We start from the raw sequence: 55,702 nt of genomic DNA, 5'->3' as shown, positions 1-55,702 counted from the left end.
CGCGTGCGGCATCCTCACGGCCGGCGTTGCGGTCGGGATGCCACCGCATCGCCGCCTTCCTGTATGCGCGCTTGATTTCATCCGCGGTGGCGTTTTCGTGCACACCGAGCAAGTCGTAGAGGGTTGCCATTGCCAGTCCGTCCTGAATCACGTTGCGAGCCATCGTAGCATGCGGGAAATGACGTTCCGTTACAGCGGCCCCGTCCAGCCCGTCGCCGTTGGACTTATCCCCACTTATTGTTCACAAGGCTGTGGACAACCTGGTTGCACACGCGGCAAGTGCATGACGCAAAACGGTTATCGATATCCGTCTCAAACTAAGGCGGCCCCCGCCAGCAGCCGGGTTTTTGGCGCGCTAACGTGCGGCATGCTCCACGTAAGGACCTGCCGATCAACAACGGAGACAGCGATGAGCCACGACCTCAAATTCTGGATGGTGCCAGGGGCACCGACGCCCGTCGGGCCCTTCTCCCATGCCACCGAATCCGATGGCTGGGTGTTCCTCACGGGCCAGATGCCCACCTCGCCCGACGACGACCAGGCCCCACTACCCGAAGGCGTCGTCGCTCAGACAAAACGCGTGATGGACAACCTGGTACTCGTCCTTCAGGGCCTTGATCTCGGCCTGGAACATGTCGTCGCCGCACGCATTTTCCTGACCGGGTTCAAGCGCGACTACGCGTCGATGAACCATACGTACCGCGCGTATTTCCCAAACGACGCGCTGCCTGCGAGGACCTGCATCGGCGTAACCGGTCTCGCGCGCGACGCGCTCGTCGAAATCGACTTCATCGCCAGAAGGCCGCCGCACGGGCTGTAGCGGGCAATATAGCCGTTACGTCGGGTTACGATTGACGCATCGCTGTTTCACCTGTGTCTGACGGCGACTCATAGACTTCGAGCCGTAGTCACCAACACCGCACTCGATGTGCAAGGAGAAACAGATGAACAAGAAGATCCTTGGAGCAGCACTTGGTCTTGCCGTGCTGGCAGCATCATCGGCGGCATCGGCGCATGTCGATGTCGCTATCGGGCTCGGCGTGCCCGGACCTGTGGTGTATGCGCCCGCGCCGCCTGTGTACGTCGCGCCCGCTCCTGTGCCGGTCGGCTACGTCGGCTATGAAGACTGGCGGACGCGTCAATGGCATGAACGCGAGTGGCGCGAGCGTCAATGGCGCCGCGACGAGTGGCGCGAACATGAATGGCGCGAGCGTCACGACGGCTGGCGCGGGTATTGAACCGGCACAGCCTGATGCCTCGCCTGCCTCGCGGCAGCGTCCGCAACGGCGAGGCCACGCGCTGCCGGCGACCTTCGAGGGTTGCTGGCAGCGCGCTCGACTTATCCCCACATTTTGTTGGCAAGGCTGTGGATATCCTGCGCACACTCACCCCAAGTATCTGACGCACAACGACTAACCATCGCCGTATGCAGCGCAGGCAACCGCGGCATGGCGTCCGCGATCCATCCTCGTTACCCTCGATACCGCTCGACCAGTTCCTCGCTCAGCACGCCATCCATGGCCACGCCTTCCAGGCGGGCCGTCGTTCTCCTGAGCCCGCCGACAAACGACCGCACGCTCTTCGGCGCCTGAACATACGTTGGGATGCGGACTTTGAGCGCGTAGCCCTCGTCGCTCAATGCAGCCAGCGTGCCATCCAGATGCTCGTGTCCAATCAGACAGTGGTCTTTCACCTTCTGGCGAAACAGAGGCCTCGGCGCGAGTTCGTCGCGATAGACCAGCACGGTGTCGACTTCAGGCAGCAAGGTCGGAATGCCATCGCTCCACACAGCGACTGAGCGCAGTGCGCCGTCCACCTTGAACATCATGATGCGTGGCACAAACACCGATTCGCCGAGTTCCGACTGCACGTCGGTCAGCGCATGGTTCCAGCGCCAGATTGCCTCGAGCTTCGCTTCGGGCAGGGACACACACGCAGCCTGCGCTTTCTGTCGCGGCAGGATGCTCTCATAGCCGAACGCGTTGCCGCGGTTCCAGCCCGCAAGGAACCCTTCCGTCGAATAGGGACCTGTGCCCATCCCGTTCATTTGGGGATCTTCGATCTGCGGCCTGAATCGTTCGACGAATGCGCGAACCTCCGGCTCGGCCTCGAGGCCGAATACGTGAGGCCGGAAGTAGTTCAGATTGAACGCGATGCGCTTAAGGACGTCTGGCTGCGATTCGTCGCGCTCAAATGCAAAGACGAAATACACGCCTGTGTCGCCGTTCCGGTACACCGCGCTATCGTTGATTTCGTAGTTCCTGCGCTTCCTGAACCACGCTTCGATTTCCTGACGGGCAACCTGAGTCACAAAAGAAAAATAGAGGTCGTAGCACATGGCGGATCAGTCCTTTCGCCGCAATCAGATGACTGGCGTGGATCACTTGGTAATGTCATCCAGAATATCGGCTCTCACGCGCCCGGCTTGAGGTCGCTCTTGATGCGTTGTGCGTGCCCTCCCACACTTCCTGTGAAAATGGGGGTTTTGCCCCTTACCGGAATCACACACTTATGACCGTTGCTGCCGCGTTCGCCCCGTTCCAAACCCTTGCAGAGGACATGATGCCCAACGCGAGCACGAATCCAGGCGACGGCTCGCACGATACTTCGCATCTTCAGCGGGTATGGAAAAACGCCGATTCTGGCGTCGATGGGCGGCAGTGCAGCAAGGGTTGACGCAGTCGCGCATACGATCGGCGACAGGAAGCCGCCTCACACAGCTCAGACAGGAACGGCCGCGGCGCTTTCTCGACGAATTCATCGACGAGATCTGAACCGCCGCAGCCTCATGGTCTTTATTTCGACGCTGTCGACACCAGGACCGGCTTGTCGCGATAGAGGTCCGGAAACAGGCGCTTCAGATTCGCTATCTTCGGCATGTCGTTGATGACGATGTACATTGAGTCGGGATGAAGCGTCAGATAGTTCTGGTGATACCCCTCTGCGGGATAGAAGGCCTTGAGCGGGTCGGTCTTCGTCACGATCGGCGCCGGAAAGGCGTGCGACTTGTCGAGCTGGGCGATGTAGCTTTGCGCGATGCGCTTTTGCATGTCGTTGGCCGGGAAGATCGCCGAGCGGTATTGCGTGCCGGAATCCGGCCCCTGGCGGTTCAACTCCGTCGGATCATGCGCGACTGAAAAATAGACCTGCAGCAGGCGGCCATAGGTGATCTGCGACGGATCGTAAGTGATCTGCACAGATTCCGCGTGGCCGGTCTGTCCGGTGCTGACGGTTTCGTATTCGGCCGTGGCGCGCTCGCCGCCCGCATAGCCGGACACCACGTTGGTCACGCCGCGCACGTGCTGGAACACGCCCTGCACGCCCCAAAAGCATCCGCCCGCGAGTACCGCCGATTCGGTGTGCGCGCCCGTTGCCGGTTCATCCACGGCAGGAGGTGCGATGACTACGGCCGATTCGGCGGACAACGCTGGCCGCTCTGCCACCGTCAGCGCGACGGTGCACAGTCCCAGCGAAATTGCGACGGCCACGACCCGTGAGCGAGTCGATTTGCCAGCAGGTTGAGTCAAAAACTTCATGATGCACGTCCTCGTTCAAGGCGCCACTTTTGCGTAAGCCGCGGCCGGGCGCGGGACCGGTTGTTGACTGGAAGCAGGAAAATGAAAACGGAAAGCCCGTCATAAGCATCCGCTTCACACCGCCTTGGGTGTAAAGGTCATCGCAAGGCCGTTCATGCAATACCGCAAACCCGTCGGCTTGGGCCCGTCATCGAACACATGCCCCAGATGTCCGCCGCAGCGACGGCAATGCACTTCATCGCGCGTCATGCCGAAAGACGTATCCGTCTGCGTCACGACGGCGTTGTCCAGCGGTTGCCAGAAACTCGGCCAGCCCGTGTGGCTGTTGAACTTCGTCTTCGATGAAAACAGGTCAAGTTTGCACCCCGCGCAGGAAAAAATACCCATCCGATGCTCGTCGTTCAACGGACTGCTGTAGGGACGCTCCGTCCCCGCCTCGCGCAGCACGTGGTACTGCGCGTCGGTCAGCAACTTGTGCCATTCGGCGTCGGTATGGGTGACCTCGTAGGACGCGCTCGTCGCGGCATACGCTGGCGCGGCGCGAAACAGACGCCATGCGGCAGTCCCTCCCGTGAGCGCCGCGAGGCCACATACCTTGAGGAAAATCCGTTTGGTGCGTTTCATGATATTCATCCGGAAGTGTCGAGGGTCATGGACCCCATGAACCCATGCCCCCTGAACCTTTAGACCGCCCCGCGTGTCATTCGATACCGCTCCGCACGTTTTCATGCCGGAACCGTCGAAGCTGGAGCGCCCGTGATATTGAGTCGCTCGACGTCCCGATTAATGACAGAAAGCCTGAAAAAAGCGCGATGTTCGGCTCCGCACGCCCGCCGAAGTGAAATATCCGGAAATCCGCTGGTCGAACGTCTGGGAATAAAGCAGCGGGTCCCAGTGTTCTCATGTAGAACGTGCCGGGCTCACTGCAGGTTCTACGCACTCTCTTTCACACAGCTTTCATCGACGCTCACACCGACCAGACGAAACTACCGATGAATACTCAGGCCAATTCCCGCTACACCCATGCCTCAGGCGACGCGCAGGCACAGGTTCAGCAGCAATACACCCGCCCCGCGATGCTTCTTCACTGGATCATCGCAATGTTGATGATCGGCAACGTCATATTAGGTCTGAGCGCGGATTCGTTGCCGGACGACTGGGTCCGCCCCGTCATTGATACCCACAAGTCGATCGGCATTACCGTACTCGGCCTCGCGCTGATGCGTATCCTGTGGCGGGTGTCGCACCGGCCGCCGCCGCTGCCGCGCGATTTTCCGCGCTGGGAACGCGCCGCGGCCCATGTCGCACACTTTCTGCTTTATCTGCTGATGATCGGCTTACCGCTATCCGGCTGGATGCACGATTCAGCCTGGAAAGACGCCGCGACGCATCCAATGAGTCTATTCGGCCTGATCCCCTGGCCGCGCATCGGTCTCATCATGAATCTCGACTCCGCCGTGAAAGAACCGCTGCACGACCAGTTCGGCGCGCTGCATACGTGGCTCGGTTACGCACTGTATGCGTTGCTGGCGATGCATATCGGCGGTGCGCTGAAACATCAATGGATCGACCGTCAATCTGTCCTGAAGCGGATGGTGCCGTGACAACCGAAGTCGAATGTCCCGTCGAAACGGCGCGTTCCGCAGCGGCTGCGAACAGTTGTGCAAAGCGTCGAAAGATAGTGCTGGAAGAAGCGCTGGCGCTCGCATCGCCGCGCATCCTGCCGCGTCCCGCCACGTTCCTCGGCGTGCTGATTCATTGCAGCGTCGCCGTGCTGTGGCTCGTCCTGTTCGCGCGCGCGTTCTTTCTGCATGGCGTGGTAGCGTGGTCGACAGGTATCGCCTATGTCGTCTACGACACGCTGCTGCTTGGGTTCGTCACGCTGAAAACGTTGCCGCTCGTCCGGCCGGTGAAAGCGCCCGGGAACCCTCTGGACCCGCATGCCGCCCGGGACCTGCCAGGTATGGGCGTGATCGTCGCATCGCATAACGAGGCGGCCGTCCTGCCCGTCACGCTCGCCGCGTTGCTGAAGCAGACCCACGGTCCCGCACAGATCGTGATCGCCGACGACGGTTCCACCGACGGCACACACGAGTTGCTCACCCGCCGCTTCGGGCTGACTGCGCCCGTCGAGGGCGAGCTGAGCGCGCCGAGTTCGCTCCACCCGAATCTCTACTGGCTGCGTGTGCCGCACGGCGGCAAGGCGCGTGCGCTGAATGCCGCGATCGTGCAGATGACAACCGAAACGGTGATGACGGTCGATGCCGACACTCTGCTCGCCGACGACGCCACGTCTGCGATGCGTGCCGCGTTCGCCGCTAGTCCGAAACTGGTGGCGGCAGCGGGCATCCTCGTGCCGGTGTGCAGCAAAACCGTGTCGGGCCGGCTATTCCAGTGGTTTCAGACGTACGAATACATGCGAAACTTCATCGCACGGTTTGCGTGGATGCGTGCCGACAGCCTGCTGCTGGTCTCGGGCGCATTCGCTTCGTTCCGACGCGACGCGCTGATTACGGTGGGCGGCTTCGATCCGCAATGTCTGGTGGAAGACTACGAGTTGATTCACCGGCTACGTCGTCATTCCGTGGACCACGGGCTCGGTTGGGACGTGCGCGTGGTCGGCAATGCGCATGGGCGCACGGATGCGCCCGGTACGCTCGGCGGTTTCCTTCGGCAACGCCGGCGCTGGTTTGCAGGCTTTTTGCAGACCCAATACTGGAATCGCGACATGACGGGCAATCCGCGCTACGGCGTGCTAGGCATGCTGATGCTGCCGGTCAAGGCAATCGACACCATGCAGCCGATCTACGGGCTGACGGCGTTCGCGTTGCTGCTCGGGTTCGTCTTTGGCGGGCACGGCGCGATCGTGCTGTCGATTTTCAGCGTAATCGGTCTGAAAACGGCAATCGACCTGGCGTTCTATCTCTGGTGCGTGCATCTATACCGGCGCTGGACCGGCGATCGCGCTGGATCGAGCCTGTGGATGGCAATGGCCGCCGCAGTTGCGGAACCGTTCACCTTCCAGTTGATACGGCATGCTGGCGCAACGCTTGGCTGGCTGCATTTTCTGCGCGGCGGGCGGTCGTGGGGAAAGCAGCGACGCTCTGGGCTGGTAGCATCGCCGGATCAAAACTGATGCGTGCGCGTGGCAGGTGATGGCAAGTCCGTTGCAAGACCACCGCATGGCCGTCAAGCGCACGTATCTGGCGAAGCACCTCGTTTAATGTTTGTGCTGCTCGTCGCGTAGTCCCGGAAAGAACGCGTTCCACGCGGCGCGCACGCCTTCGGCGGCCGTGACGTCCGCGTCGATCGTTTCCATTTCGTCAGACCTGGCAGGATCGGAAGACAAACCACGCCAGTGTGTAAAAACTAGCGTCGGTGTTTCGCTCCACTCGCCGTCGCCGAACTTGGCAAATGCCGTGTTTCCGTTCACCAGCTGAACCTCGTACCAGCCATCACGGACGGGTGCATGCTTGTTCAGGGGGAACCACGCTGTCGATTTGATTTCCATAATGTCCTCATTGATCCATGGATCCTGACCCGCAGTCAGAGGCATTCTTCGTGCCCGAACGGGAAGCCGCGCCTGTTGCGTCGCAAAAGCCGCTCTCGCCATCCGGTCTCGCTCTCATACGGCGCACGCAGGAGCGGGGAAATTGACAGTCCGTAGCCCGTGGACCACTATCTTTCCGCCGGCTACATCTCGTGCTGTCCCTATGGAGGTCATTGGCGCCATGTCCACCGACTCAACCCCATCCTACGTCGTCCAGCTGCAAAGCCGCTTCGATTTCGATGCGACAGTCGAACGCGTTACGCAGGCGCTGACCTCTCGCGGCATGACCATCTTCGCCGACATCGACCAGGCCGCCGCCGCGGAAAAGGCTGGCACAGCCCTGCGCCCTACCCGTCTGATCCTGTTCGGCAACCCGAAAGGCGGCACGCCGATCATGGTCGCCCATCCTCACGCGGCGCTGGAGTTGCCGCTCAAGGCTGTGGTCTGGCAGGAGGGCACGGCGCCCGTGTGCGTCGACTACCTGGAGCCAGGTGCCCTGCTGACCGCGAGCTACGGCGTCGATCCGGCTTTGACCGGGAGCTTTCAGCAAGTGACGCAGCTGCTGATTCACGCATTGAATGACGGCTCGTCCGGCCGTCTCGGTGTTGGCCCATCGCCGCAACGTAATGAACACGACTGACACCCACCCTGCACCGGCGCCATATCAAGGTTGTTCCGATGAAACTCCGCGTTGGCTATGAACTGGTCTACGAGTGCGCGCAGCCGACACCGATGTTGTTGATGCTGAACACGCACTATTCCCGCGTGCAGGATGTTCTGAGCGCCGACGTGCTGAGAGTCGATCCGCCTGTGCCGATCACCCAGTACCGTGATGGCTTCGGCAATTTGTGCAGCAGGATCGTCGCGCCCCAGGGGTATATTTCGCTGTCCACGACGGCGCTCCTCAACATCTCGGACCGTCCCGAGACACTCGAGCCCTATGGCTATCAGGTCCCGGTCGAAGCGTTGCCGGACGAATGTCTCGTGTTCCTGCTCGGTAGCCGCTACTGCGAGACCGATCTGCTATCTGACGTTGCGTGGCAGCTGTTCGGGAAATCGCCTCCGGGACGCGACCGCGTGCAGGCGATCTGCGACTACGTGTTTCGCCACATCACCTTTGGCTATGACTTCGCCCGGCCGACCAAGACCGCATTCCAGGCCTGGCAGGAACGCAAGGGCGTATGCCGCGACTTCGCGCATCTCGCGGTGACGCTGTGCCGCGCGATGAACATCCCGGCGCGCTACTGCACCGGCTATATCAGCGATGTCGGCACACCGGAGCCATGGAGCGCGATGGATTTCGCGGCGTGGTTCGAAGCGTATGTGGGCGGCTCCTGGCAGACGTTCGATCCTCGCAACAACGTGCCGCGCATCGGCCGCGTGTTGATGGCGCGTGGACGCGACGCCGCCGACGTCGCGATCACCAACACGTTCGGCCCGACGAAGCTCATCAAGTTCGACGTCTACTGCGCGCCGGAGTGAGGCGACGCTCCACGTTGACGTGAGGTCCAGCGCTTACGCGACCCGCAATCCGAGTTCCGCCACCAGCAGCGCAGCCTGCGCGTGAGAGATGGTGGCACCCTGAAACTGCGCGGCATCGGTGAGCCGCAGGCCGCCCAGGTCCGCGTCGCGCAGATCGGCGCCCGCAAAGCGCGCATTCTTGAGGTTCGCATCGCGCAGGCTGCCGCCCTCGAAGACCGCCTCGCGAAAGTCGGCACCCCCCAGGTCGGCATCGGAGAAATCCAGCCGTTCCAGCGTCGCTTTCCTGAACGAGATGCCGCGCAGATCGGCGCCAATCAGCAGACATTCGAAGAACTGCAGTCCCAGCGTCGACGTCTGTTCGAAATTAGCCCCGGTGAGCTTGCTTTCCCGGAACGACACTGACGCCAGCTTGGCGCGGCGCCAGTTCGTGTTGTTGAAATCGCAGGCGCGAAAGCTGGCGTCGTGCAGGTCGGCCGAGCCAAAGTCCGCCTGTCTGGCGCGACAGTTACTCCACTGGGTTCCCGACAGGGTGGCCCCGAAAAACGACGCTTCGACCAACGAGCAGCGTGTGAACTTGCAGCCACTCAGGTCAAGCCGCGAAAGATCGGCCAGTTCAAAATCGCAGTCTTCGAAGACCGTAGGACGAGGCGCGTCCGCGAGCAGTTTCTCGAGCTGCGCGCGGTCGAGGGTTGTCGAGGCGACGGTGGTGTCCCCTGGAGCATTCCTTTGATCGTCCCTCCGGGATTCAGGTTGGTCCGCGGGTTGGATCGGCTCCGAGGCCGGGAAAAGTTCGTGGTTCATGGTCGTTTGGAGTGCGCGGCGCATCGGAATCGGGCGCCACATCGTTCGATGACAGGAACCATTCTAAAGCCGGCCTACCTGAATGCTCCGGATCTCCGCTCAATGGATGTCCGTTGATGCCGGCGCTGGCAGTAAAGGGTTACTTCAGGCCGTCGGTAATACGCGCCATTTCGGTCTCGCCAAATGCGCGCATGGTCGAGGTGCGCACATTGCCCAGTTGCCCCAGCATCAATCCGAGGCGGGTCACCGTCTCATCGTCCGGGGCGTCGACCGTAATCACGAGGTCGTACTGACCGAGCGTCCAGAACACGCTGTTCACCTTGACGCCCATTGAACCCGCGACCTCCGCGAATGCCTTTGCCCGCTTGATGGTGTCCTTTGCGTTGCGGATACCCTGATCCGTCCAGCTGACCAACTGAATGTATGTAGCCATGTCGTCCTCCCACAAAAGTGTGGCCGTGTTCCACGCTCTTCGGGGCATGCAGCACGGACCGAACTACACCGACCAGGCATGAAGCCGTGCGGGGCCAGTGCTCCAGAAACCCTGATCAAACCATTTCGGCGAGTCGAATCCGGCAGGCCGGCTTCGACATCAGAATCGGGAACCGGGTGACATGAAGTATAGGAAGCCGCTGGTGCGACAACATCGCCGATCGGCGACAGGATTGAGATAGATCATGGTGACTGCAGGGCGAAGTGAGGCATCCTCATGAACCGCCGACAGACGACAGAAAGCCAGCGCAAAAAAATGGCCGCAGTATGCCTGCGGCCATTTACCCCCTAACGCGCGCGACTTCTTTGAGCCGCGTCTACTTTGTCGTCTCCAACAACTTTGGCCCCGTGTGTTATCCCCGTGTATTTATCGTTTGGACACACTTAGTTACGTTTGGTTACAGTCTAGTCGCTTCCTTGTAGCGCGCTATTATGGTTTTCCTTAATCGTATGTTCCCGGATGTATCCGGCTAACGGCCCGCCACGGCATCGATCGCCGTGACGGGCCGTTGGCCCTTGACCGTAGTGCTGATCTCAGCTGGTCAAACCCGCCTGGATTTTCGACGCGACATCGGCCGGCACCCACTGTTTCCACATCTCCGGATGAGCGCGCATGAACTGGCTTGCCATCGTCTGGGCGTCGAGCTTCTTCACGCTCATGTCGAGGATGGTCGCGTTCAGGAAGTCCATCGGAAAGCGGACCTTCGTGAAGAGCGTCATCAAGTCAGGCTCGGCGTTGTAGAACCGTGTCGATGCGCCCACCGTTACGTGCGACACCATATACGACGACGCGCATTGCTGCGTGCTGCTTTCGTCGCGCAGCGTCTGCCAGCACGCGTCGTTGAACGATGGCATTTTCAGCTCGGTGAGCTTGTACTTCGCCATCAGTGCGGCCGGTCCCCAGTAGTAGAAGAGAATCGGCTTGCCACGCGTGTAGGCGGACGCGATTGCCGCATCGAGCGCTGCACCCGTTCCGGGCCGGAAGTTCGTGTACGAATCGTCCAGCTTGAGCACCTTCAGAAGACGCGTGTTCACGCGCTCGCAATCCCAGCCGCTCGGGCAGTTGAGAAAGCGTCCCTTGTTCGGCTCTTCGTCATCCACGAAGACACCTTTGTACTTCGGCAGGTCCGCGACGGAAACGAGCCCGGGCGCCAGCGGCTTGATGCCGCGCGCGGGATCACCTTTCACCACATAGTCGGGAACGAACCAGCCTTCTTTCGTGCCGCCAGGCAGCGTATCGCCGACGAGCTTGACGCTGCCGGAGGAAACCGCCTTCGCGGTGATCTCGCTGCGGCCCGTCCACTGCTCGGCCCAGACCTGCACATCATTGTGCGCGAGCGCCGTTTCGGTCGCCGCAGTGCTGCCCGGCACGACGTCGGTCTTGCAGCCATAGCCCTTTTCGAGAATCTGCCGGAGCACCTCGGTCGCGAACGATCCGCTTTCCCACGTGATCCCGGCGAAGTGCACCGTCTTGCCGGAACTGCACCAGTTGCCGGCTGCGTGAGCCGTACCCGCCGCGAGCAACGCGATGGCGACACAGGCCGCCTGAATTTGTCTGAATCGCATGACCAGATGTCTCCTTCCTGTCTAAACGTCTTTTGGGTGACTCGCATGACGAGGCGAGCATCACGATTGTGCTGCCCGCCCAACCGGCCGATGAATCGATGTTTAGTGATCCCGGGTATGAGCCAGACTCAACTTCGGGTTTCTACGGGCTTCCTGACGAAGCGGCGTGTACTGGAAAGCCGCCTGCGCGCGAGCCGCAGTGTCGGGTACGTTTCGATCATTGATCAGACGATGCCGGCGCCATTACATTGCGCATCAAATGGCTTGCCGCTTTCAGGCGGTGGTGCGACAGTCAGGGGGCCGGCCACGCCGGCTCGCCAGCCGGTCGATCGCGACCGGCCGCCCCTGACATTCCGCCGAGTACGCCATGATTCCCGGCATTACGGCCTTCGATCCAGACAGGCAACTGCTGCCCTTTCGCGAATCGCTGATGGCCATGCTGGGCGTGGCCTTCGTGGCGATGCTCGTGGCGCTTGACCAGACCATCGTCGGCACCGCGCTGCCGCGAATCGTTGCCGATCTCAGAGGCTTCGACCTGTACGCGTGGGTCGCCACGGCCTACATGCTGGCGTCGGTCATCACGATTCCCATTTTCGGCAGGCTGGGCGACATCTTCGGACGAAAGCCTTTTCTGGTCGCGGCAATTGTCGTCTTTACCGTCGCCTCTGTGTTGTGCGGTGTGGCCACCAACATGATGTTCCTGGTGATTGCGCGTGGTCTGCAGGGCATCGGTGGCGGGATCCTGATCGGCACGATGTTCGCCACCGTGGCCGACCTGTTCCCCGATGCGAGGCTGCGCCTGCGATGGCTCGTGTTCGTTTCGACGGCCTTCGGTATCGCGAACATCGTCGGGCCGACGCTGGGCGGCATGCTGACCCAGTACGGCGGCTGGCGTCTCGTGTTCTTCGTCAACCTGCCGATCGGCGTCGTGTCCCTGCTCTTCGTGCTGCGCTTCCTGCCGCACCTGCGCCACGAGCGCGGGGGCGGCCCTGTCCAGCTCGACTGGCTCGGCGCGTGTGTACTCGCTGTGACGTTCGGCGCGCTGCAACTGCTGATCGAACTGTTCCCGAAGGAGGGAATCAGCCGGCCGACGATCGTGCTGGGCGCTGTCACCCTCGCCTGCGCGCTGATATTGCTGTTCTGGGAAAAACGGATGAGCTACCCGATCGTGCCCGTCGACATGCTGCTCGACCGACGGCTGGCTGCGCTCTTTGCGATGGCGGTACTAGGCGGGTTCGCCCTGTTCTCGCTGGTGTTCTACGTCCCGCTGCTGTTCCAGGGCGGCTATGCGATGTCGCCGCACGACTCCGGCATGCTGATCACCCCGCTGCTGCTCGGCACCACTGTCGGCAGTGTGCTGAACAACCGGATCGTCACACGCGTGCGGCGAGCCAATGCGATCGTGTACGTGGGCTTTGGGCTGTTCGCGCTTGCCTGCCTGTGCCTCGTCGCGCTGCACGGCACGGAGCCTCATTTCGTCTGGATGTCATGCATGGGCGCGAGTGGACTCGGTCTTGGCCTCGTCGCGGCCAACCTGACGATCTTTTCGCAGCAGATCGTCCCGCGCGATCATCTCGGTGCGGCCACTGCGTTGCTGCAATCGCTTCGCACCTTCGGCGGGATGCTCGGCACGGTGATGACCGGCGCGGTGCTGGGTCATCTGTACACGATGGGTGTGCATCGCTCTCTGGATTCATATCAGGCGACGCAGTGGTTCAAGTCGTTCGCGAGTCCGGAACTGCTGGTCGACCGCGCCGAACAGGCCGCGTTGGTCGAGCGGCTGATCAACGAAGGCCATGCCGGCGATGCGATGATGAACTCGGCCCGCAACATGCTGGTGTCGTCGATTCACGTCGGCCTCGGCCTTGCCACCGCTGCGGCGATAGCCGGCCTGTGCCTTGCCTGGTTCGTGCCGCCGGTGCGGGTTGGCCACGCTGAAGCCGACGTGCGCGACGACCAGCCCGGCGCCCCGTAACGGAACGCGCAGCCAGGCGAATGGTGAGGGGTAGCGCGCGCGGCGTCACATATCATGGGTGGGAACGCTTGGTGGTCTCACGCCGATCGCGGATAACGCGATTCCTTCCACGACGGTACAGGACGCCAGCGCACTGCATTGCGCACTTGCGCATGTGGAGCAACACGCAGTACCCTGGAGCGATACGAGGCACTGGAGCTTTGCATGACTGAGCAAGAAACGCTGCATCCGTTGCGCCCTTTCCTCAAGAACTACGTCTGGGAGCGTGGCCGGATCGGGACCCGTTATCTCGACTGCACGGACGGCGAAGTTGGATTCGACGAAGGCAAGAAATCGCGTTTCGCCGCGGAAAAATACCTCTACGTGCCGCTCGGCAAGAATGCCGTCGACGATGCGCAGCCGCCCGCCCCCGCGGTGCACGAGGCGGGACTCGCGCGCTTCCTGCGCGCGGCCCAGTCAGGCAAGCCCGACGACGCAGGCTCGGCCGCCGAAGTTCAGCGCGCGGTGCAAGACTGTGTCGAGCTCGGCGTTTGCAGCGCCTATCAGCACGATGCGCGGCAAGCGCTTGCCCTCTACTCGGCAGAAGCCATGTTCGACGATGAGATCCATGCCGCGGTTGTCGGCGATATCCGCCGTATGTATGGGGGCATGCGCGAACAGCTGGCGCTCTATGACTTCACCGTTCTTTACGGCTTGCCGGCACCGCTCCTGTTCGGCGACGCGCCGTTCATCGACTGGCGGGTGCGCACGAGCCCCGCGCTGCCTTATGTTTCGCTGCCGCTTGGACCTTATGCCTTGCTGGTGGGCGCGCCTTCCGGCAGGACAAGCCGGGTCGCGCCGGTGGTGTGGAAGCAGGCTGGCGGCCTGGGTCCGCTAAAGGACCATAACCGGCTCATGGTGGATCAGGCGCGTCTGTGGCTGGTGGCCACGACCGACGATCAACTCGTCGCACTGCACGAACGCTTTGCGGTACCTGGACCGGATGAAGCGGCGCAGGCTTGAGCGCTTCGGGCGAGATGCGCTATCTCTCGCCCAGCGCCGCTTCCAGAAAGTCGACGAAGACCCTGACCCGCGCGGACATTTGCAGGTGCTGCGGGTAGACCGCGTAGATATCGGCGCCTGGCGTCCGGTAGTCCGGCAGTACATGCACAAGCTGTCCCGAGCGCAGATACCCGGCGATATCCCACTTCGCGCGCATCAGGACGCCGTGGCCGTCGAGCGCCCACTTCACCGCGATTTCGCCATCGTTGGTCGTCAGGTTCCCCCGCACGCGGACCGTCTCGGTCTTTTCCCCCACGCCGCGCCCGCTGGTGAGGCGCCAGATGCCATAGCCGTCGTCGCCCTGCCGGATGCCGATGCAATTGTGCCGGGCGAGGTCCTGCGGACTTTTCGGCGCGGCCCGTCTGGCGAGATACGCGGGTGCTGCGCACAGCAACCTTCGGTTCGGCGCGATCCTCCGCGCAATGACGCGCGCATCCGGCGGCTCGCCGAAGCGGATGCAGACATCGTACGCGTCGTCGCTTGGCGGCGGCGGGTTCACCGATAGCTGCAACTGCACATCCACCTCCGGAAACTTCCGCACGAAGCGCGAGATCACCGGCGCAACGTGACTTCGTCCGAAGCCAAGCGTCGCGTTGACTCGCAGCAGGCCCTGCGGCGCCGCGCGCGCGCCGCCCAGCAGTTGGGCAAGCTCGTCCATCTCGCCGAGAATCCGGCGCGCGCGCGTCAGGTACAGCTCGCCTTCCGGCGTCAGGCTCATGCGCCGCGTGGTCCGGTTCACCAGCGCCACGCCCGTGCGCGCCTCCATCTGCGACAGATGTTTGCTGACGGCGGCGGTGGATAGACCCAGTTCGCGCGCCGCCGCGCTTAGGCTCGCGCAGCCCGCCAGCACGGAGAAAAACCCAAGGTCGTCGGGTTGAATAGGGGACGTCATCACAGCCCTGACCGTTAACCTGAAGTTAAAGACGGTTTAAGTCTAGCAGCGTTTCTTGAGTGGATTGTGGTTCAGGATAAGCCCAACGTTCATCAATACCGGAGACAACACAATGAAAACCTGGCGCATTGCAACCATTCCCGGCGACGGCATCGGCAAGGAAGTCGTGCCCGCAGGCCAGCAGGTTCTTGAAACTCTCGCGAAGCACAGTGGCGCGTTCCGCTTCGAGTTCGAAGACTTCGACTGGGGCGGCGACTACTACCGCGAACACGGCGTGATGATGCCCGCCGACGGCCTCGACGCGATCCGCGGCAAGGACGCCATCCTGTTCGGCTCGGCAGGCGATCCGCACATTCCCGATCACATCACGCTGTGGGGCCTGCGTCTGAAGATCTGCCAGGGCTTCGATCAATACGCGAACGTGCGCCCGACCCGCATCCTGCCCGGCATCGACGCGCCCCTCAAACGCTGTGGCCCGAAGGATCTCGACTGGGTGATCGTCCGCGAAAACTCGGAAGGCGAATATTCCGGCGTCGGCGGGCGCGCGCATCAGGGGCATCCGATCGAAGTCGCCACCGACGTGTCGATCATGACGCGCGCCGGCGTCGAGCGGATTCTTCGCTTTGCTTTCCGGCTCGCGCAGTCGCGTCCCCGCAAGCTGCTGACAGTGGTCACGAAAAGCAACGCGCAACGCCACGCGATGGTGATGTGGGATGAAATTGCGCTGCAGGTCTCGAAAGAATTCCCGGATGTGAAGTGGGACAAGGAACTCGTCGATGCCGCGACGGCGCGCATGGTGAACCGTCCCGCTACGCTCGACACGATCGTCGCGACCAACCTGCATGCCGACATCCTCAGCGACCTCGCCGCGGCGCTGGCGGGAAGCCTCGGCATTGCGCCGACCGCGAACCTCGATCCGGAACGCCGCTATCCGTCGATGTTCGAACCGATTCATGGCTCGGCCTTCGACATCATGGGCAAGGGTCTAGCCAATCCGGTCGGCACATTCTGGTCGGTGGTGATGTTGCTCGAGCACCTGGGCGAAGCGGGCGCCGCGCGCACGGTCATGGACGCGATCGAACGCGTCACCGCCGACCCCGCGCTGCATACCGGCGACCTCGGCGGCAAGGCGACCACCGCGCAGGTCACCGAAGCCGCTTGCGCCTACATCGCGGCACATGCCGGCGTGACGTCGAAGGCAGCGTGATCCACCGGCTACAAGTCAATGAAACAGCGGGTCGCATCGTCGACCGGCGAGCAGGTTGCGATGTCGCGCGCAGCCGCGACTGTCGCGCAGCGGATAACCGACACAGATAAGCGACACGGATAAGAACACCCCCGGATGGACACATCACGGGCGAAATCGTGGCCGACCGCGCGACCCGGTTCGCGCCCGATACACGGAGACAGACATGGCAACCGATCTACAGGCTCGTGTGTTACGCAAGCTCACGTGGCGTATTTTGCCGTTCGTGATGCTGCTTTATTTCGTCAGTTTTCTCGACCGGGTGAACGTGGGCTTTGCAGCCCTCACGATGAACCAGGATCTCGGCCTCACGCCGACGATGTTCGGCCTTGGCGGCGGCATCTTCTTTCTCGGCTACTTCCTCTTCGAAGTGCCGTCGAACCTGATCCTCCACAAGGTCGGCGCGCGCATCTGGATTGCCCGCGTGATGGTGACCTGGGGGCTGGTCTCGGCAGCGTCGGCATTCGTTGTCGGCCCGAATTCGTTCTACACGATGCGCTTTCTGCTCGGCGTCGCTGAAGCGGGCTTCTTCCCCGGCATCATTCTTTACCTCAGCCAGTGGTTTCCGGCACGGCAACGGGCGCTCGCGGCGGCGGCGTTCATGGCGGCCGCGCCGCTGTCGACCGCCATCGGTTCGCCGATCTCCGGCGCGCTGATGCAGATTCCGACTATCGCTGGCCTGAAGGACTGGCAATGGCTTTTCATCATCGAAGCGATTCCCGCGGTCGTGCTTGGCTTCTGCGTGCTGAAAATGCTGACGGATTCGCCCGACAAGGCCAACTGGCTTGCCGGCGACGAAAAAGCCTGGCTCATCAACACACTGTGTGAAGAGCGCGCGAACCGGCAAGCCGAAGCGGGACACGCCGAAGGCGCGCTGCATGCGCTGCGCGATCCGCGCGTCTGGGTGCTGGCTTTGATCTATTTCGGCACGTCCGCCGGGCTTTATACGCTCGGCCTGTGGGCGCCGCTGATCATCCGGCAGTTCGGCTTCAGTTCGCTCGGAACGGGCGCACTGAATGCGATTCCGAGCGTGATTGCTGTCGTCGGCATGGTGTGGTGGGCGCGCCATTCCGATCGTACGGGCGAACGCACGTGGCACGTCGTGATCCCCTGCGTCGCGGCGGGCGTCGGACTCGCGTTTGCCGGCATCGCGCAGACGGCGTTCGAAGTCGTGCTGGCGCTGGTCGTCGTGAACGTCGGGATCGGCGCCGCGAAGGCGCCGCTGTGGGCCATGCCGAGCATGTTCCTCTCGGGTGCGGGAGCGGCGGCAGGGATTGCGATGATCAACGCGATCGGCAATCTTGGCGGCTTCATCGGGCCGTTTGCGATCGGCTGGCTGAAATCGGTGACGGGCGGCTATGCGGCGGGCCTGTATGTCGTTGCGGGCAGCCTCGCCGTATCGGCCATGCTGACGCTGATGATCGGGTGGCGGGGATATCGCGCAGCGGCAGTCACGCGGTAGCCTTGCTGACTAATCCTCAGGCCAGAACGAACCGGTATCGGACCGGCTATCGAACCAGCAAAAAAGGGGCGCCGTCTGCGGCGCCCTTTTCGTTGCCGTGCCGCGTATTGCAACGCGGTCAGTTCACATCCGAGGTTCAGATCTCGACCCTGGCACCGAGTTCGATAACCCGGTTGGTCGGCAGTTTGAGAAAGGCGGCGACATTGCCGACGTTATGCAGCATCACGGCGAACAGGCGCTCGCGCCACAGCGCCATCCCCTTGCCGTGCTTCGGCACCACGGTGGCGCGGCTCAGGAACCAGGAGCTCTGCGACGGCTCGAATACGATGCCATATGTCTTGCAGGTTTCAAGTTCGTGCGGCAGGTCGACTTCGTCCATAAAGCCGTACGTGATCGTCACCTGGTAGCAATCCTGGCAGAGCGGCTTCACCGCGACCCGATTGCGTTCATCGACCCAGGGAATCTGGGCACTCGCCACCGTCAGGAACACGACGCGCTCGTGAAGCACGTGGTTATGCATCAGGTTGTTGATGAGCGCATGCGGTACGGCGTTCGGATCAGGCGACATGAAAATCGCGGTACCCGGAACGCGCGCAGGCGGATGCTCCAGCAGCCTGTCGAGATACGACTTCAGCGGTGTGGTGCCAGCCCTTGCCCGCGCTTCGGACAGCATCATCTCCCAGCCGCGCCCCCACGTGGCCATCACCGTGAATGCGACGAGCCCAATCACCAGCGGGAACCATCCGCCATCGATGATTTTGAGGAGATTGGCCGAGAAGAACATGCCGTCGATCACGAAGAAGAACACCGTCGCGAACACACACAGCAGCCAGTTGTAATGCCACGCATAACGCACGACAAAAAACGTGAGCATCGTGGTGATGAGCATCGTCCCGGTGACGGCGATGCCATAGGCCGATCCCAGCGCGGTCGACGAGCCGAAGCCAAGCACGGCGGCCACCACGGCGATCAGCAGGGTCCAGTTGATGCCAGGGACGTAGATCTGGCCCATTTCCCGATGCGACGTGTAGATGACGTTCATCCGCGGCAGGAACCCGAGTTGCATCGCCTGCCGCGTCATCGAGTAGGCGCCTGAAATGACCGCCTGCGACGCAATCACGGTGGCAACCGTCGATAGCACGACCATCGGATAGAGCGTCCATGCCGGGAACAGCCGGTAAAACGGGTTCTCCAATGCTGACGGATCGGCAATCAGGAGCGCGCCTTGACCGAGGTAGTTCAAGGCGAGCGCCGGGAACACCAGCGCAAACCAGGTGAGCCGGATCGGACGCGCGCCGAAATGCCCCATGTCCGCGTACAGCGCCTCGGCCCCCGTCAGCGAAAGCACGACCGCACCTAATGCAACGAACGCCAGCCAGCGGTGATGCAGGCAAAATGCAAGGCCCGTAAACGGATCGAGAGCCCTCAGGATGTGCGGCGCGTCCATGATGTTGGCGATCCCTGCCACAGCCAGGACGACGAACCAGATCACCATGATCGGGCCGAACACCGCACCGATGCCTGCCGTGCCGCGCCTTTGAGCCAGAAACAGCGCAATCAGCGCCACCAGCGTAACGGGTATGACATAGCTCTTTAGCATGGGGGCCGCGACCTCCAGTCCTTCGACCGCGCTCAGCACCGAGATGGCCGGCGTAATCACCCCGTCACCGTAAAAGAGCGCAGCCCCCATGACCCCGACAGCGAGAAGCGTATGCCGCAGCCGCGGCTTGCTGGCTACTGACGACGCCGCCAGCGCCAGCAGCGCCATGATTCCCCCTTCGCCGTGATTGTTCGCGCGCAGGATGAGGGTCACGTATTTGAGGGAAACGACCACCGTCAGCGACCAGAAGATGAGCGAGACGATCCCGATCACGTTCGCGGCGTTCAGCTGGAGTCCGTTGGCTGGGTCGAACACGGTTTTCAGCGTATACAACGGACTGGTGCCGATGTCGCCGTAGACCACGCCGAGGGCCGCCAGCGCCAGACCCATGACGGCCGGCCGATGCGGGCTCGGCTCGCCGACAGGGTCAGCGTGAGCCGCGGATGCAGGATGTCCCATGTCTCCCTCCCTCCAGACTTACGCCTCCGCCGGCAAAGGCACAGTCCAGGCCTCTGACGCGCGGAGCAAAGATCGCGGGCTTGCTGACCGGTCTTGACCATCCGAAAGCCGCCTGTATTGTCGGGCGATTGCTGGCTTTGCTATCCGTCGTTGATCGAAGTATAGGGAAGCGTCGACGGAAAAGCTGTATGGCAAACGAGAATGTGCATACCCCATTTGCACTATGCCCTCGCCAACCGGACGACGGCACGGATTGATGCGCCCGGTCGGAGCGGCGCCCGCTCCCGGATCGGCTGACGTCTGCTCGCTGGCACGGCGTACCGCCCGCGATGTATCGTGCATAGACACCACGATGTGTCGACGAAAAGCGCGGCTTCGATGTGATAATCGCCACTTCCTCACACGTGGCCGTCGCCGCCTGCTGCTCATGCTGTTTGCCCTGAAGGCTTTCATCGTCCCTGTCATCGTCGCCTGCGCGATGTTCATGGAGAGCGTAGATGCCAATGTGATCGTGACGGCATTGCCAGAAATGGCGCGCGCATTCGGGCGTGACCCGGTCACGCTCAAGATTGCGGTGACGAGCTACGTACTGGGGCTCGGCGTCTTCATTCCAGTATGCGGCTGGCTGGCGGACCGCCTCGGCGCGCGCACCGTGTTTCGCACCGCGATCGGCATTTTCGTCGTGGGCTCGCTGTTGTGCGCGGCTTCCACCTCGCTCATGACCTTTACGCTTGCTCGCTTCGTGCAAGGCGTCGGCGGCGCGATGATGGTGCCGGTGGGCCGCATCATCATCTTTCGTGTCGTCGAGCGCTCGGAGTTCATTCGCGCGATGAACTACCTGAGCGTGCCCGCGATGCTCGGGCCCGCGGCGGGTCCGCTGCTCGGTGGCTTCATCACCACCTACCTGCACTGGCGGCTGATTTTTTTCATCAACATCCCGATCGGCATTCTCGGCATCTACCTCGCCAACAAGCACATCAAGAACACACGTGAGCCGCATCCGGGACCGCTCGACTGGCCGGGCTTCGTGTTGTCGGCGGGCGGCGCCTCGCTGTTTCTGCTGGGACTGTCGCTGATCGGCGGCGAACTGGCTTCGGGTACGACGGCGCTGACGATGACAGTCGGCGGCGCGGCGATGCTCGGCGTCTACGTGCTGTATGCGCGACGCGTGTTGCGGCCACTCCTCGATCTGCAGTTTTTCCGCGTCCCTACCTTCCAGGCAAGCGTGCTTGGCGGGTCGCTGTTCCGGGTCGGACTCGGCGCGGTGCCATTCCTGCTGCCGCTCGTGTTGCAGGAAGGGCTCGGCATGAGCGCTTTCCGGTCGGGGTTGATCACGTGCGCGTCGGCCTTCGGCGGCATGTTCATGCGCACCCTGGCCGCGCGCGTCCTGCATCGCTTCGGCTTTCGCACCGTGTTGATCTATAACGCGGCGTTGTCCGGTATCGCAATCGCTGCGTGTGGCGCCTTCTTTCCGGGTACGCCGACATGGGTGATCTGGCTGGTCGTGCTGCTTGGCGGCTTCTTCCCTGCCCTGCAGTTCACGAGCCTGAACTCGATGACCTATGCACAGATCGAACCTCGCGACGTCGGCCGGGCGACGAGTCTTGGCAGCGTCGTGCAACAGATTTCGCTTGGCCTTGGCGTCACCGTGGGCGGTATCGCGCTGCAGGTCACACGCGCATTGCATGGCCATCCGACGATTACATGGTCCGACTTCTGGCCATCATTCGTTCTGATGGGGCTCTTCTCGTTCGCATCGATTCTGGTGACAAGGCGGCTCGCGCCCGATGCGGGGGACGAGATTGCGCGCGGCAAGCGCGTGGATACCGATGCGAAGCGGTAGCCGCGGAATCTGGATATCTGGTCTTCGGCGATACGTCCGCTGACAAGCGGTGAACAAGCGGTGAGACCGTTCGTCATCTTCGGTATGAAGGGAGATCGCGTGACCTTTAGCAAGGCGTTCTTCGACCTTCAGTTGCAGTTCGCGCAAAACGTCGTCCGTTTGTCCGGGCTACCGCTCGCGCAGGTGCTGCTGGACTATACGAACCTGTACGTCCGCTTTGGCCTCGGCCGCGCATTCGACCGCGACCATCCGGTCTGGCTGCAATACCTCGCCGGCCTGCAACACACGGACGATATCGACGCCTGGACTTATCCCTTCTTCCTTACACGACAGTGCGATGTACCGCCACCATCGATTGTGGCGACGTTCGGCTGCTTCTCGTACGCGCTATCCACGGACGGGTACATCCGCCTTCACTTTCAGAATGCCGAGGCAACGGGACGTTCTCCGCTAGACATCGAGTGCCTTGCGGCGCGGATGGAGGAACTGCGCTCGCTTTTCCAGCATGTCGATTGTGCGCAGCCGGCAATGCTGCGGGTTGCAGGTGTGTCGTGGCTGTATAACATTCCCGCCTACCGGCGCCTTTTCCCGCCGTCGTATCTGGCGAGCGTCAGGGTAGCGGGTCCACGGTTTCGCAATCTGCCGCTATGGGGTCAATTTCTGGATCGGCATGGAGCAGTCAGACAAGGCATGGTTGCGCCATTTTTAGCGCGTCTGTCCTGTCAGACTGACATGGACGACATCGCCCGGTGCTTCCCGCTTCAGGCTCTGGCGGTGGAGGCGCCGGTGTCCGACTTTCAAGACTTCTACGAAAGCCAGCGCGTCGTGTAGAAAGCCCGCACTTCCGGAATCAGCTCTTCTCGAGATCATTCCGGAGTGTTCTGTCAGGAGCGCTCGACGTCACGTTTGCACCGGATCATGGCAACATACGCAGATCTTGTTTCCATCTGGGTCGCGAAAATACGCGCCGTAGTAATGCGGGTGATATTGAGTCCTCAAGCCGGGTGGCCCGTCGCACGAACCGCCATTCGCAAGCGCTACGGCGTGGGCCCGATCGACGGCGTCGCGCCCAGGTGCAAGAAGGGCGATCATCTGACCGTTTCCAGGGCTTGCCGCGTCGCCATCGAAAGGCCTTCCGATCAGAAACAGTGGACGTGGCGCATCGGCCGCTACCCAGCCGGCCCAAGGCGTCTCTGCCTCGCAGAATTTCAGCTTCAATCCCAGGACATCCATGATCCCGGAATAGAACCTGAAGGCTCGATCAAAGTCGGTAATGCCCATGAAAATATGCGAAATCATGTGGATCAACCCGCGGCGCGTAAGAGTGAACAGCAAGACATGATGGTGTCACACGATGGATCGACAAATGAGCGCTAGCAAGATTGCACATCCGGCCGCGGCAGCCTGGATGCCAATTGCCATCGCCGAGCACGGCGTGAGGCGCCTTGGCCCGGGCGAAAGCAACCCTCGCATCGTCGAGTACAACAGTCACACCAATCTTGCGGGTTACGACGACAAGGTTTCATGGTGTTCGTCGTTTATCAACTGGTGTCTCGTCAATGTGGGGATCCGGGGGACAGGCTCCGCTTTGGCCCGTTCGTGGCTTGAATGGGGAGTGAACCTCGACAACCCCGTGTATGGGTGCATTGTCGTGCTGACGCGAGATCATCCCTCAAGCTGGAAGGGACACGTCGGCTTCTATCTTCGGCACGACGCCGAATATATCTATCTGTTCGGCGGAAACCAGCGGCAGGAAGTTCGCGAACTCGCCTATGCCCGTACCCGGGTCCTTGGATATCGATGGCCTGACGCGTCGTCGTTCGAGCAGCGATGACGGGCGCTGTGGGGTTGCGGTCTGCGCATGAACCGGGGATCATCGGAACAGCGTCGCAAGCCAGGGCCTGTTGAGCGCCCTTGTTGCGCTATCAAACCCCCTTTGTCATCGAGGAAGTAATCTTGCGTGTCGGCCGACCCGTAAAAGCCTTGCCCCAACCGCTGTGCGATTATTGCGGCGCGCACGCGGTACTTACGCGGGCAGGCGACCAGGCGTACCCCTATCGCGAGGATCACGGACCGGTATGGCTCTGTGCATCCTGTCAGGCGTGGATCGGCGTGCTCGCGCGAAGCACGCGCAACATCCCGCTCGGCCGGCTCGCCGACGCACAACTCCGTGACGCGAAGAGCCGTCTGCACGACACGCTCGAACCACTCGTTGCCGGCAAGGTTCGCCGCGATCGCGTCAATGCCTTTGAGGCGCGTGCCAGGGCGATCCGCTGGGTGTCGACCGAGTTGGGCTTCGATCCGCTACCGCCGAACATCCACGCGCTTTCGCTCGACCAGTGCCAGCAGGCGATCCAGTACGTCGAGACGTTCATTGCGAACCGCCGGAACGCCTCCGGGAGCGGTGGGGTGTGAGCGTTTTGCGAAGCCACTCATGGCCGGGCACCTTGCACGGGCGCAAGTAGTTGCATTGCTAACTACATTGATATAGGCTTGTGTCATGTTCGATCATTGCCTCTACTTCAACACTTCGGCGCTTGCTCGCAGACTCGAGCGGGAATGGGCCGACGCATTCGAGCCTTTCGACCTGACACCGCCTCAAGGTTTCATGCTCCGCGCCATCATCGACAGGCCGGGAATGCTGCAGCGTGAACTCTCGGAGCAAATGTCGATTGCAAGGCCGACGGCGACGCGGGCGATGGACGGCCTCGAAGCGAAGGGGTACATCGAGCGGCGCCGCACCGCGGACGACGGCCGCGGGGTTTCCATCTTCCCGACAAGAAAAGCGATTGGTATCAAGGTTGCGCTGAATGGCGCCAGCAATGCAGTAACGGCCAGGCTCAAGGCGACACTCGGCAACGCAAAATTCGCGGACACCGTGACCAAAGTGCGGGGTGCGCGCGAGGCGCTCACTTAAGCGCTTCCTTTTTTGGTCCGTTTAGTTGCATAGATAATTATCTGGAAAGCGCATGGCGCGTTGGGACGCATTGACAGCAGGATTTTCATCATGAAACGAATTGGCGCCTTCTTTATCTCGACCTGGCTGGCTGCCGCGATCCTGTACTTTGGCCAGCATTCGATGCCCCTGATCGCGTTAAGCGGTGTGGTTGCGCTTGGCGGCTTCGATTTGCTGCGCCCATAAGGCCGCAACCATTTCCGCGCGGCTGCGCTCGCCCGGCCTGCACGCCGCACGCACGCGTCACATAAAGTGAGTTGCTTCAACGACTTGCTTCGCCTTCACGCAGGTTGTCCACACGCTTACGAACAGATTCTGTGGACAACCCGGTCCGGCAGACCCGCACCTGCCTGCCATCCAGGTGAAATGACCGCATAAACGATATATACTGTTTATATTGTTTATACGAAGGAGATGGCTATGAGCGACCCCGTGATCAAGAAGCCGACGAAGAAAGCATTTCACTTTCCGACTGGCGCGGAAGACAACGCATCCGCTGAACCAAAGCCGGCCGATGCAGCGCCAAAGGTAGCCGTAAAGGCGAAACCGGCAGGCAAGCCGAAGGCGGCCGTAAAGGCGAAACCGGCAGCAGCGCCCAAGGCAGAACGCCAGAAGCGCGCAGCTGCTGAAGCCGCGCCGGTTAGCGCGACTGCTGAAGAGAAGTCAAAGCGCGTGAAGAAGGAAAAGGTCGTACGCGACAGCTTCACGATGCCCAAATCGGACTACGCCAAAATCGCGGCCTTGAAGGTGAAATGCCTCGAAGCGGGTGTGTCCGTGAAGAAGAGCGAGTTGTTGCGGGCGGGGCTGTTGCTCCTCGAGTCGGCGCCGTCCAAACGGCTGCTCGCTGCGGTTTCGGCCGTCGAAACGGTCAAGACGGGACGGCCTGCCAGGTCATAACGGCAGTTGTGCCGCATGGACGGTACACGCTTTATTGGCGCGCCTGGTACTCGTGCGTCCAGGAGGCGTGTGCCTTACTGCCCTCGAACGTCTGCGTCGCTCGAAATACGACACGCGCATGTATCAACGTCACGCGTAATCGGCGACCATCATTCGCCTCGCATCGAGCGGAAGCACGTGCTTACGTCTTCATGTCAACCCAGATCCGCCCCCAGGCAGTCGCATAGGTCAAGGCCTGCTCACCGTCGTAAAAGTAGTCGAGGGCGCTAAAGCTTTGAGGCGGGCGCTCAGGATGCTCAATGATCAGGTCTGCCGCATGGAGACCGTCGCGAGCTGGCGCAGCGCTCGCCTTCAGTCGATATCCTCGATGTGTCGTGAGCATAGGTATCGTCATGTTCGCTTGCTCGGGCTTCCCGCGATCCATCGGAGAGTGAGAGTACCCGTCCTTCGTGAAAGGAGCTTGATTATCACGATGCCCCGTTACTTTTCAGTGACGGTCGACGAGCTTCCCATACTTAGACGCTTAGGCGTTTTCCCTGCGACTGGCGCCAATACGTTCTTCACTTCGACCCCTATTGCAGATCTGCCCATGCCCGTCGGGCATCTGCGATAGGCACGAGTTTTATGACTGTCATCCTCGTAATGTTCAGGCCAGTCGTGTTAATTCGAGTAACACGCCGCAAAAAGACACCACTATTTGCAACAGCCTCTTACCGCGCATGCGGAACAGAAGAGTGCCTCCAGCGAGCTTTCATGGTGCATCGCACCATTCTTTCATTTTTCCAGTATAGTTAGCGAATACACGGTGTCTTCCCGACTGCAAGAGGCATCTCACAAGGAGTGCCCATCGCATTTGCCAGCGGCGCGCTCCACGCGCGCAGGCAAGGAGAGATCAAGATGTTCGATGCCGAAATCGCAGCTACGCTACTCAACCGGTGGGATCGCAAGCCTGCCACCGCCGATCGCGAGACTTATCTCAATCTGTTGCGTGAAGGCAACCTGGACTTTACGCATCAGCTTGGTGCGGTCAGCAACCCGGGAGTGTCAGACGCAGGTCAATTCAATATCGAGTCGCTCGTTTTCGTCGATGGCTCTCGCGCGTTGCGGATCAAAGCCCCCGATATCGCGCCGGGCTGGACGCGATGGGCTGCGCTCGAACCGCCGGTGGATGTTCCTGAAGTCGCTCACGCCAAGTGAGCACTCGTCTGCCTGTGCACGTTCGTGCGTGGCAAATTCAAAGGTAAAGATCGCCAAGGTACGCGCAATCTGGCCAGCGGGTTCGAACCGCGTGGCCTGATCATGCGCGTCAGCGACCAATCAACGCCCGCGCCGCCGCCGCGGCTTGCGTTCTGCCGAGATCACGCGCGACGAAGTGCGCAATCTTGCGGTCCGCGAGATTGACGGTCACGTAGTCGTTGGGCGCTTTCGTGTGGGTGCCATCTGAAGCTGAATGGTATTCGACACGAAGCTGGGTCGCTGTCACGACGATGCGCAGGTAGCCATAGTTCGTGTCATCGTAGTTTTCCAGCACCACCTGATCGGTGTCGGCCGAGGCTGTCTGTATGACCTGCGGCGCGCGGAGCGCAGGGCTGCCCGACGGTGCGAGCTTTACCAGACCGTGCCCACCGTTTCCGCACACGATGTAGGGAATCTGGGTGCCGTCAGCACTTCTCACTCGCGTGAACCGTTGATAGCTGTGCGCATGACCTGACAGGAACGCATGCGGCCAGACGCCGTTCGCGCGGCACACCTCGTCTATCTGGGCAAGCATGTCCGCGCTCGATCCGTGCCCGCCAGCACAGTAGGGCGGGTGATGGTCCGCTATCAGCAAGGCCCCCTGGTAGTTTTCGGCCTTGACGCGCTTAAACGCAGCATCGAGGAAATCGAGCTGGCTTTTGCCGATATTGCTGTCGGCGATCACGCCAGGGTCCTCCAGCGTATTGCTGTAGAGCGCCAGCACTCGCACAAATGGCGCATCGAACGTAAAGAACACGCCAGGCTGGATCTGCGCGGTGCGCGACAGGCCGCCCGCCTCCGGGGTGACGCCAAACGTCTCGGCGCAGAAGTTGCGCAACCATGCAGCGAGGCTCGTCGCGTATGCCTCGGGCGACACCATGCCATCGTGATTGCCCGCACACGCGAGGATCGGCGCCGGATAGTTCCGATAGGGCTCGTAAAACTGATCGTAGTAGTACCTGCCTTCACCAAAACTGTACACCACGTCGCCGAGCAGCCATGCAAATCGCGGAATTTCGCCCGAGCTTGCCTCAGTGAAGTCTGCGGTCATCTTGTCCGCTACTTCGTTCTGCGTGGCGGGACCTTTCGTGCTGCCGCAATCACCCAATGCATGGAACACGAGTTGCCCAGATGCGACGATCCGGTCGATCTGCGCGGCGTCGCCGCCGAGCACCTGCACGAGGGACAGTTGCGGCTCGACACCTCCGCGTGGAGCAGGAAACGGTAGCGGGAAGAGCTTGTGTTCGGCGTTGAGTTTGTCGATCTCCTTGTATGCCGCGTCATCGGACGGATGTGGCACCCGGAACACCGTGGGATCCGCTGTCGGCTGCGGCTGCGCGAACACCGGCCGCTCCAGCAACCGCGGCGCGAAAGGCGTTTGCGCCACTGCACTGTTCTGCCTTGCGCGCGATGTCATGGAAGAAGCAGGCTTCTTCTGTTTGGGTGTCACTGTGGCATTTGCCTCGCGTCCCTTTCGACTTTCTTTCCTGCCAGTTTCGTTTGTCTTCGATTTCGGTTTCGGTTTCGACGTCGGTTTTGCCGGCATACGCGACTCCTCAACTGGAAAGATCGGCCAGAATCCACGAGCCTCGCAATGGCTATCGGGGGCCGTGAGTACGACAGATGCGCAGGTGGAAAGTGCCATTTCCGGACGAGCCCGTTTGACGGGGCGGGAACGGTGCCGCTACCACGAGACAAAGCCCCGGCATTCTGGCGCGACGTCGCGCAGAATGACGCGCGACGAAGGCAAAACCGTGCTCGTGCTCGACACCGTGACCGAGGCGGCGCCGAGCGGCTGTACGAAAGGGCGGGCTGGCAGCGCGCGGGCATAGTGCCAAAATACACACTGATGCCCGATGGCGGGTTCTGCGGCACGACGTTTTTTCTACAACATCTCTAACGCAAACGGGCGGAAGGCCGCCACATTTTCAGCGGGTCCGCGCCGTGCGGTAAGCTTTCATTTTTTCGTCCATAACCATTCTCAATGTCAGACGAATTCGAAGTCCATGGCCCCCACGACCACGCGGTCGAACATGTCGGCGCACATACCCCCGACCGGACCGCCGCGCGCATCGCCGTGATGACAGCCATCCTCGCAAGCATCGGCGCGATCTCTTCGTACCAGAGCGGCGCCAACGAGAATCTCGCGCTGTTCTACAAGAACGAAGCAGCCATCCGCAAGACCGAAGCGGCCAATCAGTGGGCCTACTATCAGGCGAAAGGCGAAAAGCAGAATCTGGCCGAACTGGGCGCAGCGCTTAGCGATCCGTCATCGGAAGCGCATGCGCGCTTTCTCGCGGACGCGCAGCGCTACAAGTCCGAAAAGGAGCCGATTCGCGCGCACGCGGAGGCGATCGAAAAGGAGGTAGAAAAAGATAACGCCGCCAGCGAATCCCTGCTACACCAGCATCATCGATGGGCGCAGGCGACCACGCTGATCCAGATCTCCATCGCGCTGGCGGCCATCACGCTGCTTACCCGCAAGAAATGGCTGCAGCGGATGTCGGTTGGCGTGGCCGCCGTGGGGATCGCTGTCTGCGTCGCGGCCTTTCTTGGCGTGTGACGTACAGCGAGCCGCAAAAAGACTCGCGCCGAAGGTGTTTTCGCCGCGGCGCTATACACCCCACCTTAGCGCCGGCGTGTGCACCACGCTGTCCCAATGCTTCGTCATCTCGTCGTCGAGCACGCAGAGGGTGATCGACGCGCCCGCCATTTCGAGCGAAGTCGTTAGCGCGCCCACCTGCACGCGTGCGATCTTCAGATCGCGTTTTTGAAGCCACGTGCGCGTTGAATTGAAGAGCAGATAAAGCTCGCCAAGCGGCGTGCCACCCAGGCCGTTCACGAGCACGAGCAAGGCCGCCCCAGCCGTTGGCTTGAGATCGTCGACGATGGCCGTCAGCAACTCCCCGGCAATCGTATCGGCCGACGCGAATTTCGCGCGCCGCCTGCCCGGCTCGCCATGAATGCCGACGCCGACTTCGATCTCATCGTCGCCGATCTTGAACGTCAGCGTGCCCGCAGCTGGCACCGTGCAGCTGGTGAACGCAACACCCATCGATGCCGTATGCTTGTTGATCCGGTCGCCAAACGCCTTGCATTGCTCGAGATTCGCGCCGCTTTCGGCCATGCTGCCGACCATCTTTTCGACGATCACCGCACCGGCAACCCCGCGCCGCCCTGTCGTATAGCTGGAGTTCTCCACCGCGACGTCGTCGTTGATGAGGACCATCGCATTCGGCACCTCGGACATCTCGGACGCCATTTCGAAGTTCATCAGATCGCCCGAGTAGTTCTTCACGATGAACAGCACCCCGGCACCGGTATCGACTGCCTTGGCGGCGGCCATCATCTGGTCCGGCGTCGGCGACGTGAAGATCTGCCCCGGACAGGCGGCGTCAAGCATGCCGTAGCCGACAAATCCTGAATGGAGCGGTTCATGCCCTGAACCGCCGCCCGATATCAGTGCGACCTTGCCTGGTTTCCGGTCCTTGCGTCTCACGAACACCGGCTCGTTGTTGAGCACGACCAGGTCGGCGTGGGCAGCGGCGAATCCCGACAGACTTTCGGCGAGAAAATCGTCGACGTGGTTGATGAATTTTTTCATGGTCTCCGCTCCTTTACGCTCTGTTTTGCGCGAGACGCGCACACACCGCTGCAATCATGATCTGACTGGAACGCGCCCCGGGATCGATGTGTCCTCGCGAACGCTCGCCAAGAAACGACGCCCGGCCTTTTGTCGCAAGCATGTCACGGGTGGCCAGCATGTTTTCCTCGGCCACCGGAGGCAACGCGTCGAGTATCGTCTGCGCGGACGCGCCGTCTGCGGCCAGTTCGTCGAAGCGCCTCGCGACCGGAATCAGGACGTCCATCATCGTCTTGCTTCCGACGCCCGTCTTTCCTCGCTGACTGACGGCATCCACGCCCGCTGAAAAAAAGCGCGCAAATCCGCCGACATCCATCGCATTGTCCGCGGTTGCCTTTGACATGCCGATTAGCAGCGAAAAGAACAACGGCCCCGACGACCCGCCCACCGTCGACAGCACCTTGCTCGCTGCGATGTCAAGCGCAGGGCCGAACGCCTCGCTTTCGATTTCCGTGCGCACGGCGAGCAGCGCCTCCATGCCGCGCAGCAGATTGAAGATGTGGTCACCGTCGCCGATCTGCTGGTCAAGCAAGGCAATTTCGTCTGTGTGCTCTTTCAGGGATGCGTATGCGGCGTCGATGCACGCCATGACCGTTTTACCGTTCATGCCGGAATCCTCCTGCCGTCGGCGCGGAAATAGAGAAGGCTGCGCGGTGGAAGTGAAACGCCCACCGACTGCCCGGGAGTGAAATTGCGTTCGACGAGGGTTGTCGCCACCACCGCTGTTCCTTCGCGATCGAGAATCAACACATGCCGCAGCGGCGAATATTCGAGCACTTTCAGATTCAGCGCGTCGCGTGCATCAAGCGCATCGCCGTCGTGCAAAACGATGTCCTCCGGTCGGATCGCGACGGTCGCGGTGCCCGCCGGAACCACCGCGGAATCGAACAGCGCGGGCGGCAACAGGTTGATGGGCGGTGAACCGAGACGCTGCGCGGCGCCCAGCGAAACGGGATTGCCATACACCTCGCGCGGCGTACCCAGTTGCACCAGACGACCGTGTTCGAGAATGCCGATGCGATCCGCGAGCGTCGTCGCCTCCACCTGGTCGTGCGTGACGTAGATGATCGTCGCGCCGATCGTGTGATGCAGGCGCTTCAACTCGATCCGCAATTCTTCCCGCAACTTCGCATCGAGCGACGAGAGCGGCTCGTCCATCAAGAACGCCTTTGGTTGCCGCACCAACGCGCGTCCGATCGCGACGCGCTGCATCTCGCCGCCGGAGAGATGCGTCGCCATGTTCTCGAGCTTCGATTCCATATGCAGCATCTCCGCCACCGCCTGCACACGCGCACGCACCTCGGCTTCGTTAGTGCGCCTTTTCGGCGATCGCAACGGGAAGGCCAGATTGCCGAACACCGTCAGGTGCGGATACAGCGAGTACTGCTGGAAAATGAATGCGACATCGCGGTCGGACGGGTGAACGCCTGTCGCCACCTCACCGTCGATCAGCATGTCGCCAGTATCGGGCCGCTCGAGCCCGGCGATCAGGCGCAGCGTCGTGGTTTTACCCGCACCGCTCGGCCCGAGCAGCACGAGAAACTCACCGTCCTTGACATCGATCGACAGGTCGTCCACTGCGACGATGTCGCCGAAGCGCTTCGATACGTTGCGCAATTCGATCTCAGCCATGAGCGTCTCCGTTTGCGGGAATCGTATGTGCGGCGCCCGGCAGCAGGCGCCCTGTTTCCGCGTCGTAGAGCAGCGTGCGCTCCTTGCGGAACGACAGGCCAACCGGGGAGCCAGCAGGGAGGCCATCGTCCTTGCCGGCCCGCACCCGCACGACGCCCAACGCGGTTTCAATCACGAGTACCTGATGAGAACCGAGATATTCGTCGGCGATGACCTTGCCGCGCAGCGGGCCCTGCCCGTCGATGACGATATGTTCCGGCCTGATTCCCAGCAACACGCGCGCAGCGGCCGCATCGCAACGCGGCACGGGAACGGCCGTGCCCAGCAGGCTAACCTGCTCGTGACCGGCAGCGATGCCGCCATCGACCGGCAGAAAATTCATCGGTGGACTGCCGATGAAGTTGCCGACAAATACGGTTGCAGGGAAGTGATAGATCTCATGCGGCGCCCCAGCCTGAAGCACTTCGCCCTTGTTCATCACGACGATGTCGTCGGCCATCGCCATCGCTTCGCTCTGATCGTGCGTGACGTACACCGTCGTCGCGGCGAGCGAGTTGTGCAGCTTGCGCAGTTCAAGACACATCAGCTCGCGGAAGTCGGCATCGAGCGTGCCGAGCGGCTCGTCCATCAGGAATGCCTTCGGCTGCCGCACGATCGCGCGCCCAAGTGCGACGCGTTGTCGATCGCCGCCCGACAGGCCACCGGTCTTGCGATCGAGAATGTCGCCGATTCTCAGCATGCGGGCGGCCGCATCCACCCGCTTCGCAATCTCGCTGCGCGACAGGTGCTCGTTTTTCAGCGGGAAAGCGATATTGTTGCGCACGGTCATATGCGGATACAGCGCGAACATCTGGAACACAAAGGCGATGTCGCGCTGTCGCGCGCGCAATGCGGTCACGTCTTCGCCGTCGATGAGGATCTGGCCTGACGTCGGCAATTCGAGCCCGGCGATCATCCGCAGCGTCGTCGTCTTGCCGCAGCCAGAAGGACCGAGCAGCACGACAAAACGACCCGCGTTGATCGTCAGACTGGTGTCGCGCACCGCGACGAAATCGTCGAAGCGTTTATGAAGGTTGGCTAGAACGATCGTGGACATGGCTCAGTCAGGAAAATGGCTGGTGACGACGAACGCAAGCGCTCCCGCCAGAATGACCGGAAACGACCAGGTGAAGAGCGCGAGCGAAAACGGCTGCACGAGCATCGCCACGCCGACGCCGATCAGCACGGTCGACGCGCCTTCGCTATAGCCGCGACGCAGCAGACGCCCACGCAACCGAGCAGTTTCTCGTTTCATTTGCGCACCGCTCCAAAGGTGATGCCGCGCAGCAGATGCCTGCGCAGCACGACGGTGAAGAAGAGGATCGGCAGCACGAACAGCGTCGTGGCGGCGGCGACCGCTGGCCAATCCTGCCCGCCTTCACCGATGATGAACGGGATGAAAGGCGGCATCGTCTGCGCATCGCCGCTTGTCAGCAGCGACGCAAATGCATATTCGTTCCATGCAAAGATCAGGCAGAAAATCGCCGTGGCCGCGATGCCGGTGATTGCCTGCGGCAGCACCACCTTGACGAAGGCCTGCAAGCGCGTATAGCCGTCGACCAGTGCCGCTTCTTCGTATTCGCGTGGGATCTCGTCCATGAAGCCCTTGAGCAGCCAGACCGCCAGCGACACATTAACCGCCGTGTACAGCACGATCATGCCTGGATAGCTGTCGCTAAGTCCTAACGCGCGGTACATCAGGTAGATCGGAATCGCGACCGCTATTGGCGGCATCATCCGCGTCGACAGGATGAAGAACAGCAGGTCGTCGGCTAGCGGCACCCTGAAACGCGAGAACGCATAGGCGGCCAGCGTACCGAGAAACACCGCCAGAAAGGTCGAGCCGAAACCGATCACAAGAGAATTCACGAAACGCGGCAGCACCTTTGACGGCCCGGCGATCACCATATTGCGCTTGCGCACATCGCGCTCATACCAGGTCTGTGCCGGCGGCAGACTTGCGATGAACTCCGGCGTCTGGCGCGAGCGGATCGTGAAGAGATTGACGTAGCCTTCCAGCGACGGCTGAAACAGCACGACGGGCGGATAGGCGATGGCGTCTTCCTGGGTCTTGAAGCTCGTCAGAATGATCCACACCATCGGCAACGTGGCAATCAGTGCATAGCTGATGACGACGACTGCCGCAAACCGCTTGCCGCGCGGCGACGCCGCCACCACGGAGTGTTGGGAGGTGGTCGGTCTCATCGCTGTTTCACCCGGTTGAGCGCCTTGACGTAAATGTTCGCAGCGCCGAAAACAGTGACAAACAGGATGATCGCGAGCGCCGACGAATAACCGGTCTGCCATTTTTCGAACGCAGCACGCTTGAGCGTGATCGACACGGTTTCGGTCACCGACCCCGGTCCGCCCGAAGTCAACAGGTTCACCATGTCGAACATCTTGAAATTTTCGATGCCGCGAAAGAGCACTGCCAGCATCAGGAACGGCAGCGTCATCGGCAGCGTGATCGACCAGAACTGACGCCACGGGGTCGCCCGATCCACTTCGGCGGCCTCATAGATATAGTCCGGAATCGAGCGCAGCCCGGCGAGGCAGATGAGCATCACATAAGGCGTCCACATCCACGTGTCGACCATCACGATCGTCCATGGTGCGAGCGCCACGTCGCCGATCATCTGGAACGAACCGGGCGGGATGCCGGTGAAGAAACTCACGATGTCGTTGAAAAGACCCGTTTGCGGTTGCAGCAGAAAAGTCCAGAAGTTGCCGACTACCGCCGGCGACAGCATCATCGGCAGCAGGATCAACGTGGTCCAGAAACTATGGCCGCGAAATTGCCGGTTGATCAGCAACGCGAGGCCGAAACCAAGCAGCACCTCCAGCCCCACCGACCAGAACACGAAGCGCGCGGTGACCTGCATCGCGTACCAGATGTCTTCGTCGGTCAGGATATCGACGTAGTTGTCGATGCCGACGAAACGCGCCGGCACGCTCGGCATATTCGACTTGAAATTCGTGAACGACAGCCGCAGCGCCCAGATCAAGGGAAAGATGTTGATCGCGAGCAGCAGCAGGATGGTCGGAAGAATGAACAGCCACGCGATGGTCCTGTCCGACAGCCCGCGCAGCCGCATCGCAACGCGTCCTGATGCGCGGGACTCAAGACCTTGCGGTGGAAAAGGCTTGTTTGCCAACATGCCCGACTCCTCTAAGCGAACCAGCGACGATCTGGCCGAGCGTCGCCGATTCAGTCCAGAACCGCGCTAGTACTTGCCCTCGGCCTTGAAGACCTTGTCCCAGTCCTTAACCAGCAGATCGAGCGCTTCCTTGGCGCTACCCTTGTCGGCCACCACGTAGTCATGCACGCGCTTCTGCATGTCGAGCAGAAGTTCGGCATAGGCGGGCTCGGCCCAGAAGTCCTTGACGATCGCCATCGACTTCAGGAACGCGGGGGCAAAGGGTGCGCTCTGCGGGAAGTCCGGCGCGTCGACCACGGACTTCGCCGCCGAATAACCGCCTAACTGCCACCACTTCTTCTGCACGTCGGGCTGCGCGAACCACTTGATGTATTCAAGCGCGTCTTCCTTGTGGTCCGAGTACGACACAACCGAGATGCCCTGTCCACCCAGCTGCGTGAACTGCTTGCTCTCACGCGGATTCACGAAGAAGCCGATCTTGTCGCCACCGACATTCGGGTCCTTGTAGAGTCCTGGGAAGAACGCAAACCAGTTCATCTGCATGGCGACCTGGCCAGACTTGAATGCATCGAGCCCTTCCTGCATGTACGCGTTCGTCATGCCCGGCGCCGTACAGCACTTGTAGAGAGCCTTGTAGTACTCGAGGCCCTTGATCGACCCAGGCGAGTTCACGAAGCCGTCAAGGTGATACGGCTTTTTCGGGTCCTCGTATTCGAAACCGAAGTTGTAGAGCGCATTCGTCACGCCCATCGTGATCCCTTCCGAACCGCGTTCAGTAAAGATATAGGCGCCGTACACCGTCTTGCCGTCGATCTTGCGTCTCTGGAAGAACTCGGCGGTCTGCTTGAGTTCATCCAGGGTGGTCGGCGGTTCGAGTTCGCGGTGATATTTCTGCTTGAACTCGGCGCGCAGCTCCGGCCGAGCGAACCAGTCCTTGCGATAGGTCCAGCCGACCGCATCGGCCATTGCCGGCAACGCCCAATAGTTCGGCGTGTTCTTCGGCCACTCAGAATAACCGACGACCGTCGCGGGCACGAAGTCGTCCATGGATATCTTGTTCTTCGCGAAGAAATCGTTGAGCTTGACGTAGTGACCGTTCACCGCCGCGCCGCCGATCCACTGGCTGTCGCCGATGATCAGATCACAGAGCTTGCCGTGCGAATTGAGTTCGTTAATGAAGCGGTCGGCGTAGCTTGTCCACGGGACGAACTCGAACTTCATCTTGATGCCGGTTTTTGCCGTGAAATCCTTCGACAGTTCGACTAGTGCGTTGGCCGGGTCCCAGGCCGCCCAACACAGTGTCAACTGCTTGCCCTGCGCATGCGCGCCCGTTGCGATGCCGAGTCCTAGCGATAGGATGGCCGCCGCAATCACCCTTACTGACGTAAGACGTAACATATGTCTTCTCCTTGTCTCTCTTGGGTCTCCAACCTGACGTCAATCAGCGTCCATGCGCCGGGCGCTGTGTTTCGGCTCCAACGGATTCAGAAAGCAGTCCGCGGATCGCGAGCTTCAGGCATGCGCATTCTCACGAAGATAGATTCGGGTTTCCGGCGTCGGAATGGCGAGCGCGCCACGCACGTCGTTAAGAAAATTGATGGCGGCAACGCCGGCCCAGTGAACAATGCCGCGCACATCCTGATCGAGGATTACGTCGATGGCGCGCTCGGACAACTGCGCGTGGGTCTCCGCGGTGCATTCGTGACCGATCAGAACGAAGTGCGCCTTGTCGCCAGATTCCTGCAATGCCGTCGCGATGCCGGAGATGCCGCCACCCGTCGCATAGACGCCGACCAGATCCGCGTGACGTGCGAGAAGGCCCTGCACCGCGAGCCCTGCGCCATCGTCGTCTTCAGCGAAGTCCGGCTCGGCAATCCAGCGCAGGTTGCGAAAGTCCTCTTCCAGTACCTGCGAAAAGCCGGTGCGTCGTTCCAGTTGATCGTGCAGGCGCGACGACGCCGATAGCACCGCCACCGTGCCGATCCGAGAGCCGAGAAAGCGACCCATCAACAGTCCGGCGGTGCGTCCGGCAATCCGGTTATCGACGCCGACATATGCAGCACGGCGACTTCCAGGCAGATCGGAGAACACCGTGACCACGGGCACGCCTGCATCGCTCATATCCTCGATGAGGCGTTGCACCCAGGGGTAGTCGAGCGGCACGAGCACCAGCGCGTCGTAATCGATCACCTGTTCTGCGAACGCAACAGTGTCGCGTTGACTGGAAAAATCGCAGCGGTAGAACGACGGAATGATGCGGTGCTCGCGAAAGAAGCTGGCGGACAGCGCGATATCGCGCTCAACGTGATCGAGGAACCGCGAATTGACCTGAGGGAGAACGAAGGCCACGCGAAACGTAGTGACTTTGGCGGGGCGACCCCGGCTTGCGCGTTCGTCGCGCAGGGCCGCCAACGCGAAATGAACACGCTCTGCCGTTTCCGGACGCACGGCCTGGTCGTCGCGCAGCACACGATCGACCGTGGCCACGCTAACGCCCGCACGACGCGCAATCATCATACGTGTAGCCGGCATGTGTCTCCTCCGGTGCCGAGCCAGAAGCTATTTTGTTTAATCAAGGTAGTTTTTTCTGCGGAAAATGCAAGCTTTTTTGCAGCGATAAACGCATCATTTTTGACAGCATCAATGACGCACCGTTGAGCAAGAGCCGTCACAGTTATGCTGAAAACGCTTAAAGCAGAGGATGGTGCGCCGCGGGAAAAATGCCCTTATAGAGCCGCGTTGTGTAAAACGTGGGGGAAACCCTGAGCGGGACGATCGGTGCCTTTTTTGGGCGTTGCGGCCATTGCTAGTGCCTTTTTCGACATCGAGAATCTCCCCCGATCCTTGCATGGTTCACGCGACGAACGATGCAGGCCGATCGTTCTTCCAGGGGACATTCAATGCAATTCGATCTGAACGGTAAGCGCTTCGAGTTCGATGGCGATCCAGATACGCCGCTGTTGTGGGTGATTCGCGATACCGCGAAGCTGACGGGCACCAAGTACGGCTGCGGCATCGGTGCGTGCGGCGCCTGCACGGTTCATCTCGAAGGCGACGCGGTGCGCTCGTGCGTCATGCCCGTGGGCAGCGTAGCGGGCAAGTCGGTGACGACGATCGAGGCGTTGTCGCACGATCGCTCGCATCCGGTGCAGCGCGCATGGATCGCTAAAGACGTGCCGCAATGCGGCTACTGCCAGTCCGGCATGATCATGGCCGTGTCCGCGCTGCTTGCGCAGAACAGGAAGCCCACTGACGAAGAGATCGACCGCTCGGTCACCAATCTTTGCCGCTGCGCCACCTATCACCGTATCCGCGAGGCCATCCATGCCGCTGCCGACCTTTGACGTGTCGCGGCCGGAGCGTGCGGACACGATCTCCGGCAGCCGGCGGCGGTTTTTGAAGGGTGGTCTCGCCCTTGCCGGCAGTTCCGTTTTGCCGCTCGCGATCAGTGAAGTTGCGCATGCAGTGGAATCGGCTGGCAGTTACTACGAGATCAACGACTGGGTTCGCATCGACCCGGATGGCCGTACGATCATCGGCCTGTCGCAGGCCGAAGTCGGTCAAGGCGTCTATACAGGACTGCCTCAGGTGCTGGCAGACGAGATGGATGCAGACTGGCGGCAGGTAATGGTCGAATTCGTCACCGGCCGCGACGCCTACCGCATCGACGCAGCAAACGAACCGCCGCAGCAGTTCGTCGGTGCGTCGATGTCCGTGACGATGTTCTACACGCGTCTTCGACTGGCGGGCGCACAGGCACGTGAAGCCTTCATCACAGTCGCGGCACGACGGCTAAAAGTGCGCGGCACGCAGTGCGTGACGTCGAACGGTCGTGTCACCCATACGCCGACGGGACGTTCATTGAGCTACGGTGAAAGCCGACTATCACACGCCCTATATCGTCCACGCAACGATCCCCCTGCTGGAAGCCGCTGCGAAGCGCGTCGGTATGCTGATCGACAGCAGACTGGCGTAACACGCTATCGAAGGCCGCCCGAACGGCTGGCGGCCTGCGCCTGTTTCACTGGCTTACCCGCAAGCGGCAAAGCGATATGTGCCTCGAGCCCGCCGCCTTCACGCGGCCGGAACTGCAACGTCCCGCCATGAAGGCGCGCAATGCGCTCGACGATCGCCAGCCCGAGCCCGGTGCCGCCCGAATGTCCGCGTGCGTTCCGGCCTCGGCTGAACGGCGCTTTCAGTTGCTCGAGCTCTTCCGCGGCAATCCCCTTGCCGCGGTCGCCGATCGCCACGTGCGCCACCTCCGCCTCAGTCCACGTGCGCACCGCGAGCCCCGCGCGGCCATACACGACTGCGTTCTGCATCAGGTTCATCAACAGCCGCATCATGGCGATCGGACGAAACGCGAACACCGGCATATCGCCGAGCGACAGTTCGAACTCATGCCCCAGTCCTGCGAAATCCGCGGCTAGCTGACCGATCAGTGCGTTGAGGTCGCCCGGCTGGGCGACTTCGCGCTCGCCGCTGCCGGCGTAGTCCATGAACTGCTGGAGGATCGTGTCGATCTGGTCGAGATAGCCTTCCGCCGATGCGACAAACGAGTCGTCTCCGCCAGGCGGGATGGCCATCGCCATCGCAAGCCGCAGCTTGGTCAGCGGCGTGCGGATGTCATGCGAAACGCCCGCCAGCATCAGCGCGCGCGTCGCTTCGGCCTGCTGCAGCGCCTCCGTCATCTGGTTGAAGGCCGTACTGACCTGCGCGATTTCGGTCGGACCATCAGTGGGCAGCGTCACAGGCGCCTCGCCGGCGCTCACGTGCCGCGCGGCCCTCGCGAGTTCCTGCAACGGGCGGTTGATGCGCTGCTGGATCAGATAGCCCGTCAGCGCCGCCAGCAGCGCAAGGCCGAGCGACAGCGCAATCGCCGTCGTCATGCCGCTCGTCTGCGCATCTTCGTTCATCGACAACGCGATCCACCAGGGCGTGCCCGCGACGTGCACGCGCATCCACAGGCGTTGCCCGTCCGCCGTCTGCCAGCGCACGGGCATGTCGGCGGGAAGATGCTTGCGCAGTTCTTCGAGGAATACGTCGCGCTGGTACGTGCGGTACAGGTTAAGCAGACTGGGTGGCGGTCGGGTCGCCGCGTTCGCGGGCGGCTCCGGCTGACCGTCCAGCCGCGCCGCAACCGCATGGCCCACGTCGGCCGGCATGGGCGCGAGGATTCGGTCGAGCGTCATCACATAGTCGGCAAAGACCTCCGCCGCGCGTTCGATGCGCGGACGCTGTATGTAGTGCAACAGCACGCCTAACGAACACACCAGAGTCAACGCGACGAGCGCAACCAGCAGCGCGATGTTGCGCGCGAGCAGCGAACGCGGAAGCATGCGCCGCCTCATAGCTCGATATCCGCTATCAGCATGTAGCCGACTCCCCACACAGTCTTGATGAAACGCGGCTTCGACGGATCGTCTTCGACGATCTGGCGCAGCCTGAGCACCTGCACGTCGATGCTGCGATCGAGCGCATCGTGATCGCGGCCACGCGTGCGCACGATCAGGTTGTCGCGGCTCACAGGCCGGTTCGGCGATGACCCGAGCGCATGCAGCAAGAGCATCTGCGCCGAATGAATCTCGATGGGGTCGCCCGCCCGCGTGAGCATCTGCTTGCGGACATCCAGACAGAAATCGCCAAAGCGAACCTTGTTCGATGTGACGGTCGGCTCGCCCGCTGCCATCTTCTGCCGGCGCAACAGCGCGCGGATGCGTGCCACGAGTTCGCGCGGCAAGAACGGCTTCGCGAGATAGTCGTCGGCACCGGTTTCGAGGCCGACGACCTTGTCGACCGGATCGCCTTTCGCAGTGAGCATCAGGATCGGCAAGGTCTGGCCTTCGGCGCGCAGCCGGCGGCACACCGAAAGTCCGTCTTCCGGTTCCATCATCAAATCCAGCACCAGCAGGTCGAACGGCTCGCGCAACAGATAGCGGTCGAGCCGCTTGCCGTCGGCCGCGACGCGCACCTCGAAACCCTGCCCAGTGAGAAAGCGCTGCAGCATGTTGCGCAATTCGGCCTCGTCGTCGAGCACGATGATCTTTTCTGGTCGATCCATGTGCGGGCTCCTTCCATGCCTGATCGATTCTGGCCTGCCGTCTCCTGTCCGCCGCGGCGTCGTGCGCGGCGCGGCACCCGGCGTGCCGGAGCGGCACGACACCAGAATTGAACGCGAACGATTTCATCATGATAGGCCGCAAACACAGGCGCGCCGCCTCGACGACGGCAGACAATCAACCCGACGTCGCGCGTCAAAACACGCGACATCAAATGAAATAACTTGTCGCTCCACTTTCGACGCGCCGTTGCGTATCGTTCACTCCGTCGACGCCACAAGCGTCCGAACAGATCGCTCCAGCGGCAACACGCTGTGAGCCCACCGGCGGAGCGCCTCGCCAAAGCGAAGGCGCATACCGCCAGTCAATGAATCCGGAGTCTGAAAGTGAACATGAACATTCGTCTGATCAGTATGTCGGCTGTCGCGGCAGCCACCCTTGCCTTCTCATCGGCCGCGTTTTCGCGCACGGTCGTATTTGTCACGCACCCCATGCCCGTCGCCATCTACATGCCGCCTCCGCCGCGGCCGGTCTATTACTACGCGCCGCCGCAACCGACCTACGTAGTGCCGGTTACGCCAGTGGTAACCGTTCCGGGGCCGGCACCGAAGCCGACTTCGACGCCCATGGCCGCGCCCGTACCGATGCCCGTGCTCGTGCCCGCCGGCTACACAGTCGTGCGCGCACAACCGGCTTACGCCGTCGTGCCCGCCGCAAACGTCACCTACGCGCAGCCGACGATGGTTGCCATGCCGCATTAAGGGCAAGCGACGTCACGCCGGGTATCGGACGTCAACACGGTCGATTTCGACAGCTGCGGCGAACTGACGCACGGCAACCCTGCATTAACGGCTCCGACGGGCATTTACCTGAGCGGTTTACCAGGAAACCCTCAAGTGCTCGGGGTCAATGCCGTTAAGAAGTGACAGCACGTCTGGATTGCGCCGTGTGCGCATCCCGCTACAGCAAGGAAATCAATGCGCAACAACCAGCCCGTCACGCAGCAGGAATTCGAATTCCCGTCGTCACAGATGCTCGTCTCCGCGACCGACCTCACCGGCCGCATCCAGTACTGCAATCCTGCGTTCATCGCGGTCTCCGGTTACACCCGGGAGGAGCTGACCGGTCAGCCGCACAATCTGATCCGTCATCCCGACATGCCTCGCGAAGCCTTCGCCGACATGTGGACGACGATCCGTTCGGGCCGTCCGTGGTCGGCGCTCGTCAAGAACCGGCGCAAGAACGGCGACCACTACTGGGTGCACGCGAGCGTGACGCCCGTGGTCGACAAAGGCACCGTGGTCGGCTATCTGAGCGTGCGCGTGAAGCCGGGACGCGATGAAGTCCGCAAGGCCGACGCGCTCTATGCAAAGCTGCGCGCGGGCAACGCCGGTTCGTACCGGTTGTTGCGCGGCTCGGTGGTGCGCGCCGGCCTGATCGGCAAGCTGCACGCGGCCATGCGTCTGCCGGTCGCGACCCGCACCGCCATGGGCTACGCTGCCGCACCGCTCGCGATGCTGGTCGCCGGCGCTGTCGCGTGGCAAGGCCTGCCGCCCGTGCCGTTCTGGGTCGCGTTCGGCGTCACCGCGCTCTTTAGCGTCGTCTCGTGGCAGTTGCTCGCCCGCCATCTGGGCGCGCCGCTTCGCGAGATGTCGACGTTCTCGACCCGCATGGCGGCCGGCGATCTCACCGCGGATCTCTTCGTCGCGCGTCAGGACGATCTCGGCGACGTGCTGCACGCGCTCAACCAGTTGAAGGCGAATCTCGCGGCGATCGTGTACGACGTGCGCTCGCAGATCGACGGCATGCTCGGCGCCGCGCGCGAAATCTCCAGCGGCAATGTCGACCTCGCGCGTCGCACGGAATTGCAGGCTGCGTCGCTCGAAGAGACCGCCGCCACGATGGAAGAACTCACGACGACCGTGCAGGCCAATGCGGACGCCAGCGTGCGCGCGCTCGATCTCGCGAAGGAGGCGCAGGCGGCCGCGGCAGTCGGCGGCAATATCGCTGGCCAGATGGAGCAGACCATGACCGGCATCCAGGACGCGTCGAAGCGGATTGCGGACATCACCGGCGTGATCGACGGCATCGCGTTCCAGACCAATATCCTCGCGCTGAACGCCGCTGTGGAAGCGGCACGCGCCGGCGAAGCAGGACGCTCATTCGCTGTCGTCGCCCAGGAGGTGAGGATGCTCGCGCAACGTTGCGCGGCGTCATCGAAAGAGATCAAGACCGTGGTCGATGCCAACGTCACGGAAATTGCGCAGGGCACGCAACTCGTCGCGCGCACGACCGCGCAGATGCGCGTAATCGACGAAGCCGTGAGCCGCGTATCGTCGATCATCGTCGAGGTCGCGAACGCAAGCGGTGAACAGGCGGAAGGGATTCGCCAGGTCAATCAGGCGGTGTCCCATCTCGACGGCGCCACACAGCAAAACGCGACGCTCGTCGAACAGGCTGCCGCCACCGCGCAACGTCTCGCCGAACAGGCTGACGTGCTCGACGAGGCCGTGCGGCTTTTCACGGTCGCGCATGCCGCGCCGGCACCGCGCGCGGCATCGGCTGCGCATGTGGCATCCACCCCGCGCGCCACCACAAACAGTTGAACGGACACGTCGAAGAAGACACATTGATCTGATAGATCGGCGTTAGTACCACCTCGACAAGACAGGGACAACGGGTCACGATGAATCCCGTCAGCGCCCAGTCTGTGCGGGCTGGCTGACCCGAGTAACAACGGCGTTTTAGCGGCCCGCCCGTTTATGGACGGGCTATTTTTTTGCCTGCGTGTGCCGTGTCCTTGCTGTTGTCCGCTTTTTCGCGCATGTCTCTTTTCCCCCGACAACGCCGATGGTCAATGCCGGCGATCAGGCATCGAGCAAACTCAGTTGTGTCGCCGACCTCATGCCAGGGCGCTCGAGCGCAAGCAGCGCCTGTTTGCGCTCGATACCGGCCGCGTAACCGGTCAGATCGCCTGTGCCCGACAGCACGCGATGGCACGGCACGATGATCGATACCGGATTGCGCCCGTTCGCTGCCCCGACCGCTCGAGCACTACCCGCATCGAAGCCGAGGCGCTCAGCGAGTCCACCGTAGCTCTCGATCTGTCCATAGGGAATCTTCACGAGCTCGCTCCAGACGCGTTGCTGGAACGGTGTGCCTGTCGTGCGCACGTTGACCGAGAAATGCTGGCGCTCCCCCGCGAAGTATTCGGCAAGCTCTTCCTGCGTCTGACGCAACAGACGCGGCATGCCTGACGCGTCGTCGCGCCTTTCGTCGATGCGCTCCTGCGGGCAATACTTTTGACCAACGAAGAACAGGCCAGTCAGGGCGTCGTCCTCGGCGCGCAGAAGGATTTCGCCCAACGGACTCGGAATCAGTGTGCAGTATTTCATCAGGCACTCGCAGGTTCTGGCAGCGCTTCCATGCAATGCAGTCTCGCTGCCGTCAATCGACCTTCACTCTAGCGCAGCAACCTGCGAAACGCAGCGCGCCACGTCGCATCGCGCCAAAAAATCGGTGCTACGCTTGCGTCGACCGGCGCGGCGACGCGAGCCGCGCACCCACCGGGCAACCCATCTGCAACGCATTCAACGGAGGCCGACGTGAGCCCAACTGTCTCGCTACTCGCCCGCCATCATGCCGACATGGCACGCAACAATGCATGGTCGAATGCACGTCTTTATCGCGCGTGTCTCGCGCTATCCGACGAGGCCTTCGCGGCGAGGCGCGTGAGCTTCTTTCCGTCGCTGCAATTGACGCTGAATCACATCCTGCTGGTGGACAGGTATTACATCGACGCCCTCGTGGACGGCGGCGCAGGCCTCGCCATCTTCGACAACGAACTGCCCTATCCGCGCGCCGCCGACCTGTGGCCGGCGCAGCAGGAAAGCGATCGCCAGCTGATCGCCTTCTGCGACGCACTCGACGACGACACCTTGCAACGAGAGGTCCGCATCGACCGTGGCCCCGGCATCGGCGTGACGCGCGAGACGACAGGCGCGGTATTGCCGCATCTCTTCGTGCACCAGATCCACCACCGCGGCCAGGTGCACGCGATGCTCGCCGGCACTCCGGTCGCGCCGCCCCAGCTCGACGAGTTCTTCCTGCGGTTCGACGCGCCCTCGCGCGAACGCGATCCGCCGGACCCGGCACTGACGCAGCCGCACTGACACAGCCAAACGACATCGCCGTGACATTGGCCTAAAACCCGCGGCGCGCGCGTGCACCGCGGCTGGGCACGCAAAAAGGCAGCCGGCGATCCGGGGAGTCGCGTTAAACTGGCTCTGATAAAGCCGCGGCAGATCGCGCGCCTCGTTCCGGTCAGCCTCGCCGCGGGCATCGCAAGATGCCGGAGTGTGAGCGCTGCACGACAGACGAAGTGCCGGTCAGCCCGTACAATGATTTCTCAACAACGGAACGAGGACAACGTCGATGCGCATTACCGGGTCTTCCGGGTCAATGGCCCTGCTCACCGAGTACGACGACGCAACGGCGCGCGAACTCCGCTCGCTGCGCCTCGAATCGACAGAAGACGGCAAAGGCATTCTTCTGGTCGAGGTCGATGAACGCAAGCCGGGCATTCATCGCGAAGTGCGTTACGAAATAACCCCTGCGGAGCTGATCGCGGCCATTCGCGCCCACGGCGCCGAGCTGCCTGGAGAGCAGCACAACCGCTAACTGTCACACGGCGCAACCCGGTTTTACCAAAGGCGGCATTGGTTGCATGAATGCCGCCTTGTTTGCTGCTCACGTCTGCAAGCTTCTGTTGCTTTTCCTGCATGTCGCGTTTAACCGGCTAGCCGGATAATCCATTCCGCACGCCGCGCTTCACCTGCTTCTCTCCCGTCGTCTCCTGATCCGGTCCAGTTCGGCTGCACGTCACATTCGGGCGCGCTTGCACGTCTGGAAAATGCGTCCATAATCTTTTTGTTGCCTTCAGTTCTGGCCAGAATGGCCGTGGAAGTAAGCCGATGCTACATGACCTCGTCGAACAATATGGGCCCTGGCTGGTGTTCGCCAACGTGCTCGCGTCGTCAGTTGGGCTGCCGGTGCCCGCCATGCCTACGCTCGTCCTGTTTGGGGCGATGGCGGCGCTGCATCCGGGATCGATCGGCGTGCAGCTGCTGCCGGTGCTGGTGCTGTCGATCTTTGCGGTGCTGATTGGCGACAGTTTGTGGTATCTGGCCGGCCGCATCTACGGCGGCGACACGCTGAAGACGATCTGCAAGCTGTCGCTGTCGCGCGATACCTGTGTAAAAAAGACCGAGCGCTTTTTCGGCCGCTGGGGCGTGCGCGTGCTGGCGGTGGCGAAGTTCGTGCCGGGGCTGTCGATCGTCTCCGTGCCGATGGCCGGTGCAATGGGGGTGTCGTATCGCACGTTCCTCAGCTACGACAGCATCGGCGCTGCATTGTGGTCGGGTCTCGGACTGATTCTCGGCGCCCTGTTCGCGTCGCAGATCGATATGCTGCTTGCCGGTGCAGGCCGGCTCGGACGGATGACCGCCGTGGTCGTCGGCGTGCTGTTGCTGCTGTATTGCTCGTATCGCTGGTTCCGCCGGCGTCAGTTGATCAAGAAGCTCGCGACCGCGCGCATCGATGTCGACGAACTCGACCACCTGATCGCCAAGAACGAAACGCCCGTGGTGTTCGACATCCGCTCGGACGAAAAGCGCAAGCTCGATCCGTTCGTGATCCCGGGCTCGGTGGCTGCCGATGAGCGTCAGCTCGACCAGATCATTGCGAAGTATCCCCACGACCAGAAGGTCGTAATCTATTGCTCGTGCCCGAACGAGATTTCGGCCGCGTGGATGGCGAAGCAGATGAGCGAAGCTGGCTTCTCCGACGTCGTTCCGCTGCGCGGCGGGCTTGACGCGTGGCGCGACGCCGGTCATCAGCTGGAGCCGCTGGAGGTCGAAGCCGCGCGCGATGTCGACGTGGGCGTCGCGCCGAAGGCTGTGTAGCACCCCTCGCGCTCGTTTTGCGCCCGTTTGGGCCCGTTTTGCGCGCTTTGGCCCGTTGCGGGTCAAACGAGCGCTCGCCCCCCGTCATATGGAAAAAGCAAGGAGCCGTTTGATGCTTGCGATTCAGGACATTGAAGGACAAGAGGTGACGCCTGAGCGGCCAACCGTCGTCGCCGAAGCGCCATTCTCGAACTTGAACACCCGGCACCATCAGATGTTCCCGCATCTCACCGGCGAGGAAATCAACCGCCTGCGCCGTTTCGGCTCGATTCACCAGTGGAACACGGGCGACCTGCTGTTCCGCACCGGCGAGGTCGGCCCCGGCATGTTCGTGATACTGACGGGTTCAGTCAGGTTGACCCAGCGTGACGGCCTCGGACGCGAGCTGTTCATTGCCGAACATGGCCCGGGGCATTTCCTCGCCGAAGTCGGACAGTTGTCGGGACGGCCTGCGCTGGTCAACGGCACGGCGACCGCGCCGGTCGAGTCGCTGCTGATCCCGCCCGAACGGCTGCGCGCACTGATCGTCGCGGATGCCGAACTCGGCGAGCGCATCATGCGGGCGTTGATCCTGCGTCGCGTGTCGCTGATCGAGAAAGGGGCCGGTGGCCCGATTCTCGTTGGAAAGCGCAATGACGCGCGGCTCGTTTCCCTGCAAGGATTTCTTTCGCGCAACGGCCATCCGCACATGGTCATCGACGACCGCGACGAAGACGCGCTTCGGCTCATCGAGCAGTTCGCAGCAAGTCACGAAGACCTGCCGCTCGTGATCTGTCCCGACGGCTCCGTGCTGTATCACCCGAGCGATCCCGAACTCGCCACCTGCCTCGGCCTCCTGCCCGATCTCGACTCGTCGCACGTGTACGACGTGGCAATCGTCGGCGCCGGGCCGGCTGGGCTCGCGACTGCCGTGTACGCAGCCTCGGAAGGGCTGTCGGTGATTGTGCTCGACAGCCGCGCTCCGGGCGGCCAGGCAGGCGCCAGCTCGCGCATCGAAAACTATCTCGGCTTTCCAACCGGCATCTCCGGTCAGGCGCTCGCAGGCCGCGCGTTCGTACAGGCGCAGAAGTTCGGCGCGCACGTGGCGATTCCGGTGAAGGTCAAGACGCTGCACTGCGAAGAACGACCGCATCGGCTCGCCCTGACTTGCGGCGGCAGCGTGCTGTCGCGCACGGTCGTGATTGCGACCGGCGCGGTGTATCGTCGGCCGGCACTCGAAGGCCTCGAACGGTTTGACGGACGCGGCGTGTACTACTGGGCATCGCCCGTCGAGGCGAAACTGTGCAAGCACGAAGAAATCGTGCTGGTCGGAGGCGGCAATTCGGCCGGTCAGGGCATCGTCTATTTGGCGACGCACGCCAAGCATGTCCATGTGCTGATCCGCAAGAGCGGGTTCGAATCGACGATGTCGCGCTACCTGATCGACCGCATCGAGTCGCTGCCGAACGTCACCATCCATCCGCGCTCGGAAATCGGCCGGCTCGAAGCCGACGAAAGCGGACTCGCCTCCGTCATCCTGAAGTCGCCGCTGCCGGACGGCACCAGTCGTTTCGACACGCGCCATCTGTTCCTCTTTACCGGCGCCGATCCGAATACCGAATGGCTTCGTACATGCGGTGTCCAACTGGATCAGAAGGGCTTCGTGCTAACCGGTCTCGGTGCCGGATCGGGCTGCGACCTGGCGACGACCGTCGAAGGCGTCTACGCCATCGGCGATGCGCGTGCAGGATCGACCAAGCGCGTGGCTGCGGCTGTCGGCGAAGGCGCAGCTGTGGTGGCGCAGATTCATCAAATGCTCGCGGTTGCCGCAGGCGAGGCCGTGGCGCTGGGGGCGTGAAGCCCTTCGTCGTGCCGGGGCGTGCCGCCTGAGGCGATTTACCTGCTGTTACACACACGACGTTTTGTTTGCACCCGTCATGCTTTCTGTTTTGTAATAATCCGGTCAGCCAATCGACAGCTTTCGATTGCTCTGGATCATCATGGGCGTGACCGCTGATTTCATCTCGCACGGAACGCCTGCGCCGGCGCAGATCACGCGACCGGCATCCACCCTCTTCTCATGTTCGGGCTACAGTAACGGCTGTTCTGCGTGGCAATCGGCAAGCCTCCGCCGGCTCATGACGCACCCACCCACTGACGTCACGATGCCGACCGCCGCCACGTGAAGATCGTCCCGCTCTCCGCTGCCCGCACCCTTCATCTGGCCGCCCAGGGCCTGCTCGTTCCACCGCGCCGCAAGGCGATGAAAGACGACGTCCTGGTTGCGATCCGCCGCATGGCGCAGTTGCAGATCGACACGATCCACGTGGTCGCGCGCAGCCCCTATCTCGTGCTGTTCAGCCGGCTCGGCGCGTACGATCCGCAATGGCTTGACGCCCATCTCGCCGAGGGCAAGCTGTTTGAGTACTGGTCGCACGAAGCCTGCTTCGTGCCGATCGAGGACTACGGGTTGCTGCGTCACCGGATGCTCGATCCGGGCGGCATGGGCTGGAAATACGCTGCCGACTGGCATGCGCGCCATCGCGTGGACATCGACAACCTGCTCGACCATATCCGCCTGAATGGCCCGGTGCGCGCAGCGGATTTTGCGCGCGAAGGCGGCAAAGGCAACGGCTGGTGGGACTGGAAACCGGAAAAGCGTCATCTTGAGGTGCTGTTCGCCACGGGGCAGTTGATGGTGGCCGCGCGCCAGAACTTTCATCGTATCTACGACGTGACTGAACGCGTGCTGCCTGGCTGGGACGACGCGCGCGATCTGCAACCGGTCGAGGCTGCTTCGCGTGAACTGCTGCGGCGCACCTGCCGCGCGCTCGGCATTGCGCGCGCCGACTGGGTCGCGGATTACTACCGGCTGCCGCGCCGGCCGTATGCGGACGCGCTGCACGCACTCGCGGACGAAGGCAAACTGGAACAGGTACGCGTGGAAGGATGGAAACAGGACACGTTCGTGCACCGCGAGTTCGCACCGATGATCGACGACGCCAGCAACGGGCAGCTCGCGTCGACTGTCACGACGGTGCTGTCGCCGTTCGATCCCGTTGTCTGGGATCGCAAACGCGTGGCCGCGCTATTCGACTTCGACTACGCGATCGAGTGCTATACGCCTGCCGCGAAGCGCAAGTATGGCTACTTCGTGCTGCCGCTGCTGAGTCGCGGGAAACTGGTCGGCAGAGTCGATGCAAAGGCTCATCGGGCGAGCGGCATCTTCGAACTCAAATCGTTCCATCTCGAACCCAACGTGCGGCTGAGCGTGCGCCTGATCGCGGACCTGCGGCGCGCGCTTCAGCGCTGCGCTGACTGGCACGGCACGCCGGAATTGCAGATTACGTCGGCGCCGAAGGATGTGCTGGCTGCATTCAGCGCTGCCGGATGAGGCACACGGACGCAAGCCAGACAACTCGCCGCAGCGAGCCACTGCAGGCTGGCGCCCGAAGGGACGGCTAATGTTCGAGTTTGGCCCGCAGTTCGCGAGCGGTTTCGAGCAGCCCTTCGTAGCCGGAGCGCGCATGCGCTGGCAGGTCGGGATCGCCGACGAGCGTACCCAGCGTTTCGATCAGGCTGTAAAGGATGCCCTTCGCGGCGCCGGCCGCGATATTTCCCGATGACACCAGCTGATCGACGTGACTGACGGCCGCGTCCAGGTGTTCCAGGTCAGGCCGTTCGCCTGTTTCCGGTTTGTTCGACACATCGCGCGTCATGATGGACACTCGCTCCCTGTTGAATGACCGCTGAACGGATCGGTAATGTTGTTATATACCGATCGCGGATGATCGTCCATTCGTCGCAGCACCGACGTCACGGCGTCCATCGATACATCAGGATTTTGGCGCGTGCGTCGTCTTCCAGGGCCACGACATACTCGCCGTTCGCACGCTGCACCGCGCTGATGCCGAGATAGATGTCGACCCAGCCCGACGTGTTGCCGACGTTCGCGCCGGGCGTCATATAACCGACCGGCTGGCCTGTGCGCGCGTCATAGACATCGACCTTCGGCGTATAGAGTTCCGCGACGAAAATGTAGTTGCCCGCCACGGCGACGCCCACCGGCGTGACCTGAGGCGCAGTCTGCGTGCTCCACGGCAGCGAGATCGCGTACTGCATCGACGGCGTGCCGCTCGTCCAGTTGTCGTAGCGCGCGAGCACAGGGCCGGCTTCTTTCCAGTGCGCACTGTCCCACGGCACGGCGGCTGTGAAACCGGAGATATACATCGTGTCCGTCCGGGCGATATAGACGATGCGCGCGATACGCGTGAACGGTTGCGGCATCGGGAACATCTTCGACGCCGAATACTGGTAGATGGGGTTGCCCACCGGGTCGAAGCCCTGCAGCGGCATCTCGCGAATGCCGCTAACCGGTGTCGCCTGCCAGATGTTGCCGTGCGTATCGACCCAGTAGAAGCCGTTGCCGACCGTGCTGCCCGTCGACGGATTGCCGGTGATCTCGCTCGCATCGACGTGACCGTCGCCATTGATGTCGCGCCACATCCATTCGCCGTAAGTCGGCTGACCTGCGGGCCAGCCGCCCGGCACCGGGTTCTGCGCGAGCAGCCCGGAAGGAATCGCGACCTCACCATCGGTTGCAGGATTGAAGCGATAGACGGCGAGGTAATGCGCATTCATGTCGAGCGTGTACAGATACAGATTGCCGTTGATCCTGCGCAACATCGGCGAGCCGCGCACGTTACGCGGCAGATGCAGCGACGGATCGTCCGGATAGTCGAAGCGGTTCATCGTGTACGCCTTGTACGACCATTCCTGCCCGGGCGGCCGGCTGTAGTCGAGCGTGAAATGCTTCGAGCCGGTATAGACGTCGCTTGGCGATCCGGGGTCGAACGCCGCGCTATCCACGAAGGTCAGACCGTGCAGATGCCAGTTCAGCGAGCGCGTACCGAACGCATAGCTTTCGAGCACCGTGCCGTCGCCGGTGTAACCCGAGCCGAACGGACGCGGGCCGAAGTTGTTCTGCGCGATGTACAGGTTGTTCGATTGGTCGAAACCGATGCCCGTGACGCCGTTAAGCCGCATCGGCCCGGTCTCGCCCTTTGTTGCGTGGAAGATGCCCGAGAGGGTGCCGATCGATACGTCCTGCTGCGTCTGCCCACTTGCGAGCTTGTTGAAGACAAGGATTTGCTGCATCGGTCCGTTGTCGGCCACGAGGATCTGGCCGGACGGCGCGATCGCAACATCAGTCGGTATCGCCGACGCAGGCAGCGCAAGCGTGCCCGACAGAAGCGCGCCGTTCGCGGAGTAATGCGCGACGCCCATGCCGCCCGGCGAGCGCAGCCCCTGTATCACCCACAGCGTCGAATCGGTATCGATCGCAATGCGACCCGGCGAAGTGACGCTCCACGAACGCAAGGGCTGCATGGTTTGGGCATCGAGCACCACGATCCGGTTGCCGTAGGTATCGGCGACGTACAGTTCCGTGCTGGTTGCAGCGAGCCCGCGAATGCCCGCATCGGTGCCGGTCGGCACTGCGTTCAGCAGCAGGAAGCTGTTCTTCGTCGCGTTCGCGCTGTTGCCAATGCCGCCTGCGAACGGTACGCCGGCAGCGATGTTCGCGAGCGAGCGCCGCGTGATGCCGAACCACGTCTGGTCTCTCGGCGGATAGTCGGCCCCGACGAGTCCATTCTTCCCATTGCCGATCGACATCGCCGCATACAGGTACGTCTGATTCGTCGCGATCGCGTCGCCACCTGTGTTGCCCCAGCCGTGCGTCGATCCAGCGACGGCAAGCTTGTCGCCATTGCGGTATGCGGCAATTTCACTGCCGCTTTCGTCCCATGGAGCATTGGTGTAGACCGTGCCGTCGGGCGCGACGCTGATCGCCTCGACGTCCTGCTGAACCCATTTGCCGTCGCCGAAGCCGAAGCTGTTGCCGATCCAGGAGGTCGTGTAATTCAGTTGCGATTGCGCGTGCGATGCCACCGGCAGCAAAGACTGCCAAACCAGTACCGACGCCGCGAGAAAGGAAGATACTTTCACGGCGAGATTCCTTGCGAGAGATGCAGCGTTGGCTGATCGAATGCCATCAGCCTGTTATTGGCCAAGGGCGTATGCGTGATAGCCACGCAAAGCCCGGCGTCTTTATGCTCGCACAGAATCCCGGCAAACAATTCGCAAAAAAAAACGAAAAAGGGGGTACAGGTAGTGACTTTATGCGTATCGCGTTAATCGTTTGTCGATGTGATGCAGGCCGACGCGCTCGACACCCGGTACAGCTTGGCTTCGTATGCGCGCCTTTATCGAGGCTCGCTCAGAACATCGTATTCGTGTTCGCCGACTGCTCCGGCACCGCCTGGATGACGTCCCAGTGTTCGGTGATCTTGCCGCCCTTGACACGATAGATGTTCACGATAGCGCGGCCACGATCCGCTGGATTCGCTGTGGAATGCAGATGGACATACACCAGATCGCAATCGACCGCGGAGCGGATGATCTGCGAATGCGCCTGCGGGTTTCGGTCGAAGACTTTCGCGAAGGTTTCGCTGAACGCCTTGCGACCGTCCGCAACCGTCGGATTGTGCTGCACATAGTTTTCGGCGACGTAGCGATCCGCGGCGCTCAGGTCATGCTGATTGAAAAACTGCTCCTGAAATGTAAGCACGACCTGGTGGTTCTGCTCTGCTTCGGCAGGGCTCGGACAGCTCGCCTAGGTTTGCGATTGCGCTTTCACCACGGGAGCGGAAAACAGCATGGCAAGCAATATGCCAGACGCCAGTATTGCGGTATGTCCGATGCGTGCCATCGAGGAAACTCCCGATTCACATGAATGACTTTACGCACGGTACACCACCGCCTGCGATCGATGCCAGCTCGCTGCAGAGAATTCCTTTGCAGCCGCCGGCTGGGCCTGAGCAACGCTATAGCTGTTGACACGATCACCGATCTGCTGATCCCGAATATCCTCACCTTTCATACAAAACGCCCTCGCCAGCGCTCCCGAATGTTCTCACCATTGTCGGTCCGTATCGCTGTCTCTCGACCCGGGAATTGCGGCCCGAGGGCGCGTACCGGGTACGATGTCTATCTGGTTACCAACGGAGACTGCGAGCTTGCGCCCCACCGAGTCCACACCACTCGACCTGCCCCTGCCATCGCGCAACTTTGCCGAGACGCGGCGCATTCTGCTGGTCGTCCTCGCGGCAGCCGTGCTGATTCCGCTAGTGTGTCTGATTGGCTATGGCTATTACGACTACCAGCGCCGCACGACTGATGCGAACGACGTCATCGACCGGCTCGTCCGGGTGGCACAGGAACACGCGATCAAGGTGCTGGATCTGAACAGCGAGATGGCGACACGAATCGTCGACCTGCTCAACGATAGCGACGACCAGCAGATCCGCGCGCAGGAAGAACGGGTGCACCGGCGTCTTGGCGCGATCGGCGGCGACTTTCCGCAAATCGCGGCGATCTCCCTGTTCGGCGCAAACGGCGATCTGCTGGCAAGCAGCCGCTATTTCCCCGTGCCGCGGGTTTCGATTGCCAACCGCGACGACTTCCAGTCCGCGCGCGCCATCCGTCCTGAGCCGTATTTCTCGCTGCCGATGCGCGGCGCGAACGGCCAGGCGGATGTGTTCACCACCAACATGGGACGCACCGCTGCCGCAGACGGACGCTTTCTCGGCGTCGTATCGATCGCGTTGCAGCGCAAGTACTTCTTCGACTTCTATCACGATCTGGTCAGCGAAAATCCGTCGGTGGCGATCGGCCTGTACCGGCGCGACGGCGCCATCCTTTCGCGTTATCCCGCCGGCAAACTGGACGTCATGCCAGTCGAAGAGACGCCCTTCACGCGAGCGCTGCACGACAACCTGCTGTTTGGCCGCATTCGCATGACGTCGACGGTCGATGGCGTCGAGCGACTGCTGTCGTTCCGGCGCGTCGGCAACTATCCGCTTTACGTCGTGGCAGGCTACTCGACAAACGTGCTCTTCACGCAGTGGTGGCAGCATTACCTGCTGATCGCGGCCATCACCTCCGTGCCGTGCATCGCACTCTGCGTACTCGTGCTGTTCTCGCTGCGTCAGTTGAAAGCCGAACAGGCCGCCTGGGAACGCTGGCAAGCCGAAGTGGCAATGCGTCTTTCAGCGGAAGCGTCGAGCCGCCAGTTGCGCCGGATGGGCGCGCTGGGCAATCTCGTCGCGAATGTCGCTCATGACTTCAATAATCTG

General features: G+C 62.0%; 56 protein-coding genes and 2 pseudogenes (2 of these 58 only partly in view). 30 read left to right on the top strand and 28 right to left on the bottom strand.

Translation table 11 applies throughout. The annotated features are described in order from the left end of the window. Window positions 1–130 carry the 5' end (the start) of a J domain-containing protein gene (locus B0G77_RS31190; RefSeq protein WP_208116568.1) on the bottom strand. It extends 470 nt beyond the left edge of the window, so 130 of the gene's 600 nt are visible here — the first part of the coding sequence; it begins with the start codon at window positions 128–130; its stop codon lies off the left edge, out of view. Between the two features lie 279 nt (window positions 131–409). On the opposite strand from B0G77_RS31190, the gene B0G77_RS31185 reads away from it, so the two are divergent. Both B0G77_RS31185 and B0G77_RS31180 read left to right on the top strand, forming a co-directional pair. After that, window positions 410–820: a RidA family protein gene (locus B0G77_RS31185; protein ID WP_133665728.1), complete on the top strand. Its 411-nt coding sequence runs from the start codon at window positions 410–412 to the stop codon at window positions 818–820. 124 nt (window positions 821–944) lie between these two features. Further along, window positions 945–1,238, top strand: coding sequence for a hypothetical protein (locus tag B0G77_RS31180; RefSeq protein WP_133665727.1), 294 nt, complete (start codon window positions 945–947; stop codon window positions 1,236–1,238). Between the two features lie 233 nt (window positions 1,239–1,471). Here the strand turns inward: B0G77_RS31180 and B0G77_RS31175 are convergent, their stop codons facing one another. From B0G77_RS31175 to msrB, 3 genes are all read right to left on the bottom strand, one after another. Then, the gene (locus B0G77_RS31175; protein WP_133665726.1) at window positions 1,472–2,338 is read right to left on the bottom strand and encodes a hypothetical protein; all 867 of its coding nucleotides are present in this window, start codon (window positions 2,336–2,338) and stop codon (window positions 1,472–1,474) included. A 457-nt stretch (window positions 2,339–2,795) separates the two neighbouring features. Further along, window positions 2,796–3,536 (bottom strand): peptide-methionine (S)-S-oxide reductase MsrA, encoded by a 741-nt coding sequence (gene msrA / locus B0G77_RS31165; RefSeq protein WP_133665725.1) that lies wholly within the window; start codon window positions 3,534–3,536, stop codon window positions 2,796–2,798. Window positions 3,537–3,650: 114 nt separating this feature from the next. Further along, window positions 3,651–4,160: a peptide-methionine (R)-S-oxide reductase MsrB gene (gene msrB / locus B0G77_RS31160; RefSeq protein ID WP_133665724.1), complete on the bottom strand. Its 510-nt coding sequence runs from the start codon at window positions 4,158–4,160 to the stop codon at window positions 3,651–3,653. 368 nt (window positions 4,161–4,528) lie between these two features. Between msrB and B0G77_RS31155 the strand changes: the two genes are divergently transcribed. Together B0G77_RS31155 and B0G77_RS31150 are read left to right on the top strand one after the other, a co-directional pair. Next, window positions 4,529–5,140, top strand: a complete 612-nt coding sequence (locus B0G77_RS31155) for a cytochrome b (protein WP_133665723.1) — start codon at window positions 4,529–4,531, stop codon at window positions 5,138–5,140. Window positions 5,141–5,217: 77 nt separating this feature from the next. Beyond that, on the top strand, window positions 5,218–6,672 hold the full coding sequence (locus tag B0G77_RS31150; protein WP_243751410.1) for a glycosyltransferase family 2 protein: 1,455 nt from the start codon (window positions 5,218–5,220) through the stop codon (window positions 6,670–6,672). Window positions 6,673–6,756: 84 nt separating this feature from the next. On the opposite strand, the gene B0G77_RS31145 is transcribed toward B0G77_RS31150, so the two are convergent. After that, entirely contained in the window at window positions 6,757–7,047 is a 291-nt protein-coding gene (locus B0G77_RS31145; RefSeq protein WP_133665721.1) for a hypothetical protein, read from the bottom strand. Window positions 7,048–7,267: 220 nt separating this feature from the next. Between B0G77_RS31145 and B0G77_RS31140 the strand changes: the two genes are divergently transcribed. Further along, on the top strand, window positions 7,268–7,726 hold the full coding sequence (locus B0G77_RS31140) for a DUF302 domain-containing protein (RefSeq protein WP_133665720.1): 459 nt from the start codon (window positions 7,268–7,270) through the stop codon (window positions 7,724–7,726). Between the two features lie 38 nt (window positions 7,727–7,764). After that, a complete protein-coding gene (locus B0G77_RS31135) occupies window positions 7,765–8,568 on the top strand; it encodes a transglutaminase family protein (protein WP_133665719.1) in 804 nt (267 codons plus the stop codon). 33 nt (window positions 8,569–8,601) lie between these two features. Here the strand turns inward: B0G77_RS31135 and B0G77_RS31130 are convergent, their stop codons facing one another. From B0G77_RS31130 to B0G77_RS31120, 3 genes are all read right to left on the bottom strand, one after another. After that, complete coding sequence (locus B0G77_RS31130; protein WP_133665718.1) at window positions 8,602–9,369, bottom strand: pentapeptide repeat-containing protein; 768 nt, start codon at window positions 9,367–9,369, stop codon at window positions 8,602–8,604. A 139-nt stretch (window positions 9,370–9,508) separates the two neighbouring features. Continuing rightward, window positions 9,509–9,802: a GYD domain-containing protein gene (locus B0G77_RS31125; protein ID WP_133665717.1), complete on the bottom strand. Its 294-nt coding sequence runs from the start codon at window positions 9,800–9,802 to the stop codon at window positions 9,509–9,511. 593 nt (window positions 9,803–10,395) lie between these two features. Beyond that, window positions 10,396–11,427: an ABC transporter substrate-binding protein gene (locus B0G77_RS31120; protein WP_133665716.1), complete on the bottom strand. Its 1,032-nt coding sequence runs from the start codon at window positions 11,425–11,427 to the stop codon at window positions 10,396–10,398. 367 nt (window positions 11,428–11,794) lie between these two features. Between B0G77_RS31120 and B0G77_RS31115 the strand changes: the two genes are divergently transcribed. Beyond that, window positions 11,795–13,402: an MFS transporter gene (locus B0G77_RS31115; RefSeq protein ID WP_133665715.1), complete on the top strand. Its 1,608-nt coding sequence runs from the start codon at window positions 11,795–11,797 to the stop codon at window positions 13,400–13,402. Window positions 13,403–13,606: 204 nt separating this feature from the next. Then, window positions 13,607–14,404 (top strand): hypothetical protein, encoded by a 798-nt coding sequence (locus tag B0G77_RS31110; protein WP_133665714.1) that lies wholly within the window; start codon window positions 13,607–13,609, stop codon window positions 14,402–14,404. Between the two features lie 19 nt (window positions 14,405–14,423). Here the strand turns inward: B0G77_RS31110 and B0G77_RS31105 are convergent, their stop codons facing one another. Beyond that, window positions 14,424–15,335, bottom strand: a complete 912-nt coding sequence (locus tag B0G77_RS31105) for a LysR family transcriptional regulator (RefSeq protein WP_133665713.1) — start codon at window positions 15,333–15,335, stop codon at window positions 14,424–14,426. A gap of 112 nt (window positions 15,336–15,447) precedes the next feature. Between B0G77_RS31105 and B0G77_RS31100 the strand changes: the two genes are divergently transcribed. Continuing rightward, a complete protein-coding gene (locus tag B0G77_RS31100) occupies window positions 15,448–16,542 on the top strand; it encodes a tartrate dehydrogenase (protein ID WP_133665712.1) in 1,095 nt (364 codons plus the stop codon). Between the two features lie 205 nt (window positions 16,543–16,747). After that, window positions 16,748–18,043, top strand: a complete 1,296-nt coding sequence (locus B0G77_RS31095) for an MFS transporter (RefSeq protein ID WP_133665711.1) — start codon at window positions 16,748–16,750, stop codon at window positions 18,041–18,043. Between the two features lie 136 nt (window positions 18,044–18,179). On the opposite strand, the gene B0G77_RS31090 is transcribed toward B0G77_RS31095, so the two are convergent. Then, window positions 18,180–20,102, bottom strand: coding sequence for a potassium transporter Kup (locus tag B0G77_RS31090; RefSeq protein ID WP_133665710.1), 1,923 nt, complete (start codon window positions 20,100–20,102; stop codon window positions 18,180–18,182). A 427-nt stretch (window positions 20,103–20,529) separates the two neighbouring features. On the opposite strand from B0G77_RS31090, the gene B0G77_RS31085 reads away from it, so the two are divergent. Further along, window positions 20,530–21,945, top strand: coding sequence for an MFS transporter (locus B0G77_RS31085; protein WP_133665709.1), 1,416 nt, complete (start codon window positions 20,530–20,532; stop codon window positions 21,943–21,945). Window positions 21,946–22,044: 99 nt separating this feature from the next. Then, complete coding sequence (locus B0G77_RS31080; RefSeq protein WP_133665708.1) at window positions 22,045–22,776, top strand: hypothetical protein; 732 nt, start codon at window positions 22,045–22,047, stop codon at window positions 22,774–22,776. A 69-nt stretch (window positions 22,777–22,845) separates the two neighbouring features. Here the strand turns inward: B0G77_RS31080 and B0G77_RS31075 are convergent, their stop codons facing one another. After that, a complete protein-coding gene (locus tag B0G77_RS31075) occupies window positions 22,846–23,244 on the bottom strand; it encodes a VOC family protein (protein WP_133666954.1) in 399 nt (132 codons plus the stop codon). 67 nt (window positions 23,245–23,311) lie between these two features. Between B0G77_RS31075 and B0G77_RS31070 the strand changes: the two genes are divergently transcribed. The 5 genes from B0G77_RS31070 (at window position 23,312) to B0G77_RS31050 (ending at window position 25,798) form a co-directional block, all read left to right on the top strand. After that, window positions 23,312–23,779, top strand: a complete 468-nt coding sequence (locus B0G77_RS31070; protein ID WP_133665707.1) for a TIGR02594 family protein — start codon at window positions 23,312–23,314, stop codon at window positions 23,777–23,779. A gap of 122 nt (window positions 23,780–23,901) precedes the next feature. Continuing rightward, window positions 23,902–24,360, top strand: coding sequence for a zinc-finger-containing protein (locus B0G77_RS31065; protein ID WP_133665706.1), 459 nt, complete (start codon window positions 23,902–23,904; stop codon window positions 24,358–24,360). An 85-nt stretch (window positions 24,361–24,445) separates the two neighbouring features. Beyond that, window positions 24,446–24,862 (top strand): MarR family transcriptional regulator, encoded by a 417-nt coding sequence (locus B0G77_RS31060; RefSeq protein WP_133665705.1) that lies wholly within the window; start codon window positions 24,446–24,448, stop codon window positions 24,860–24,862. Between the two features lie 90 nt (window positions 24,863–24,952). After that, window positions 24,953–25,087, top strand: coding sequence for a hypothetical protein (locus tag B0G77_RS45355; RefSeq protein ID WP_133665704.1), 135 nt, complete (start codon window positions 24,953–24,955; stop codon window positions 25,085–25,087). 234 nt (window positions 25,088–25,321) lie between these two features. Next, on the top strand, window positions 25,322–25,798 hold the full coding sequence (locus tag B0G77_RS31050; RefSeq protein ID WP_133665703.1) for a hypothetical protein: 477 nt from the start codon (window positions 25,322–25,324) through the stop codon (window positions 25,796–25,798). Between the two features lie 181 nt (window positions 25,799–25,979). Here the strand turns inward: B0G77_RS31050 and B0G77_RS31045 are convergent, their stop codons facing one another. Beyond that, window positions 25,980–26,192 carry a hypothetical protein gene (locus B0G77_RS31045; protein ID WP_133665702.1) on the bottom strand — a complete coding sequence of 71 codons (213 nt, stop codon included), beginning with the start codon at window positions 26,190–26,192 and terminating at the stop codon, window positions 25,980–25,982. Window positions 26,193–26,695: 503 nt separating this feature from the next. Here B0G77_RS31045 and B0G77_RS31040 point away from each other — a divergent pair. Next, a complete protein-coding gene (locus B0G77_RS31040) occupies window positions 26,696–26,995 on the top strand; it encodes a hypothetical protein (protein WP_133665701.1) in 300 nt (99 codons plus the stop codon). Between the two features lie 109 nt (window positions 26,996–27,104). Here B0G77_RS31040 and B0G77_RS31035 read toward each other — a convergent pair whose 3' ends face one another. Then, window positions 27,105–28,451, bottom strand: coding sequence for a metallophosphoesterase (locus tag B0G77_RS31035; RefSeq protein ID WP_243751283.1), 1,347 nt, complete (start codon window positions 28,449–28,451; stop codon window positions 27,105–27,107). Window positions 28,452–28,770: 319 nt separating this feature from the next. Here B0G77_RS31035 and B0G77_RS31030 point away from each other — a divergent pair. Together B0G77_RS31030 and B0G77_RS31025 are read left to right on the top strand one after the other, a co-directional pair. Next, window positions 28,771–28,934 (top strand): annotated as a pseudogene (locus B0G77_RS31030) (GNAT family N-acetyltransferase); the annotation flags it as partial. 84 nt (window positions 28,935–29,018) lie between these two features. Then, entirely contained in the window at window positions 29,019–29,597 is a 579-nt protein-coding gene (locus B0G77_RS31025) for a DUF4337 domain-containing protein (protein ID WP_133665699.1), read from the top strand. Between the two features lie 51 nt (window positions 29,598–29,648). On the opposite strand, the gene dhaK is transcribed toward B0G77_RS31025, so the two are convergent. From dhaK to B0G77_RS30980, 9 genes are all read right to left on the bottom strand, one after another. Beyond that, entirely contained in the window at window positions 29,649–30,638 is a 990-nt protein-coding gene (gene dhaK, locus B0G77_RS31020) for a dihydroxyacetone kinase subunit DhaK (protein WP_133665698.1), read from the bottom strand. 13 nt (window positions 30,639–30,651) lie between these two features. Beyond that, window positions 30,652–31,284, bottom strand: coding sequence for a dihydroxyacetone kinase subunit DhaL (gene dhaL, locus B0G77_RS31015; protein ID WP_133665697.1), 633 nt, complete (start codon window positions 31,282–31,284; stop codon window positions 30,652–30,654). After that, the gene (locus tag B0G77_RS31010; RefSeq protein ID WP_133665696.1) at window positions 31,281–32,309 is read right to left on the bottom strand and encodes an ABC transporter ATP-binding protein; all 1,029 of its coding nucleotides are present in this window, start codon (window positions 32,307–32,309) and stop codon (window positions 31,281–31,283) included. Before B0G77_RS31010 ends, dhaL begins: the two co-directional genes overlap by 4 nt. Next, entirely contained in the window at window positions 32,302–33,405 is a 1,104-nt protein-coding gene (locus B0G77_RS31005) for an ABC transporter ATP-binding protein (RefSeq protein WP_133665695.1), read from the bottom strand. The genes B0G77_RS31010 and B0G77_RS31005 overlap by 8 nt, the downstream gene beginning before the upstream one ends. A 3-nt stretch (window positions 33,406–33,408) precedes the next feature. Then, window positions 33,409–33,603, bottom strand: a complete 195-nt coding sequence (locus B0G77_RS31000) for a hypothetical protein (RefSeq protein WP_133665694.1) — start codon at window positions 33,601–33,603, stop codon at window positions 33,409–33,411. After that, window positions 33,600–34,553 (bottom strand): carbohydrate ABC transporter permease, encoded by a 954-nt coding sequence (locus B0G77_RS30995; protein ID WP_133665693.1) that lies wholly within the window; start codon window positions 34,551–34,553, stop codon window positions 33,600–33,602. The genes B0G77_RS31000 and B0G77_RS30995 overlap by 4 nt, the downstream gene beginning before the upstream one ends. Next, window positions 34,550–35,506: a sugar ABC transporter permease gene (locus tag B0G77_RS30990; RefSeq protein WP_133665692.1), complete on the bottom strand. Its 957-nt coding sequence runs from the start codon at window positions 35,504–35,506 to the stop codon at window positions 34,550–34,552. The genes B0G77_RS30995 and B0G77_RS30990 overlap by 4 nt, the downstream gene beginning before the upstream one ends. Before the next feature lie 66 nt (window positions 35,507–35,572). Then, complete coding sequence (locus B0G77_RS30985) at window positions 35,573–36,904, bottom strand: extracellular solute-binding protein (RefSeq protein ID WP_133665691.1); 1,332 nt, start codon at window positions 36,902–36,904, stop codon at window positions 35,573–35,575. A gap of 114 nt (window positions 36,905–37,018) precedes the next feature. Further along, window positions 37,019–38,038, bottom strand: coding sequence for a LacI family DNA-binding transcriptional regulator (locus tag B0G77_RS30980; RefSeq protein ID WP_208116523.1), 1,020 nt, complete (start codon window positions 38,036–38,038; stop codon window positions 37,019–37,021). Window positions 38,039–38,406: 368 nt separating this feature from the next. On the opposite strand from B0G77_RS30980, the gene B0G77_RS30975 reads away from it, so the two are divergent. Then, a complete protein-coding gene (locus B0G77_RS30975; RefSeq protein WP_133665690.1) occupies window positions 38,407–38,850 on the top strand; it encodes a (2Fe-2S)-binding protein in 444 nt (147 codons plus the stop codon). A 1-nt stretch (window position 38,851) separates the two neighbouring features. Further along, window positions 38,852–39,379: pseudogene (locus B0G77_RS44750) on the top strand (molybdopterin cofactor-binding domain-containing protein); the annotation flags it as partial. A gap of 107 nt (window positions 39,380–39,486) precedes the next feature. Here the strand turns inward: B0G77_RS44750 and B0G77_RS30965 are convergent. Next, window positions 39,487–40,845, bottom strand: a complete 1,359-nt coding sequence (locus tag B0G77_RS30965; RefSeq protein ID WP_243751282.1) for an ATP-binding protein — start codon at window positions 40,843–40,845, stop codon at window positions 39,487–39,489. Window positions 40,846–40,853: 8 nt separating this feature from the next. Then, window positions 40,854–41,567: a response regulator gene (locus B0G77_RS30960; protein ID WP_133665688.1), complete on the bottom strand. Its 714-nt coding sequence runs from the start codon at window positions 41,565–41,567 to the stop codon at window positions 40,854–40,856. 390 nt (window positions 41,568–41,957) lie between these two features. Here B0G77_RS30960 and B0G77_RS30955 point away from each other — a divergent pair, with 390 nt between their 5' ends. Then, window positions 41,958–42,326, top strand: a complete 369-nt coding sequence (locus B0G77_RS30955; protein ID WP_133665687.1) for a hypothetical protein — start codon at window positions 41,958–41,960, stop codon at window positions 42,324–42,326. 216 nt (window positions 42,327–42,542) lie between these two features. Continuing rightward, entirely contained in the window at window positions 42,543–44,171 is a 1,629-nt protein-coding gene (locus tag B0G77_RS30950; RefSeq protein ID WP_133665686.1) for a PAS domain-containing methyl-accepting chemotaxis protein, read from the top strand. A 261-nt stretch (window positions 44,172–44,432) separates the two neighbouring features. Here B0G77_RS30950 and B0G77_RS30945 read toward each other — a convergent pair whose 3' ends face one another. Beyond that, the gene (locus B0G77_RS30945) at window positions 44,433–44,960 is read right to left on the bottom strand and encodes a methylated-DNA--[protein]-cysteine S-methyltransferase (RefSeq protein ID WP_133665685.1); all 528 of its coding nucleotides are present in this window, start codon (window positions 44,958–44,960) and stop codon (window positions 44,433–44,435) included. A 252-nt stretch (window positions 44,961–45,212) separates the two neighbouring features. Between B0G77_RS30945 and B0G77_RS30940 the strand changes: the two genes are divergently transcribed. The 5 genes from B0G77_RS30940 (at window position 45,213) to B0G77_RS30920 (ending at window position 50,901) form a co-directional block, all read left to right on the top strand. Continuing rightward, window positions 45,213–45,737 (top strand): DinB family protein, encoded by a 525-nt coding sequence (locus B0G77_RS30940; protein ID WP_133666951.1) that lies wholly within the window; start codon window positions 45,213–45,215, stop codon window positions 45,735–45,737. 262 nt (window positions 45,738–45,999) lie between these two features. Then, a complete protein-coding gene (locus tag B0G77_RS30935; RefSeq protein ID WP_133665684.1) occupies window positions 46,000–46,245 on the top strand; it encodes a hypothetical protein in 246 nt (81 codons plus the stop codon). Window positions 46,246–46,538: 293 nt separating this feature from the next. After that, window positions 46,539–47,528 carry a DedA family protein/thiosulfate sulfurtransferase GlpE gene (locus B0G77_RS30930; protein WP_133665683.1) on the top strand — a complete coding sequence of 330 codons (990 nt, stop codon included), beginning with the start codon at window positions 46,539–46,541 and terminating at the stop codon, window positions 47,526–47,528. Between the two features lie 112 nt (window positions 47,529–47,640). Further along, entirely contained in the window at window positions 47,641–49,365 is a 1,725-nt protein-coding gene (locus B0G77_RS30925; protein ID WP_133665682.1) for an FAD-dependent oxidoreductase, read from the top strand. 324 nt (window positions 49,366–49,689) lie between these two features. Then, window positions 49,690–50,901, top strand: coding sequence for a crosslink repair DNA glycosylase YcaQ family protein (locus tag B0G77_RS30920; protein ID WP_133665681.1), 1,212 nt, complete (start codon window positions 49,690–49,692; stop codon window positions 50,899–50,901). Between the two features lie 67 nt (window positions 50,902–50,968). Here the strand turns inward: B0G77_RS30920 and B0G77_RS30915 are convergent, their stop codons facing one another. From B0G77_RS30915 to B0G77_RS30905, 3 genes are all read right to left on the bottom strand, one after another. Then, the gene (locus tag B0G77_RS30915; protein ID WP_133665680.1) at window positions 50,969–51,226 is read right to left on the bottom strand and encodes a hypothetical protein; all 258 of its coding nucleotides are present in this window, start codon (window positions 51,224–51,226) and stop codon (window positions 50,969–50,971) included. 97 nt (window positions 51,227–51,323) lie between these two features. Continuing rightward, window positions 51,324–53,513: a hypothetical protein gene (locus B0G77_RS30910; RefSeq protein ID WP_133665679.1), complete on the bottom strand. Its 2,190-nt coding sequence runs from the start codon at window positions 53,511–53,513 to the stop codon at window positions 51,324–51,326. Between the two features lie 271 nt (window positions 53,514–53,784). Further along, complete coding sequence (locus B0G77_RS30905) at window positions 53,785–54,135, bottom strand: nuclear transport factor 2 family protein (protein ID WP_133665678.1); 351 nt, start codon at window positions 54,133–54,135, stop codon at window positions 53,785–53,787. Window positions 54,136–54,550: 415 nt separating this feature from the next. Here B0G77_RS30905 and B0G77_RS30900 point away from each other — a divergent pair, with 415 nt between their 5' ends. Next, window positions 54,551–55,702, top strand: partial view of a hybrid sensor histidine kinase/response regulator gene (locus tag B0G77_RS30900; RefSeq protein WP_133665677.1) — the 5' portion only. The gene runs 1,038 nt beyond the window's last position; the window shows 1,152 of its 2,190 coding nt (coding positions 1–1,152); its start codon is at window positions 54,551–54,553; the stop codon falls past the right edge of the window.

Origin of the sequence: Paraburkholderia sp. BL10I2N1 (genome assembly GCF_004361815.1) — a bacterium.
Lineage (GTDB): Bacteria > Pseudomonadota > Gammaproteobacteria > Burkholderiales > Burkholderiaceae > Paraburkholderia.
This window is presented reverse-complemented; position numbering and strand designations above follow the sequence as displayed.

What these genes read in the sequence shown, in the direction of transcription:
- B0G77_RS31185 (WP_133665728.1), top strand. Translation starts at nt 410, where the DNA reads ATGAGCCACGACCTCAAATTCTGGATGGTGCCAGGGGCACCGACGCCC.
- B0G77_RS31180 (WP_133665727.1), top strand. Translation starts at nt 945, where the DNA reads ATGAACAAGAAGATCCTTGGAGCAGCACTTGGTCTTGCCGTGCTGGCA.
- B0G77_RS31175 (WP_133665726.1), bottom strand. Translation starts at nt 2,338, where the DNA reads ATGTGCTACGACCTCTATTTTTCTTTTGTGACTCAGGTTGCCCGTCAG.
- msrA (WP_133665725.1), bottom strand. Translation starts at nt 3,536, where the DNA reads ATGAAGTTTTTGACTCAACCTGCTGGCAAATCGACTCGCTCACGGGTC.
- msrB (WP_133665724.1), bottom strand. Translation starts at nt 4,160, where the DNA reads ATGAAACGCACCAAACGGATTTTCCTCAAGGTATGTGGCCTCGCGGCG.
- B0G77_RS31155 (WP_133665723.1), top strand. Translation starts at nt 4,529, where the DNA reads ATGAATACTCAGGCCAATTCCCGCTACACCCATGCCTCAGGCGACGCG.
- B0G77_RS31145 (WP_133665721.1), bottom strand. Translation starts at nt 7,047, where the DNA reads ATGGAAATCAAATCGACAGCGTGGTTCCCCCTGAACAAGCATGCACCC.
- B0G77_RS31140 (WP_133665720.1), top strand. Translation starts at nt 7,268, where the DNA reads ATGTCCACCGACTCAACCCCATCCTACGTCGTCCAGCTGCAAAGCCGC.
- B0G77_RS31135 (WP_133665719.1), top strand. Translation starts at nt 7,765, where the DNA reads ATGAAACTCCGCGTTGGCTATGAACTGGTCTACGAGTGCGCGCAGCCG.
- B0G77_RS31130 (WP_133665718.1), bottom strand. Translation starts at nt 9,369, where the DNA reads ATGAACCACGAACTTTTCCCGGCCTCGGAGCCGATCCAACCCGCGGAC.
- B0G77_RS31125 (WP_133665717.1), bottom strand. Translation starts at nt 9,802, where the DNA reads ATGGCTACATACATTCAGTTGGTCAGCTGGACGGATCAGGGTATCCGC.
- B0G77_RS31120 (WP_133665716.1), bottom strand. Translation starts at nt 11,427, where the DNA reads ATGCGATTCAGACAAATTCAGGCGGCCTGTGTCGCCATCGCGTTGCTC.
- B0G77_RS31115 (WP_133665715.1), top strand. Translation starts at nt 11,795, where the DNA reads ATGATTCCCGGCATTACGGCCTTCGATCCAGACAGGCAACTGCTGCCC.
- B0G77_RS31110 (WP_133665714.1), top strand. Translation starts at nt 13,607, where the DNA reads ATGACTGAGCAAGAAACGCTGCATCCGTTGCGCCCTTTCCTCAAGAAC.
- B0G77_RS31105 (WP_133665713.1), bottom strand. Translation starts at nt 15,335, where the DNA reads ATGACGTCCCCTATTCAACCCGACGACCTTGGGTTTTTCTCCGTGCTG.
- B0G77_RS31100 (WP_133665712.1), top strand. Translation starts at nt 15,448, where the DNA reads ATGAAAACCTGGCGCATTGCAACCATTCCCGGCGACGGCATCGGCAAG.
- B0G77_RS31095 (WP_133665711.1), top strand. Translation starts at nt 16,748, where the DNA reads ATGGCAACCGATCTACAGGCTCGTGTGTTACGCAAGCTCACGTGGCGT.
- B0G77_RS31090 (WP_133665710.1), bottom strand. Translation starts at nt 20,102, where the DNA reads ATGGGACATCCTGCATCCGCGGCTCACGCTGACCCTGTCGGCGAGCCG.
- B0G77_RS31085 (WP_133665709.1), top strand. Translation starts at nt 20,530, where the DNA reads ATGCTGTTTGCCCTGAAGGCTTTCATCGTCCCTGTCATCGTCGCCTGC.
- B0G77_RS31075 (WP_133666954.1), bottom strand. Translation starts at nt 23,244, where the DNA reads ATGATTTCGCATATTTTCATGGGCATTACCGACTTTGATCGAGCCTTC.
- B0G77_RS31070 (WP_133665707.1), top strand. Translation starts at nt 23,312, where the DNA reads ATGAGCGCTAGCAAGATTGCACATCCGGCCGCGGCAGCCTGGATGCCA.
- B0G77_RS31060 (WP_133665705.1), top strand. Translation starts at nt 24,446, where the DNA reads ATGTTCGATCATTGCCTCTACTTCAACACTTCGGCGCTTGCTCGCAGA.
- B0G77_RS45355 (WP_133665704.1), top strand. Translation starts at nt 24,953, where the DNA reads ATGAAACGAATTGGCGCCTTCTTTATCTCGACCTGGCTGGCTGCCGCG.
- B0G77_RS31050 (WP_133665703.1), top strand. Translation starts at nt 25,322, where the DNA reads ATGAGCGACCCCGTGATCAAGAAGCCGACGAAGAAAGCATTTCACTTT.
- B0G77_RS31045 (WP_133665702.1), bottom strand. Translation starts at nt 26,192, where the DNA reads ATGACGATACCTATGCTCACGACACATCGAGGATATCGACTGAAGGCG.
- B0G77_RS31040 (WP_133665701.1), top strand. Translation starts at nt 26,696, where the DNA reads ATGTTCGATGCCGAAATCGCAGCTACGCTACTCAACCGGTGGGATCGC.
- B0G77_RS31035 (WP_243751283.1), bottom strand. Translation starts at nt 28,451, where the DNA reads ATGACATCGCGCGCAAGGCAGAACAGTGCAGTGGCGCAAACGCCTTTC.
- B0G77_RS31025 (WP_133665699.1), top strand. Translation starts at nt 29,019, where the DNA reads ATGTCAGACGAATTCGAAGTCCATGGCCCCCACGACCACGCGGTCGAA.
- dhaK (WP_133665698.1), bottom strand. Translation starts at nt 30,638, where the DNA reads ATGAAAAAATTCATCAACCACGTCGACGATTTTCTCGCCGAAAGTCTG.
- dhaL (WP_133665697.1), bottom strand. Translation starts at nt 31,284, where the DNA reads ATGAACGGTAAAACGGTCATGGCGTGCATCGACGCCGCATACGCATCC.
- B0G77_RS31010 (WP_133665696.1), bottom strand. Translation starts at nt 32,309, where the DNA reads ATGGCTGAGATCGAATTGCGCAACGTATCGAAGCGCTTCGGCGACATC.
- B0G77_RS31005 (WP_133665695.1), bottom strand. Translation starts at nt 33,405, where the DNA reads ATGTCCACGATCGTTCTAGCCAACCTTCATAAACGCTTCGACGATTTC.
- B0G77_RS31000 (WP_133665694.1), bottom strand. Translation starts at nt 33,603, where the DNA reads ATGAAACGAGAAACTGCTCGGTTGCGTGGGCGTCTGCTGCGTCGCGGC.
- B0G77_RS30995 (WP_133665693.1), bottom strand. Translation starts at nt 34,553, where the DNA reads ATGAGACCGACCACCTCCCAACACTCCGTGGTGGCGGCGTCGCCGCGC.
- B0G77_RS30990 (WP_133665692.1), bottom strand. Translation starts at nt 35,506, where the DNA reads ATGTTGGCAAACAAGCCTTTTCCACCGCAAGGTCTTGAGTCCCGCGCA.
- B0G77_RS30985 (WP_133665691.1), bottom strand. Translation starts at nt 36,904, where the DNA reads ATGTTACGTCTTACGTCAGTAAGGGTGATTGCGGCGGCCATCCTATCG.
- B0G77_RS30980 (WP_208116523.1), bottom strand. Translation starts at nt 38,038, where the DNA reads ATGCCGGCTACACGTATGATGATTGCGCGTCGTGCGGGCGTTAGCGTG.
- B0G77_RS30975 (WP_133665690.1), top strand. Translation starts at nt 38,407, where the DNA reads ATGCAATTCGATCTGAACGGTAAGCGCTTCGAGTTCGATGGCGATCCA.
- B0G77_RS30965 (WP_243751282.1), bottom strand. Translation starts at nt 40,845, where the DNA reads ATGCTTCCGCGTTCGCTGCTCGCGCGCAACATCGCGCTGCTGGTTGCG.
- B0G77_RS30960 (WP_133665688.1), bottom strand. Translation starts at nt 41,567, where the DNA reads ATGGATCGACCAGAAAAGATCATCGTGCTCGACGACGAGGCCGAATTG.
- B0G77_RS30955 (WP_133665687.1), top strand. Translation starts at nt 41,958, where the DNA reads ATGAACATTCGTCTGATCAGTATGTCGGCTGTCGCGGCAGCCACCCTT.
- B0G77_RS30950 (WP_133665686.1), top strand. Translation starts at nt 42,543, where the DNA reads ATGCGCAACAACCAGCCCGTCACGCAGCAGGAATTCGAATTCCCGTCG.
- B0G77_RS30945 (WP_133665685.1), bottom strand. Translation starts at nt 44,960, where the DNA reads ATGAAATACTGCACACTGATTCCGAGTCCGTTGGGCGAAATCCTTCTG.
- B0G77_RS30940 (WP_133666951.1), top strand. Translation starts at nt 45,213, where the DNA reads ATGGCACGCAACAATGCATGGTCGAATGCACGTCTTTATCGCGCGTGT.
- B0G77_RS30935 (WP_133665684.1), top strand. Translation starts at nt 46,000, where the DNA reads ATGCGCATTACCGGGTCTTCCGGGTCAATGGCCCTGCTCACCGAGTAC.
- B0G77_RS30930 (WP_133665683.1), top strand. Translation starts at nt 46,539, where the DNA reads ATGCTACATGACCTCGTCGAACAATATGGGCCCTGGCTGGTGTTCGCC.
- B0G77_RS30925 (WP_133665682.1), top strand. Translation starts at nt 47,641, where the DNA reads ATGCTTGCGATTCAGGACATTGAAGGACAAGAGGTGACGCCTGAGCGG.
- B0G77_RS30915 (WP_133665680.1), bottom strand. Translation starts at nt 51,226, where the DNA reads ATGACGCGCGATGTGTCGAACAAACCGGAAACAGGCGAACGGCCTGAC.